The 57,671-nt window shown below is 40.5% G+C and carries 48 protein-coding genes and 3 tRNA genes (2 of these 51 cut by a window edge); 20 read left to right on the plus strand and 31 right to left on the minus strand.

From position 1 onward, the window contains the following. Nucleotides 1-628: the 5' portion of a phage shock protein PspA gene (gene pspA / locus BCU94_RS10445; RefSeq protein WP_076536951.1), read on the minus strand. The gene continues 68 nt to the left of window position 1, outside the view; only the first 628 of its 696 coding nucleotides appear in the window; the start codon lies at nt 626-628; its stop codon lies beyond the left edge, outside the window. A gap of 178 nt (nt 629-806) precedes the next feature. Between pspA and pspF the strand changes: the two genes are divergently transcribed. From pspF to fabV, 7 genes are all read left to right on the plus strand, one after another. Next, nucleotides 807-1,904 carry a phage shock protein operon transcriptional activator gene (pspF, locus tag BCU94_RS10450; RefSeq protein ID WP_102440531.1) on the plus strand — a complete coding sequence of 366 codons (1,098 nt, stop codon included), beginning with the start codon at nt 807-809 and terminating at the stop codon, nt 1,902-1,904. A gap of 71 nt (nt 1,905-1,975) precedes the next feature. Beyond that, nucleotides 1,976-3,604 carry an ABC transporter substrate-binding protein gene (locus BCU94_RS10455; protein WP_102476348.1) on the plus strand — a complete coding sequence of 543 codons (1,629 nt, stop codon included), beginning with the start codon at nt 1,976-1,978 and terminating at the stop codon, nt 3,602-3,604. Continuing rightward, on the plus strand, nt 3,604-4,635 hold the full coding sequence (locus BCU94_RS10460) for an ABC transporter permease subunit (RefSeq protein WP_102476349.1): 1,032 nt from the start codon (nt 3,604-3,606) through the stop codon (nt 4,633-4,635). Before BCU94_RS10455 ends, BCU94_RS10460 begins: the two co-directional genes overlap by 1 nt. After that, a complete protein-coding gene (locus tag BCU94_RS10465; protein ID WP_102476350.1) occupies nt 4,622-5,512 on the plus strand; it encodes an ABC transporter permease subunit in 891 nt (296 codons plus the stop codon). The genes BCU94_RS10460 and BCU94_RS10465 overlap by 14 nt, the downstream gene beginning before the upstream one ends. A gap of 3 nt (nt 5,513-5,515) precedes the next feature. Further along, a complete protein-coding gene (locus BCU94_RS10470) occupies nt 5,516-6,523 on the plus strand; it encodes an oligopeptide/dipeptide ABC transporter ATP-binding protein (protein ID WP_102440527.1) in 1,008 nt (335 codons plus the stop codon). Continuing rightward, nucleotides 6,504-7,289 (plus strand): ATP-binding cassette domain-containing protein, encoded by a 786-nt coding sequence (locus BCU94_RS10475; protein ID WP_102476351.1) that lies wholly within the window; start codon nt 6,504-6,506, stop codon nt 7,287-7,289. The genes BCU94_RS10470 and BCU94_RS10475 overlap by 20 nt, the downstream gene beginning before the upstream one ends. A 105-nt stretch (nt 7,290-7,394) precedes the next feature. Continuing rightward, entirely contained in the window at nt 7,395-8,597 is a 1,203-nt protein-coding gene (fabV, locus tag BCU94_RS10480; RefSeq protein WP_102440525.1) for an enoyl-ACP reductase FabV, read from the plus strand. A 164-nt stretch (nt 8,598-8,761) separates the two neighbouring features. Here fabV and BCU94_RS10485 read toward each other — a convergent pair whose 3' ends face one another. Continuing rightward, nucleotides 8,762-10,537 carry a flavocytochrome c gene (locus tag BCU94_RS10485; RefSeq protein ID WP_102440524.1) on the minus strand — a complete coding sequence of 592 codons (1,776 nt, stop codon included), beginning with the start codon at nt 10,535-10,537 and terminating at the stop codon, nt 8,762-8,764. Between the two features lie 336 nt (nt 10,538-10,873). On the opposite strand from BCU94_RS10485, the gene BCU94_RS10490 reads away from it, so the two are divergent. From BCU94_RS10490 to BCU94_RS10500, 3 genes are all read left to right on the plus strand, one after another. Beyond that, nucleotides 10,874-11,908: a porin gene (locus BCU94_RS10490; RefSeq protein WP_102476352.1), complete on the plus strand. Its 1,035-nt coding sequence runs from the start codon at nt 10,874-10,876 to the stop codon at nt 11,906-11,908. 220 nt (nt 11,909-12,128) lie between these two features. After that, nucleotides 12,129-13,004 carry a LysR family transcriptional regulator gene (locus tag BCU94_RS10495; RefSeq protein ID WP_102440522.1) on the plus strand — a complete coding sequence of 292 codons (876 nt, stop codon included), beginning with the start codon at nt 12,129-12,131 and terminating at the stop codon, nt 13,002-13,004. A gap of 36 nt (nt 13,005-13,040) precedes the next feature. Beyond that, nucleotides 13,041-14,273 carry a DUF819 family protein gene (locus tag BCU94_RS10500; protein ID WP_102440521.1) on the plus strand — a complete coding sequence of 411 codons (1,233 nt, stop codon included), beginning with the start codon at nt 13,041-13,043 and terminating at the stop codon, nt 14,271-14,273. A 43-nt stretch (nt 14,274-14,316) separates the two neighbouring features. Here BCU94_RS10500 and BCU94_RS10505 read toward each other — a convergent pair whose 3' ends face one another. From BCU94_RS10505 to BCU94_RS10555, 11 genes are all read right to left on the minus strand, one after another. Next, a complete protein-coding gene (locus BCU94_RS10505; protein WP_102476353.1) occupies nt 14,317-15,267 on the minus strand; it encodes an AraC family transcriptional regulator in 951 nt (316 codons plus the stop codon). Nucleotides 15,268-15,433: 166 nt separating this feature from the next. Then, the gene (locus BCU94_RS10510; protein WP_102440519.1) at nt 15,434-16,027 is read right to left on the minus strand and encodes an HAD-IB family hydrolase; all 594 of its coding nucleotides are present in this window, start codon (nt 16,025-16,027) and stop codon (nt 15,434-15,436) included. Nucleotides 16,028-16,105: 78 nt separating this feature from the next. Next, nucleotides 16,106-17,977 carry a SurA N-terminal domain-containing protein gene (locus BCU94_RS10515; RefSeq protein WP_102476389.1) on the minus strand — a complete coding sequence of 624 codons (1,872 nt, stop codon included), beginning with the start codon at nt 17,975-17,977 and terminating at the stop codon, nt 16,106-16,108. Between the two features lie 220 nt (nt 17,978-18,197). Beyond that, nucleotides 18,198-18,470: an HU family DNA-binding protein gene (locus BCU94_RS10520; protein WP_076536981.1), complete on the minus strand. Its 273-nt coding sequence runs from the start codon at nt 18,468-18,470 to the stop codon at nt 18,198-18,200. Between the two features lie 264 nt (nt 18,471-18,734). Then, a complete protein-coding gene (gene lon, locus BCU94_RS10525; protein WP_102440518.1) occupies nt 18,735-21,086 on the minus strand; it encodes an endopeptidase La in 2,352 nt (783 codons plus the stop codon). Nucleotides 21,087-21,216: 130 nt separating this feature from the next. Continuing rightward, nucleotides 21,217-22,497 (minus strand): ATP-dependent protease ATP-binding subunit ClpX, encoded by a 1,281-nt coding sequence (gene clpX, locus BCU94_RS10530; RefSeq protein ID WP_076536985.1) that lies wholly within the window; start codon nt 22,495-22,497, stop codon nt 21,217-21,219. A gap of 126 nt (nt 22,498-22,623) precedes the next feature. Further along, nucleotides 22,624-23,235, minus strand: a complete 612-nt coding sequence (clpP, locus tag BCU94_RS10535) for an ATP-dependent Clp endopeptidase proteolytic subunit ClpP (protein WP_076536986.1) — start codon at nt 23,233-23,235, stop codon at nt 22,624-22,626. A 90-nt stretch (nt 23,236-23,325) separates the two neighbouring features. Then, nucleotides 23,326-24,630 carry a trigger factor gene (gene tig, locus BCU94_RS10540; RefSeq protein ID WP_102440517.1) on the minus strand — a complete coding sequence of 435 codons (1,305 nt, stop codon included), beginning with the start codon at nt 24,628-24,630 and terminating at the stop codon, nt 23,326-23,328. Between the two features lie 285 nt (nt 24,631-24,915). Next, nucleotides 24,916-24,991: transfer RNA gene (locus BCU94_RS10545), tRNA-His, on the minus strand. 7 nt (nt 24,992-24,998) lie between these two features. Next, a tRNA-Arg gene (locus BCU94_RS10550) sits at nt 24,999-25,075 on the minus strand. A gap of 111 nt (nt 25,076-25,186) precedes the next feature. Continuing rightward, nucleotides 25,187-25,263: transfer RNA gene (locus BCU94_RS10555), tRNA-Pro, on the minus strand. Between the two features lie 251 nt (nt 25,264-25,514). Between BCU94_RS10555 and folD the strand changes: the two genes are divergently transcribed. Beyond that, on the plus strand, nt 25,515-26,369 hold the full coding sequence (gene folD / locus BCU94_RS10560; protein ID WP_102476354.1) for a bifunctional methylenetetrahydrofolate dehydrogenase/methenyltetrahydrofolate cyclohydrolase FolD: 855 nt from the start codon (nt 25,515-25,517) through the stop codon (nt 26,367-26,369). Between the two features lie 85 nt (nt 26,370-26,454). Here the strand turns inward: folD and cysS are convergent, their stop codons facing one another. Beyond that, nucleotides 26,455-27,837, minus strand: coding sequence for a cysteine--tRNA ligase (cysS, locus tag BCU94_RS10565; RefSeq protein WP_102476355.1), 1,383 nt, complete (start codon nt 27,835-27,837; stop codon nt 26,455-26,457). A gap of 143 nt (nt 27,838-27,980) precedes the next feature. Between cysS and BCU94_RS10570 the strand changes: the two genes are divergently transcribed. Next, nucleotides 27,981-28,475 (plus strand): peptidylprolyl isomerase, encoded by a 495-nt coding sequence (locus tag BCU94_RS10570; RefSeq protein WP_102440514.1) that lies wholly within the window; start codon nt 27,981-27,983, stop codon nt 28,473-28,475. A gap of 6 nt (nt 28,476-28,481) precedes the next feature. Continuing rightward, complete coding sequence (locus BCU94_RS10575; protein ID WP_102476356.1) at nt 28,482-29,198, plus strand: UDP-2,3-diacylglucosamine diphosphatase; 717 nt, start codon at nt 28,482-28,484, stop codon at nt 29,196-29,198. Nucleotides 29,199-29,226: 28 nt separating this feature from the next. Here the strand turns inward: BCU94_RS10575 and miaE are convergent, their stop codons facing one another. After that, nucleotides 29,227-29,988 carry a tRNA isopentenyl-2-thiomethyl-A-37 hydroxylase MiaE gene (gene miaE, locus BCU94_RS10580; protein WP_198590877.1) on the minus strand — a complete coding sequence of 254 codons (762 nt, stop codon included), beginning with the start codon at nt 29,986-29,988 and terminating at the stop codon, nt 29,227-29,229. A 490-nt stretch (nt 29,989-30,478) separates the two neighbouring features. On the opposite strand from miaE, the gene BCU94_RS10590 reads away from it, so the two are divergent. Beyond that, the gene (locus BCU94_RS10590) at nt 30,479-31,075 is read left to right on the plus strand and encodes a Yip1 family protein (protein ID WP_102440512.1); all 597 of its coding nucleotides are present in this window, start codon (nt 30,479-30,481) and stop codon (nt 31,073-31,075) included. Between the two features lie 86 nt (nt 31,076-31,161). After that, nucleotides 31,162-32,220, plus strand: coding sequence for a glucosaminidase domain-containing protein (locus BCU94_RS10595; RefSeq protein ID WP_102476358.1), 1,059 nt, complete (start codon nt 31,162-31,164; stop codon nt 32,218-32,220). Between the two features lie 89 nt (nt 32,221-32,309). On the opposite strand, the gene glnS is transcribed toward BCU94_RS10595, so the two are convergent. From glnS to BCU94_RS10675, 16 genes are all read right to left on the minus strand, one after another. Beyond that, nucleotides 32,310-33,980 (minus strand): glutamine--tRNA ligase, encoded by a 1,671-nt coding sequence (gene glnS / locus BCU94_RS10600; protein ID WP_102476359.1) that lies wholly within the window; start codon nt 33,978-33,980, stop codon nt 32,310-32,312. A 154-nt stretch (nt 33,981-34,134) separates the two neighbouring features. Further along, a complete protein-coding gene (feoB, locus tag BCU94_RS10605; protein ID WP_102476360.1) occupies nt 34,135-36,429 on the minus strand; it encodes a Fe(2+) transporter permease subunit FeoB in 2,295 nt (764 codons plus the stop codon). Beyond that, entirely contained in the window at nt 36,422-36,661 is a 240-nt protein-coding gene (locus BCU94_RS10610; RefSeq protein WP_076537007.1) for a FeoA family protein, read from the minus strand. The genes feoB and BCU94_RS10610 overlap by 8 nt, the downstream gene beginning before the upstream one ends. Before the next feature lie 223 nt (nt 36,662-36,884). Continuing rightward, entirely contained in the window at nt 36,885-37,418 is a 534-nt protein-coding gene (locus tag BCU94_RS10615; RefSeq protein ID WP_102476361.1) for a GNAT family N-acetyltransferase, read from the minus strand. A gap of 58 nt (nt 37,419-37,476) precedes the next feature. Beyond that, nucleotides 37,477-37,755, minus strand: coding sequence for a peptidylprolyl isomerase (locus BCU94_RS10620; RefSeq protein ID WP_076537011.1), 279 nt, complete (start codon nt 37,753-37,755; stop codon nt 37,477-37,479). 117 nt (nt 37,756-37,872) lie between these two features. Continuing rightward, nucleotides 37,873-39,699 (minus strand): DUF885 domain-containing protein, encoded by a 1,827-nt coding sequence (locus BCU94_RS10625; protein ID WP_102476362.1) that lies wholly within the window; start codon nt 39,697-39,699, stop codon nt 37,873-37,875. Between the two features lie 202 nt (nt 39,700-39,901). After that, entirely contained in the window at nt 39,902-41,152 is a 1,251-nt protein-coding gene (locus tag BCU94_RS10630) for a tetratricopeptide repeat protein (RefSeq protein ID WP_102436069.1), read from the minus strand. Next, a complete protein-coding gene (locus tag BCU94_RS10635) occupies nt 41,152-41,772 on the minus strand; it encodes an energy transducer TonB (protein ID WP_076537016.1) in 621 nt (206 codons plus the stop codon). The genes BCU94_RS10630 and BCU94_RS10635 overlap by 1 nt, the downstream gene beginning before the upstream one ends. Before the next feature lies 1 nt (nt 41,773). Further along, the gene (locus BCU94_RS10640) at nt 41,774-42,178 is read right to left on the minus strand and encodes a biopolymer transporter ExbD (RefSeq protein ID WP_076537018.1); all 405 of its coding nucleotides are present in this window, start codon (nt 42,176-42,178) and stop codon (nt 41,774-41,776) included. Between the two features lie 14 nt (nt 42,179-42,192). After that, complete coding sequence (locus tag BCU94_RS10645; protein ID WP_076537019.1) at nt 42,193-42,720, minus strand: MotA/TolQ/ExbB proton channel family protein; 528 nt, start codon at nt 42,718-42,720, stop codon at nt 42,193-42,195. After that, nucleotides 42,720-44,075, minus strand: a complete 1,356-nt coding sequence (locus BCU94_RS10650) for a MotA/TolQ/ExbB proton channel family protein (RefSeq protein ID WP_102476363.1) — start codon at nt 44,073-44,075, stop codon at nt 42,720-42,722. The genes BCU94_RS10645 and BCU94_RS10650 overlap by 1 nt, the downstream gene beginning before the upstream one ends. Further along, nucleotides 44,075-44,857 carry a DUF3450 domain-containing protein gene (locus tag BCU94_RS10655; protein WP_102436074.1) on the minus strand — a complete coding sequence of 261 codons (783 nt, stop codon included), beginning with the start codon at nt 44,855-44,857 and terminating at the stop codon, nt 44,075-44,077. The genes BCU94_RS10650 and BCU94_RS10655 overlap by 1 nt, the downstream gene beginning before the upstream one ends. 1,005 nt (nt 44,858-45,862) lie before the next feature. Further along, entirely contained in the window at nt 45,863-46,105 is a 243-nt protein-coding gene (locus BCU94_RS10660) for a hypothetical protein (RefSeq protein WP_102476364.1), read from the minus strand. A 77-nt stretch (nt 46,106-46,182) separates the two neighbouring features. After that, the gene (locus BCU94_RS10665; protein ID WP_102476365.1) at nt 46,183-49,032 is read right to left on the minus strand and encodes a TonB-dependent receptor; all 2,850 of its coding nucleotides are present in this window, start codon (nt 49,030-49,032) and stop codon (nt 46,183-46,185) included. A 449-nt stretch (nt 49,033-49,481) separates the two neighbouring features. Further along, on the minus strand, nt 49,482-50,666 hold the full coding sequence (locus tag BCU94_RS10670; protein WP_102476366.1) for a porin: 1,185 nt from the start codon (nt 50,664-50,666) through the stop codon (nt 49,482-49,484). Between the two features lie 225 nt (nt 50,667-50,891). Beyond that, a complete protein-coding gene (locus BCU94_RS10675) occupies nt 50,892-53,282 on the minus strand; it encodes a DNA polymerase II (RefSeq protein ID WP_102476367.1) in 2,391 nt (796 codons plus the stop codon). A 108-nt stretch (nt 53,283-53,390) separates the two neighbouring features. Here BCU94_RS10675 and dinG point away from each other — a divergent pair, with 108 nt between their 5' ends. The 5 genes in view from dinG to BCU94_RS10700 are tightly spaced (at most 9 nt apart) and all read left to right on the plus strand, a layout consistent with a single transcriptional unit that may run on beyond the window. Beyond that, nucleotides 53,391-55,466, plus strand: coding sequence for an ATP-dependent DNA helicase DinG (dinG, locus tag BCU94_RS10680; RefSeq protein ID WP_102436084.1), 2,076 nt, complete (start codon nt 53,391-53,393; stop codon nt 55,464-55,466). Nucleotides 55,467-55,474: 8 nt separating this feature from the next. Next, entirely contained in the window at nt 55,475-56,248 is a 774-nt protein-coding gene (locus BCU94_RS10685; RefSeq protein WP_102436086.1) for a TSUP family transporter, read from the plus strand. Further along, complete coding sequence (locus BCU94_RS10690) at nt 56,245-56,910, plus strand: primosomal replication protein (RefSeq protein WP_102436088.1); 666 nt, start codon at nt 56,245-56,247, stop codon at nt 56,908-56,910. The genes BCU94_RS10685 and BCU94_RS10690 overlap by 4 nt, the downstream gene beginning before the upstream one ends. 9 nt (nt 56,911-56,919) lie before the next feature. After that, on the plus strand, nt 56,920-57,648 hold the full coding sequence (locus BCU94_RS10695; RefSeq protein ID WP_102476368.1) for a DUF2057 domain-containing protein: 729 nt from the start codon (nt 56,920-56,922) through the stop codon (nt 57,646-57,648). After that, nucleotides 57,648-57,671, plus strand: partial view of a histone deacetylase gene (locus tag BCU94_RS10700; RefSeq protein WP_102476369.1) — the 5' portion only. It continues 882 nt past the right edge of the window; only the first 24 of its 906 coding nucleotides appear in the window; it begins with the start codon at nt 57,648-57,650; its stop codon lies beyond the right edge, outside the window. The genes BCU94_RS10695 and BCU94_RS10700 overlap by 1 nt, the downstream gene beginning before the upstream one ends.

The raw sequence follows: 57,671 nt of genomic DNA on the forward strand, positions 1-57,671 counted from the left end.
GTTCGTCATTGACTGAATCTTCAGCTTCAAGTGCCGCAAACTCATCAGCAAGGCTACCCTTTTTACCAATATCATAAGCTTCAACTTGTGACTCTAAACCTTCAACGCGACGCTCATATTGCTCAAACTTCACCATCGCATCATCAATTTTACTTGAATCAAGCTGCTTTTTAACTTCTAAACGTGAAGTGGCAGTTTGCTTGCGCATAATAATGGTTTTTTGGCGTGCTCTGGCATCATTCAGTTTTTCTTGTAACTGTTCAACTTCATGTTTAAGACGAGCAATGTGCTCTTCTACTACTTGAAGTTCCATCTCAAGGGTTTCTAATAATGAAACCGTTTTTTGTTTTTCAATTAGCGCAGCTTTTGCTAAGTCTTCTCTATCTTTCGATAAAGCTAATTCAGCTTTAGCTTGCCAATCAATCACTTGCTCTTGAACTCGGCTAATGCGTCTTAGTAATTCTTTCTTTTCTGCTAATACTTTTGCAGAAGTAGAGCGTACTTCAACTAACGTGTCTTCCATTTCCTGAATGATCAGGCGTACCATTTTTTCTGGATCTTCAGCTTTATCAAGTAAAGCACTGATGTTCGAATTAATGATATCTGCAAAGCGTGAGAAGATTCCCATAATGTGTCCCTCAAAAATATTGTTAATGTCGAAGTTTACTATTCACGAGTTGTGCCAACTTTTAAAAAACCAGACAATTCAACATCATAACCAAAATGTTAACTTTTTCTTTCTTTTAATGCCACAGCCCACTATTATGATTTTCACCACTTGTTAGCGTAATAGACTAAAAATTACAGTGACTAAACAATTTGAGCAAGACAATCTTATCGGACAATCTAATGCTTTGTTAGAGGTATTAGAACATGTTTCTAAAGTTGCCCCACTTTCTAAGCCGGTATTAATTATTGGTGAACGCGGCACAGGTAAAGAATTAATCGCCGAGCGGTTACACTATTTATCAGGCCGTTGGGATAAAGAGTTTATTAAATTAAACTGCTCTTCATTAAGTGAATCATTACTTGAAAGCGAACTGTTTGGCCACGAGTCTGGTGCGTTTACGGGCGCGAAAGGCAAACATGAAGGTCGCTTCGAACGCGCCGATGAAGGCACCTTATTTTTAGATGAGCTGGCCAATACCTCAGGATTAATTCAAGAGAAACTGTTACGTGTCATCGAATACGGTGAATTCGAACGAGTGGGTGGCAGTAAAACAGTTAATACCAATGTAAGGTTAATTTGTGCTGCCAATGAGGACTTACCTTCATTAGCTGAAAATGGTGAATTTAGGGCTGATTTACTGGATAGGTTAGCCTTTGATGTTATCACCCTACCGCCCCTTCGTAGCCGCACAGAAGACATTATGCCTTTAGCAGAGCATTTTGCCGTGAGCATGGCAAGGCAACTGAATTTAGATTATTTTGGCGGTTTTAGTCCAGTAGCTATAGAGCAACTCATGTCATATCGCTGGCCAGGTAATATCCGCGAACTTAAAAACGTGGTCGAACGCAGCGTCTATCGTCGAGGATCTGAAGGTGAAGAAATTGACCACATTATTGTCGATCCTTTTGCCTCTCCTTATCGACCAACATCAAGAATCAAAACTCGTGAAAGGCAGCAAACAGAGCATCAAGCTCCCGATACTTCAGTCGCGGTTCCAGTAACCGATGACTCCACTGAAAATGAAGCATCATCAGTTAGCACCAGTGCAACAGACAGAGATATTCGCTTCCCATTAGACTTTAAAGAGCATACTGAAAACTATGAGATTAACCTGCTAAAAAGTGCCTTAGCCCAAAGCCAATATAATCAAAAGAAAACCGCTGAAATATTAGGTTTAAGCTACCACCAACTGCGGGGCATTTTGAAAAAGTATAATTTACTTGAAAAGTCTTAATAGGATATTTGCTCCTAAGTTATTAACACTGCTAAAATACTTATTCAGTACCTAAATAATATGATGAAAAAATGCGTGAGACATTAAAACGCTTTAAACCTGCTGCATTACTCTGCTTGCTAAGTTTTTTAGTAACAGGTTGTGGTGAACTCAATGTCCCATCAGGTATTGTGTATTGCTCTGAGGGCAATCCTGAAACCTTTAATCCGCAATTGGTCACTTCTGGTACCACTATTGATGCCAGTTCTAATCAGTTATACAACCGCCTAATTGACTATAACAATGAATCATCTGATTTTATGGCTGCGCTGGCAACCCAGTGGCGCATATCCGATGATGGCTTACGTTATCACTTTGTGTTGCGTAAAGGCGTACAGTTCCAGCACAATAATTTGTTCAAACCTTCAAGAAATTTTAATGCCGATGATGTACTATTCTCATTTAATCGCATCATTAATCCCGCGCATCCTTTTCACTCAGTGAGCAGAACTGGCTATCCATTTTTCCAAAGTATTGATTTTTCCAACTTAGTGAGTCGAGTCGAAAAAGTAAACGATTATGAAGTGGTATTCCACTTAACCCAACCTGATGCATCATTTTTAGCTAATTTGGCCACTGATTTTGCCGTTATTCTTTCTGCCGAATATGGCGAGCAACAATGGCAGGCAGGTACCCCTGAAAATATCGATTACTTCGCCATCGGCACAGGGCCTTTTTACCTCGCAGATTATGTCAAAAATGATTTTATTCGCTATAAACGCAATACCGCATATTGGGGTAAAGCGGCTAAAATTGACCTGTTAGTTTTTGATATCACACCTAAAAGTGAGTCTAGACTGGCTAAAATCATCACTAAAGATTGCCATGTGTCTGCCCTGCCAAAGGCAAATGAACTTGCAGTAATTAAACAGCATAAACACTTAAAAGTTAACACTAAACCGGGGTTAAACGTCGGTTTTTGGGCATTTAACACTCAAAAGCCTCCTCTAGACGATGTGCGAGTTCGACTTGCCCTTGCCCATGCCATTGATAAGAAAAATATCCTTAATGTGGTTTACCATGACACCGCTGTAGAAGCGACCGGAATGCTGCCGCCAGGATCATGGGCTTATTCAGGCTCATCCGACCCTAATGATTTTGATCCTGAGAAAGCTAAAAGGCTGTTAGAAGAATCAGGGGTTAATAACTTAACCTTTGATATTTGGGCGATGCCAGTGGTGCGAATTTATAATCCAAACGCCCTCAAGACCGCAGAGCTGATTCAGGCCGACTTAGCCAACATTGGGGTTAAAGTGAATATTGTCAGTTATGACTGGAGCGTGTTTACGCAAAAATTAATTAGCCAAGATTATGATTCAGTATTAATTGGTTGGAATGCTGACAATACCGATCCTGATAATTTCTTTACCCCACTACTCAGTTGCTCAGCCCTAGAATCAAATAATAACCGTTCTAAATGGTGTTCAGCTGAATTGGACGCAATACTTGCACAAGCTAAAGCTACGCCAATAAAAACCACAAGAAAGGCGCTATATCAGCAAGCTGAACAGCTCATTCATCAGCAAGTTCCCTTGGTTAATATTGCCCATGGACAAAAATTGATCCTAAAAAACATTTCAGTATCAACTAAAGATGTTAACCCCTATGGTGGAATGGCTTTCTCTAATATCGAACTAAAAACTGCGGAGAAAAAACCTTAATGTGGCGTTATTTTCTAAGACGAATTAATTTATTTTTTGCCACTTCATTGGTTATGATTGCGGTACTGTTTTTTGCCACCGGTATGTTTCCAGTTGAAAAAAGCTACGCCTTAACTGGGATACAGTTCCCTAGCAGTGAGCAACAAGCACAAACCGTTGCAGACTTTAAGCTTGATAGTAACCAGCTTAGTCAATTTATCGCTTATTTAACCGAGCGATTATCAGGCAATTTAGGGATTTCGGTTAACTCACAACAAAGTGTCGCCACAGAGCTCAGTAACGTGTTACCCGCCTCTTTTGAATTGTCATTATTTGCTGGGACGATAGCAATATTTTTTGGAGTGCCACTTGGCGTATTGTCCTCATTAAGTGAAAGCAAGTCAGTCCAGCGCAGTATTTTAGCCCTAACCTTAACCGGTTACTCTATACCTGTATTCTGGCTCGGATTAACCTTGTCATTATGGTTTGGGGTAAAGCTAGAGTGGTTGCCGATCTCTGGACAAATCAATTTATTATATGAAATTGAACCCGTCACAGGTTTTATGCTGATCGATACTTTGCTATCACATGAAGCCTATCGGATCTCAGCATTTAAAGATGCCTTATTACACATCATTTTACCTGCGGTAACCTTAGCGGTATTACCTTTTACTGTCGTTATACGTATCACACGTCAAGCAATGATGACGGTTATGACCCAAACCTATATTCGCGCTGCTGAAGCCCGTGGCCTTAATACCTATAGTATTTTAATGAAACACGCCTTACCTAACGCGCTTATCCCAGTTCTTAAAGCCTTTGGCTTAATGCTTGGCTCGTTTGCCAGTTACGGCATTATTGTCGAGGTAATTTTTGCATGGCCAGGGGTGGGATCATGGCTTATTGCAGGAATATATCAGCGAGATTACACCGTGATTCAAGCAGGGATCCTTTCAGTCTCTTTGCTGATTATCTTTTTAAGCATTATGATTGATTTAGTGCATACCACTATTAACCCTATTAATAGGAAAGAACTGTATGCCAGCAATTAAAATATATCAGGATGAACACATAGCTTCACCTATGATGCAATTGTGGAAAGCATTTGCTAGTAACCCATTTGCTGTCGCAGGCCTTTGGGCGGTAATATTTTTATTACTACTGGTTGTATTGGGGCAGCTACTCGCTCCTTACCCACCAGAAATGCAAAATCCTGATGCCATATTATTACCGCCATCATGGGACGCCCTTGGACATGTTTCGCATTTTTTAGGTACCGATGATTTAGGCCGAGACTTATTCAGCCGCTTATTGCATGGGGTTAGATTAACGTTCGGCATGTCATTAATTGTGGTGCTTTGCGCCTTAATCGTCGGCTTTATTATTGGCTCCCTTTCAGGAATGATGCGTGGGTTAAAATCAAGTATTTTAGGTCATTTGCTCGATGCCTTATTATCAATTCCGTCATTATTGCTCGCCATTTTGGTTGTCGCAGTGACCGGTCCGGGGTTAATAAATGTATTTTGGGCAGTAGGCTTAGCCTTAACGCCGCAATTTGTGCGGGCAATTCACCAAGCAGTACATGAAGAGCTACAAAAAGAATACGTTATTGCCGCTAAACTTGATGGCGCCAGTCAAATACAAATCTTTTGGTATGTCATCATGCCAAACGTCTGGGAAGTGGTTATTATTCAAACGACCATTGCCATATCGGTGGCGATATTAGACATTGCCGCCTTAGGCTTTCTCAATCTTGGAGCACAAGCCCCTAGCTCAGAGTGGGGAGCGATGATTTTTCAAGGGTTAAACAGCCAATTAATTGCGCCTTGGTCGATTACCATTCCAGGTTTGGCGATCCTATTTACTGTGTTATCCATTAATTTGGTGGGTGACGGATTACGCTCGGCGCTCGCGCCGATAAGAAACTAGCCCATGCCATTACTTGATGTCAGAAATCTCACTATCGAACTCGATACCCCACAAGGCACAGTGAAGGTACTTGAGAAAGTCAGTTTAACCATTAATCCGGGTGAAATTCATGGCTTAGTTGGTGAATCAGGTTCTGGGCGTAGCTTATTAGCCAAAGCGGTACTAGGCGTTTTAGGCCCAAACTGGCGCATCATTGCCGATCGCATGATGTGGGATGGCAAAAATTTATTGGAAATGACTAAAAAGCAACGTCGCAGCTTAATGGGCAGTGATATGACCATGATTTTCCAAGACCCTTCTGGCAGTTTAGACCCGGTAAAAACTATCGGCAGTCAGTTAATTGAATCGCTCACGCCAAACAAAGCCGTGCCTTTTTGGCGCAGAGCAAAAGACACTCATTTAACCGCGCAAAAATGGCTTCATAAAGTTGGAATTAAAAAGCCCAAAGCCATTATGAAGCGCTACCCTTGGGAACTTTCTGAAGGTGCCTGCCAAAAGGTAATGATTGCTATGGCAGTAGCTAACCACCCTAAGTTATTAATCGCAGACGAACCAACGAATGCGATGGAATTAAGTACTCAAGCGCAAATATTTCGTTTGTTAGCTCAATTAAACCAACTTCAAAATGTCTCTATACTGCTAGTCAGCCATGAACTAGAAACTTTAGCAAAATGGTGCGATCGCATCAGTATTTTATACAGCGGACAAATCATGGAGTCGGGGCCCGTTAACGAATTAATCAAACAACCCTATCACCCCTATACCAAAGCATTATTTAAAAATCTGCCAGACTTTGCAGGCCAAATACGCCACAAAGCCTATTTACCAACATTGCAAGGTTCCTCGCCGTCATTGCAGCATTTGCCTGCTGGGTGCAGGCTGGGTCCTCGCTGCCCTGACGCCCAAAGAGCATGTGTTATCCAACCCAGTTTGGCCCACGAAAAAGATCGCTATTTTGCCTGCCATTTCCCGTATAACAGTGAGATAGAAGATGACAACTCCATTACTTAAAGTAAACCAGCTAAGCAAACGCTATTTTACGGGTTATAAAAGGTTCAAAGCGCAATATAATCAAGCCCTGTCACCACTATCATTTGAACTTGAGCGTGGACAAACCTTGGCTATTGTCGGTGAAGTAAGCTCAGGTAAAAGTACCTTAGCGCGAATACTGGTTGGCGCAGAGCCTCGCAGCGGTGGAGAAATATTGTTTGAAGGGGAAGCATTGGAGGCGCGAAATATCAAACAGCGCAGCCGCTTAATTAGAATGATTTTTCAAGACCCTAACACCTCATTAAACCCGAGGTTAACCATTGGTAGCCTACTAGAAGAACCATTACGATTTAACACCACATTGAATTCAGCGGAACGAAAAGTGCGGGTGGCAGATAGACTCAGAAAAGTGGGCTTACTACCTGAACATGCCAATTTCTATCCTCATATGGTCTCTGAAGGTCAAAAACAACGTGTAGCCGTTGCTAGAGCTTTAATGTTAAACCCTAAAATCATTATCGCTGATGAAGCACTTGCCTCATTAGATTTATCAGTGCGTTCTCAAATACTTAATCTGCTGATAAAATTACAAAAAGAAATGGGGCTATCGTATATTTTTGTGACCCACAATTTGAACATTGTACGTCATTTTAGTGACAAGGTACTGGTGCTCAAAAATGGCAGCGTAGTTGAACTAGCGAGCACAGAAGAATTATTCAATCACCCACAACAAGAATACTCTCGCCGCTTAATATCGCAGCAAACACAACTCACAGCCAAACGCTAAACTGCTCCAACCACTGAGTAATTTAGCCAAAAAACATAAAAACTAGTGCCAATTCGTCGCCTAACTATTTATCCTAGTGCGATTGTTAAAGGAAGAAACCAAATTATGATTATTAAACCTAAAACACGTGGCTTTATTTGTACAACCACTCATCCTATCGGTTGTGAAGCTAACGTCAAAGAACAAATCGAATTAACCAAAGCAAAAGGCAAAATTGCTAATGGCCCTAAAAAAGTCTTAGTGGTTGGCTCTTCAAGTGGCTACGGCTTATCTTCTCGTATTGCATCAGCGTTCGGTAGTGATGCAGCCACCATTGGTGTTTTCTTTGAAAAACCAAGCACTGAAACCAAACCAGGTACGGCCGGTTGGTACAACTCTGCCTACTTTGATAAATTCGCTAAAGCTGAAGGTTTATATTCAAAAAGCATTAACTGTGATGCATTTAGCCATGAAGCTAAACAAAAAGTCATTGAGCTTATCAAACAAGACTTAGGTCAAATTGATATGGTGGTTTACTCTTTAGCTTCTCCAGTGCGTAAATTGCCTGATACCGGTGAAGTGATCCGCTCAAGTCTTAAGCCTATCGGTGAAACTTATACCGCAACTGCGGTAGACACCAACAAAAACACCATCATCGAAACCTCGGTAGAGCCAGCAACAGAGCAAGAAATTGCTGATACCGTGACAGTGATGGGCGGTCAAGATTGGGAATTATGGATGAGCGCCTTAAGTGATGCGGGTGTATTAGCGGATAATTGTAAAACCGTGGCCTACAGCTATATTGGCACCGAGATCACTTGGCCTATCTACTGGCATGGCGCATTAGGTAAAGCCAAAATGGATTTAGACCGTGCGGCTCATAGCCTTAATGAAAAGTTAGCCAAAACAGGCGGCTCTGCCAATGTGGCTGTGCTTAAGAGTGTTGTCACTCAAGCAAGCTCTGCTATCCCGGTAATGCCTTTATACATCGCGATGGTATTTAAGAAAATGCGTGAAGAAGGCGTTCATGAAGGCTGTATGGACCAAATTTACCGTATGTTCAGCGAGCGTTTATATCGCGCTGATGGTCAAGCGGCACCAACAGATGATGAAAATCGTCTTCGTTTAGATGATTGGGAGTTACGCGAAGAAATTCAAAAACATTGCCGTGACTTATGGCCGGATGTCACCACTGAAAACCTTGCTGAACTGACTGATTACAATGAATACAAAGAAGAGTTTTTAAAACTGTTTGGTTTTGGTATTGCTGGCATCGACTATGAAGCTGACGTTAATCCAAACGTGACTTTTGATGTTATCAGCCTTTAATCCCCTAAGGTAATAAGAAAAGCCAAGTTATTATAACTTGGCTTTTTTATATCTGGTTAACTGCACAGTGACTCTTTATTTTATTAATGCGGCTTTATTAATAAAAAAAGGCCAAGTTGATGAGACTTGGCCTTTATAAGGGAATGATGAAATTTAACTAAGAGTTATTTAGTTTTTAGCGCATGCTTAGCGGCGTTTTCACCAGCTTTACGACCAAATACTACCGTATCAGCGATTGCGTTACCGCCTAGACGGTTATAACCATGAACACCACCAGTGACCTCACCAGCCGCAAACAAACCAGGCATTTTCCAGCTTTGTAGGTTCAAGATATTCGTATCGGTATCAATTGCGATCCCGCCCATAGTATGGTGAATACCAGGTGCTACTTTTACAGCGTAGTATGGCGGCGTGCTTAAGCTTAATGGCATATTGGCGCGGCCGAATGCATCATCTTTACCTGCTGCTTTATACTTGTTGTAATCCGCTGCAGTTTTCGGTAAATCAGCCATTCCGGTGATTTTTGCCAGTTCTTCAATGGTGTTGGCTTTACTTAACATACCTAAATGTTCGTAACCACGTACCATTTTCTTTTTCTCAACCAATTGCTCATCGAACACTAACCAAGCATATTGATCTTTTTGCTTTAAGATTGCATCTGATGCACGGTCACGAGTCGTTAGTTCATTAATGAAACGGTTGCCATCAGTATTGACCATAATTGCACCAACACCGCGAACGGTTTCAGAAATCAAAATACGGCTATCTTTACCTACTGTAGGATGCGCTTGAACCCAATCAATATCAGTCATTGAAGCGCCAATTTCTTTAGCAAGTAGCACACCATCACCAGTGGCTGTAACGTTATTTGAACTAGACATGTCTTTCATTGTTGGGCGGTAGTAAGCAACCATTTGCTTATTCATACCATAACCACCTGTCGCTAATACAATAGAATCAGCAGCGACCATGTTGTAGCCTGAATGACGGCCGTGAACCACCACGCCAGCAACTGATTGATCATCATTTAAGACGATTTTTTCAACTCTTGAGTTAACGCGAACTGGAATATCACGTTCTACTGCGGCTTTACGCAAGGTATCAATTAAGTGTGGACCAATTGACGCGCCACCAGAAGGTGCGTGAGTACGCTCTGCTCTTGCGCCGCCTGAACGTTTAAGCTCTGACATATCAGCACCTAAAGACTCAAGCCATGCTACAGCGCCAGCAGACTCTTCAGCCATAGTTTGCACAAGTTTAGGGTCATTTTGATAACGACCGCCTTTCATGGCATCTTCAGCATACCAATCAACAGTGTCTTCAATGCCTTTGGCTTTTTGTTGTGGTGTGCCGACAGCATTAATACCGCCTGCAGCAAGCATTGAGTTACCACCGGTATAAGGGGCTTTTTCAAATAAAACAACGTTGGCACCTGCCAATTTAGCTGAAATCGCTGCATTGAAACCGGCACTACCGCCACCTACAACAATCACATCAACCGTTTCTACAGGGCCTTTATCAATCGCTTGTTGGATTTTGTCTTGATTCCAATCACCATCCCACTTCTTCTTCGCTTTTGAATCAGCAAATGGCATTTCCATTTCAAAGTTATGACAGTTATTACAAGTCAACTCAGGTTTAGCATGGGCGGTATGACAAGAAGTACAGTTGATATCTCCTAAATGAGATGCATGAGGGTCAAACGCAAGTTCATCGTTAACTAAATCAGCATAACCACCATGACAGTCCTGACACTGGGCGTTCTCATGAGTTTGGCTATCAGTCATGCTTTTCTTGATGTCTTTCATTTTTTCTGCAACGTGACAGCTTTGACAGTCACCCATTTCAGTATGGAAAGACGCTAAGTCATTTTTTGCCATTACGCTGCCAGAAGTAAGCATCATCACTGCCACTGCCGAAGCTAAATATTTAAGTTTCATTGGTTCATACCTCTAATTATCATTTTCACAACTTGCTTTGTTGGACGATAGAATACTCATAAAGAGATAGTAAAACTTAGACATTGGTCAACATTGGCACTTGGTTAAGTTTTAATGAAACCAAATTAAAATTAACTTAAATCGCTACAAAGCCACAACATTTGTGACCCAGTTAGAATTTATCTCCATGATTCAATCCTATTATGTATATCAGGTTTACATACGCTGCAACCTCCTCAAAATTGATGATATTGAGGTTTATTAATGAATCTATTCATTAGCTAAAGCAATATAACCAATTGATAATATTACTTTAAAATAGAGATGATTAAGAAGATGAAAAAATCACTAGTTTCACTCACTGTTGTATCAATCCTATCAGCGAGCTCTTTTGCCGCATTCGCTGAGTCACCGCAGTTCTATGGCCGCTTAGAAATGGCACTAACAGAGTCTGATAACGGTTTAACAACACAAAATCAAAAATCGGGTACTGTGCTGGAAAATAACTTTTCTCGCCTAGGGGTAAAAGGCAGTGAGAAAATATCTGAAAATATTGAAATCATTTACAATGTTGAAGTACAGGTTAACGCTGCCACCAACGAAGCTGATGATGATTTATTTAAACCAAGAAACACCTACTTAGGGCTAAAAAGTGACTTTGGTACCGTCATTGTCGGTCGTAATGATACGGTAATGAAAACCTCAAAAGGTACTGCTGAAGCATTTGCATTAACCAATGCCGCCTACAATAGAATGATTGCTGGGCAAGACAGGAAAGCCGATGGAATCACATACTATTCTCCTCAAATTGCCGATTTAGTCAGTGTAAATGCGACCTATTTAGTGGATAACAATTATGACTCTGGCGAAAGTCAGTACGCATTAAGCGTCACCGCTGGTGATAAAAAGCTCAAAAAACAACGTTATTATGTTGCAGCAGCATATAACACCATTGGTGGTGTCGACGCATACCGCGGGGTTGGTCAAATCAAAATAGGTAGTCTTAAACTAGGCGGTTTATTACAAAATACCCAAAGCCAAACTTACAGTGATAAAGAAGGTAATTCTTACTTTATTAGCGCAATATATAACTGGAGTGGCATCAACTTTAAAGCTGAATACGGCAAGGACAAGGCCGGTTTTGGTAAGTATTTTAAAAATAATGACGTCTCTTCAGCACAATACAAGGAAGCGACCGATGTCGATATTAGCTCATTCACAGTCGGTGCCGATTACCGTCTATCAAAGTCAACGATGGTGTTTGGACACTACGCCACCTATGAAGGTGAATATCGGGTTGCTAACACAGGCCCGACGATTGAATTAGAAGATGATAATGTATTTACCCTAGGCGTGCGCTACGATTTCTAAGTCCAATTTTTATTTCGCGTTAATATCTGCACTTATATCGATCTAGGTCTCGCTGATAAAATATGATAAACCCATCATAAATGATGGGTTTATGCTAACAAGGTAAGACTTTTTCAAATAACTTGAACTCGTTAGCAATTCCTAAAAATAATACCAAAAGTTTACAGAGTAATATTGTCAACTCGTTATACTATTGATGAATTCATAGAATAATTTGCCCATGAAAATCACACTCAAGCAACTGTCAATATTTAAAGCCATCCATATTAATGGTCAGATCTCTAAAGCAGCCAAAACATTACATATGTCAGTCCCCGCTGTCAGTATGGCGTTAAAGGATTTAGAAGGTTCATTAGGCACCCGTCTGTTTGAGAGAAGCAGTAACGGCTTAACCATTAATGATAATGGTGAAGTTATTTTGCCTTACGCCAATGAGATGCTTTCTAAAAGTAATCAATTAGAGCAGATGTTTACTGAGCGAACAGCCATCGGTGGCACCATCAAAGTTGGCAGTAGTAAAACTGCGGGTAACTATATTCTTTCAAGAATCATCCCATTATTTAAACAACAACACCCCTGTGTTGATATTAAACTAGTGATTAACAACAGTTTAGCCATCGAGAAAATGGTGTCTGAAAAAGAACTGGATTTAGGTTTTGTCGATGCCAAGCCTGGGTTAAATAATTTACAATATCAGCAGTGGCTTAAAGATAGATTGTGTATCGTCATCGGCAGTAACAATCCAATAGCAAGCGAAACCATTACCCCTGAATTGCTGTCGCAACAATTATGGGTTATGGATGAAACCATTTCGGTGTCGAGGCTACGTAATACCCAGCTATTAAAAAGTGCCAGTATCAATATTCATCAAGAATTATCAATGAATACTATGGGCGCGATAAAACGTGCTATTGGTACTGGCATTGGCGTTAGTGTACTGCCCTACCTTGCTGTAAAAGAAGAAATAGCCAGCGGTCAACTTATTGAAATAGATTTACCAGAGTGGGATTTCGAGCGAAACTACTGGTCTATTTGGCGTAATGAAGAAGCATTAAGTCCGTTACTTGAAGAGTTCATCCAATTCTGCAATCAATAACAAAGCGATAAACTAATAAGGTTGCCAATATAAATTATGATTACTGCAGATCCGGTCATTTTTGGCTTGTTGGCCGCGATTATTGGTTTGGTATTTTATACTAGCAAGCTAAAACAAAGCTTTTGGAAACAACTTTACCGTTTTGTGCCCATTATGGTCATGATTTATGTGTTGCCATCATTTTTAAATACCTTAAACATTGTCGATGCTTCCCAAAGTCAATTACCCCACATATCCTCAAAGTATTTAATGCCCGCTTGTTTAACATTACTAATTATCAGTGTAGACATAAAATCCATTCTATTATTGGGCCCTAAAATTGTCATGCTGTTTTTAATTGCCAGCTTAGGCATTATTATTGGCGGCCCGTTAACTCTGATACTTTTTGCGAAAATAGCGCCTGAATCTATTAATTGGCTAGGTGAAGATGCTGCCTGGCGCGGAATGGCGACCTTAGCAGGGAATTGGGTTGGTGGCACAGCGAATCAACTTGCCATGAAAGAAATCTATCAGGTAAAAGAAAACTTATTTGCGATTATGATTTCGGTCAATGTAGTCTACTCAGCGATTTGGATGTCATTTTTATTAATCTGCGCCAATAATGCTGCTGCGATAGATAAAAAAACGGGTGCCGACTCAAGCAATTATCAGCGGTTAATCGCTACAAGCGAATATCAGCAAGCTCACACGGTCAAGAATATCACCATAACTGATTACATATTAATATTCAGTGTGGCATTTGGCGTGACGGGATTAGCACATATGGGGGCTGATATTCTGGCGCCATATTTTGCCGCCCACTACCCTGCAACAGAAAAGTTTAGTCTGACTTCAAATTTCTTTTGGATTGTCATCATAGTGACCACTATCAGTATTGCACTTTCAAATACCAAAGTGCGTGAACTTGAGCAATTAGGGGCATCAAAGGTCTCCACTGTCATGCTGTATATTTTGATTGCTAGTATGGGCCTTAGAATGGACTTGACCATGATTGATGACTTTCCAATCTACTTTGCCATCGGCTTTGTATGGTTAGCAATTCATAGCCTGTTCGTGATTATTGCTGGGCTAGTGATGAAAGCACCTGTGGCTTATATGGCATTAGCAAGTCAATGCTGTATTGGCGGCGCGGCATCATCCCCTGTGGTGGCAATTGCATTTCACCGCTCACTGGTACCTATCGCGATCATGTTCTCAGTATTTGGTTATGCTTGGGCAACTTACATGGCTTGGCTATGCGCCGAGATGATGCGGCTCGTATCGCAATAAAACGATGAGTTAATTTCTTACAGTGAACATATACGGATACCTGTTACTGTAATTTTAAATAGACTCTAACCTCTACAAGCTCTTGGTTGTCATCGGCAATAGCAGCTTCAACAGCCTCACTCTTAATCACATCCAAGCGTTCAATTATCAGCGGCTGGGTCGTTAAAGTCCAATCACTGGCAGCAAGCCAATGACTATAAAGATATTTTATTTTGCTATTGAGCTCTTTTTCAGAACCCAAATGATAAAACTGAGCATAACGCCCCTTAGCCACAGACTTGTTCGAAAAATAACCAGACCCAGCGATAACGGGTGCTAATTCAGTAAGCTGCGCTTGATTAACACTCACACCAATATCCAGCGATAACATGGATTGCTCATCAGCTAAGGCATTAATTTGCGGATAAGGCATATCATAAACGAAATTAAAGGTGCGACTAGTACTTGGCGATAAATGATATTTTTGCCTAAATGCGTTTAAGGCATTTTTCGATTGAGATACATAACAAGCGGGTCCACGATGCTTAATAACCACTAACTCTGTCGCCGTTAGATCCGATGCCTGAATATTAACCTCAGCAGCAGAAAACTGCTCGTGTCCTTCTGCTAGGGTACTCAGTGGTTGCTGCTTGGCAAAAAAATTCCCCCAATCAGGTGAGGCTTGAAAGCTTTGCGGACTTTGACCAATGCTGTCGGTAAACGCGGTAATAAATGCCGCAGTTGACGGGTAGCCCATTTTTAACGCGACAGTATCTAAGCTAATAGTTTTATCAAAACCCAGTAACTGCGCCGCTTCAAGGTTTTTTAGCAAACGAATATAATCCTGCACTTTGGTATGAAACAGACTGTAAAATAACGCACCAAAATGCACTTCAGCAACCCCTGCAATCGCCGCTAAGCGGCTGTTGAGATTGTCATCAAACGCAGAAATTGCAGGTAGATTATTATCGATATAGCTTAACAGCACTTCAAATTGAGCATGTAAATCTTTCAATTTTTGACTAGACCTCTTAGTTTAAAACTGACTTATCTTTCATATAAACACAACTTACAAGTCCGATTTTTAGTCCCATGACTGCAACAAGTTGTTTGGCTTATAAACCGCTAGATTTACTAGTAAACAGTAAAGCCATACCTTAGTTTTTTACTATATAACGGCGTTAGCCTGTCAGTTTTTGCCATCGGTAATAACTGACATCAGCAAGTTCTAGCATGGGTTTATCTTCTTCTGTATCACCATAGGCATACACTTTATCAAAATCTTGTAGGTCAAACTGAGCTAAAACTCGATTTGATTTTGCAGCGCCGCTACAGTCACCATTAATATACCGTCCGGTCAGTTTACCCTTTTTACTTTCTAGCTCTGCACATATCAGTTTAAATCCATGCTGGCGACACCATGGCGCTAAATAAACATTAAGTGATGCCGAAACCACAACAATGGTGTCACCTTGCATCTGATGCCATTGCAGACGCGCTAGCGCTTGAGGTTTGATTTGTAGATCAAAACTTGTAGCATAATCTTCGCCGATGGCCTTAATGTGTTGCTCATCTTGTTGCCAAAAAGCAAACTTAGAAATGATGCTACGCGTTCTTGACCCACCAATGAGCTGCCATTTATAAGCGGCTATCACAGGGATTAATATCGGATAACAAACGATTAAACGCCACTTAGGTACACTTGAGTAAATAAATGGCGTGTAAGTATCTTTACTTGTAATAGTTCCATCAAAATCAAACAATGCTAAGTTCATAAATATCCTTATAAGAACCTCAAAATTTTGACATAAAAAAGCCAAGGCGAACCTTGGCTTTTGTGAATTCCAATCAGCTTATTCAGCTACTGGGTATTCAACTGTTGCTTTTGCTTTTAAAGCTGCGACAACTGAACGGTAATCAGCTTCGCTGTATTGAGGTACTAAACGTTGCTTAATACTTTCAACAATATTTGCATCAATACCTTCTGCATCATTAACTTTATCCAAAGCAATAACCGCATAGCCATTAGCTAATGCAGCGGTATCAAATGAGCTTGCACCAGCATCTGGAGCTGCCATTTTAAATGCCTTAGTCGAGATAGCTTGATCAATATCTTGATTAAATCGTGCTAGCTTCTCTTTCGTTGCTACTGCAACTTCAGTGATTTCAGTGCCTGCTTTTAATTGCGCTAAATATTCATTGGCTTTTTCACTTGCGGCAAAGTTCGCTTTATCTTGCAATAAACGTGCTTCAATGCTGCTAGATACTTCAGTTAATGGCAATGTACCAGCATCTTTATGTTGCAGTAAACGAATCACAACCACATGGTTAGGTGCTAACTCAATCACTTCACTGTTCATGCCGCTACCAATAACGTCATCAGAAAATGCAGCTTTGATTAAAGCTGGAGTATTTAAATTAACAGGCGCATTATCACGAGAAAATAACGCTGTTGATTGAACCTCAACGCCTAATGCTTTAGCTGTTTCATCTAAAGTGTCAGGTATTTCGTAGCTGGTATCGGCTAAAACACTTTGTAAGCTATAAAATTCATCAACCGCTTTTTTGTTTTGAAGATCAGCGATGATTTTATCTTGCACGTCATCAAACGGCGCTGCAGCACCAGATTCCACATCGAGTAACTTGATAATGTGATAACCAAATTCACTCTTCACAATTTGTGAGTACTCACCAGTTGAAAGTGCAAATAAAGCTGAGTCAAATGCAGGATCCATTACACCTTGTTCGAACCAATCGAGTTGACCGCCCTGCTCTGCGCTAAATTGGTCATCTGAATCTGATTTAGCAACGGCAGCAAAGTCTTCACCAGCTTGTAATTTAGCTAAAGCAGCTTCGGCCTTTGCTTCATCGGCGCTATCATCGCCAGATGCAAATAAAATATGTGCAGCTAAACGTTTTTCTGGCGTTTGATATTGTTGTTGGTTGTCTTCATAAAAAGCACGCGCATCATCAACTGACGTTTCGATACCTTTAGCCAGATCTGCAACGTCCAACTCGACATATTCTAAGCTAACTTTTTCTTGGCTCATGAACTGAATTAAGTTACTTTCGTAATAGGCTTTAATCTCTTCAGCAGAAACTGTTGAAGAAGCTAAGAAAGGTGTAGAGTCCACAACTAAATAACGAATATCACGGGTTTGACCTTGAACTTCAGCTAATTGCTTTGCTTCACCATCAAGAACAAACTCACTTCCCACTAGCGCGGTTAAAAGTTGACGACGAGTCATATCAACACGCATCATATTTCTAAAGCTAGTGGTTTGATAACCTAATTGACGTAGTACAGCTAAGTAGCGGTCATTATCAAATACACCATCGGTTTGGAATGCTTGCTCATTCAGAATCGCTTGTTTAATTTGCTCATCTGAAACACGTAGTCCCAAATCTTCAGCCGCTTGGCTAATTAGCTTATCTGAAATCAAACGATCTAATACATTCTGCTTGATACCATTCATATAGTTATCATCAGCAGCTAAGGCATCAAACATTTCGCCTAGTTGTTGTTCTAAACGGCCACGTTCATTTTGGAATGCTTGTTCTAATTCATTGGCTGTGATTTCGTCACCATTAACTACTGCGGCTGGAACATCTGTCGAGGTTCCTAGGTAACTACTGACACCAGCAAATGCGAACGAAAGGATCACCAGTACTAAAATACTTTTAGCTATAACGCCCTGTGAACCTTCGCGAATTTTTTCTAACATCTGAATTCTCGCTTGTTGCGACATAATAAAATAAAAAGGCGCACCTTTTGCGGATGCGCCTTCTTGTAATTTAGACGGAGTATTCAGACGCTACCGAGGTATGCCTTATCTCTCCTAATATCAAAAAAACAAAGTTAATTCTGATACTTTATTTCGCAAAAAGCACTGTTAAAACAGTGCTTTCTACAAATGCCTTACAAAAGGCAACGATACCAACTATTTAGTTAACAGCGTCTTTTAGTGCTTTACCAGCTTTGAAGGCAGGAATGTTTGCTGCTGCAATTTTGATTTCTGCACCCGTTTGTGGGTTACGGCCAGTACGTTCTGCACGTTGACGTACTTCAAAAGTACCAAAACCAACTAGAGAAATCTTATCGCCTTCTTTAAGCGCTTCAGTAACAGCAGCAATAAAAGAATCTAGTGCACGGCCAGCGCCTGCTTTAGAAATGTCAGCACCAGAAGCGATTTTCTCGATTAGTTCAGATTTGTTCATGTCATCCCCTTGAATGTTATTTTTGCGCCGCAACCAAATCCGTCTTTGGAACGGTCTACGGAGGCTTTTTATCGTAAGTTTGATACCACACCAAACTTAGTTGGAAAACCAAAAAAAATGTACTTGGATACAGCTCAAAGTCAGATGCGCCAAGGGTTTGGTGCTAACTGACTCTCCACTTATCTAGGCTACCACAGCTTTCGTGTTTGTTAAGCCCCTTTTTTCATTTTTTTTGGGTTACTAGCAAGTTTTCTTACTGATTAGTTACTTTTTGACCACTTCGAAGCCTTTAACAGGTCTTTCTAAGGCCAATTCAAGGACTTCCTCGACCCACCTTACAGGGTGGATCTTTAAATCAGCAATCACATTTGCTGGAATTTCTTCTAAATCACGCTCATTTTCTTTAGGAATAAGCACAACTTTTATCCCACCGCGATGCGCCGCAAGCAGTTTCTCTTTCAGGCCACCAATTGGTAACACTTCACCACGAAGGGTAATTTCACCCGTCATCGCTACGTCACTTTTAACCGGGTTGCCGGTTAAACTTGATACTAAAGCAGTACACATTGCCGCACCTGCTGAAGGACCATCTTTTGGCGTTGCACCTTCTGGTACATGAACATGGATATCACGCTTTTCATAAAAGTCGTTATTGATCCCCAACTGCTCTGCGCGGCCTCTAACAACGGTCATTGCAGCTTGAATTGACTCTTGCATCACGTCACCTAGCGAACCGGTATAAGCAAGTTTGCCTTTACCTGGCACCGAAGTGGCTTCAATGGTCAGTAAATCACCACCAACTTGAGTCCATGCAAGGCCAGTAACTTGACCAATTTGATTGTTAGATTCAGCTTTACCGTAATCAAAGCGCTGCACACCTAAGAAAGATTTCAGGTTATCTTGATCCACAACAACGGTTTTCACTGACTTATCAAGCAAAATCATTTTTACGACTTTACGACAAACTTTAGACAGCTCACGCTCTAATGAACGCACGCCAGCTTCACGGGTGTAATAACGGATCATGCCAATAATGGCACTGTCTTCTATGGTTATCTCACTCGCTTTTAAGCCATTACGCTCAATCTGTTTGGTTAATAAATGCTTCTTAGCAATATTAAGCTTTTCATCTTCGGTGTAACCCGATAAACGGATCACTTCCATACGGTCAAGTAATGGTCCAGGGATATCCATTGAGTTTGAGGTAGCGACAAACATTACGTCTGATAAGTCGTAATCCACTTCAAGGTAATGATCGTTAAATGCTGAGTTTTGTTCAGGATCTAATACTTCTAATAATGCTGACGATGGATCGCCGCGCATATCAGAACTCATTTTATCAATTTCATCTAATAGGAATAATGGGTTTTTAACGCCCACTTTAGCCATTTTTTGAATGACTTTACCTGGCATAGAACCAATATAAGTACGACGATGACCACGGATCTCGGCTTCATCACGCACACCACCTAATGCAACACGCACATACTTACGACCTGTCGCCTTTGCAATTGACTGACCGAGTGACGTTTTACCGACACCAGGTGGGCCCACTAGACAAAGAATTGGCCCTTTAAGCTGTTTAACACGGCTTTGTACCGCAAGATACTCTAAAATGCGCTCTTTAACCTTCTCAAGCCCATGGTGATCGGTATCAAGAATGGCTTCAGCTTTTGATAAATCACGCTTAATTTTAGAACGCTGACTCCAAGGTACCGAGGTCATCCAATCGACATAGCTTCTGACAACAGTCGCTTCTGCAGACATTGGAGACATCATCTTCAGTTTGTTTAACTCAGCTTCGGCTTTTTCTTTGGCTTCTGCTGGCATTTTAGCCTCAGTGATCTTCCGAGCTAATACTTCAAACTCATCTTGGCCTTCATCAAGATCGCCTAATTCTTTTTGAATGGCTTTCATTTGCTCATTCAAATAGTATTCGCGTTGACTCTTTTCCATTTGTTTCTTAACGCGGCCACGGATGCGTTTTTCAACTTGTAATAAGTCAATCTCGCCTTCCATCATCGCCATTAAGTATTCAAGGCGCTCACCAACATTAATCATCTCAAGCACAGACTGTTTGTCTTCTAGCTTAAGTGGCATATGCGCCGCCATGGTGTCAGCAAGGCGCGCTGCTTCTTCAATACCGGTTAATGAAGTGAGCACTTCAGGCGGTATTTTCTTGTTAAGCTTGATGTAACCTTCAAATTGACTGATTGCACTGCGGACTAAGACTTCTTCTTCTTTGTCTGCTAAGTCTTCAGAAGCTAAGTATTCAGCTGTCGCGACAAAGAATTCATCTTCTTGGGTGTAAGCGGTTACTTTTGCACGCTGACCACCTTCAACTAAGACTTTAACGGTCCCGTCAGGTAGTTTTAATAACTGCAAAATTGAGGCTACGGTACCGACGTCGAAAATATCTTCTTTTGTTGGCTCGTCTAAATCAGCTTCTCGCTGTGCGACCAATAAAATTTGCTTGTCTTGTTCCATTGCCGATTCGAGACAACGAATAGATTTCTCTCGTCCGACGAACAACGGAATTACCATATGGGGATAAACCACTACATCTCGCAGTGGCAGCACGGGGAGTTCGATATGCGCTTCACGCTCTTGGGTCATAGTTCGATTCCGTTTGATGAATGGATTTTATAAGTCAGTATATTGGGATGTTTCTCAAACTTTCAATGGTTAATACGAAAAAAGGAGCCCAATGGACTCCTTATTTTTAATAAAAGACTAAATCGTCTATTTATTGTTCACCACCAGCAACTTGGCTTTCGGCATTTTCGTAAATTAGGATTGGTGCGGATTCGCCTTTTACTACAGACTCATCAACAACGGCCTTAATCACGCCTTCCACTGAAGGGATGTCATACATGGTATCGAGTAAAATATCTTCGATAATTGAACGAAGTCCACGAGCACCGGTTTTACGGGTCATTGCTTTATGAGCAATGGCTTTAAGCGCATCTTCGCGGAACTCTAACTCAACATCTTCCATCTCAAATAAGGCACCATATTGCTTAGTAAGTGCATTTTTAGGTTGAGATAAGATTTGAACCAATGCAGATTCATCTAATTCAGTTAGCGTCGCAACAACAGGTAAACGACCGATAAACTCAGGGATCAAACCAAATTTAATTAAATCTTCTGGTTCAACCTTACCTAATGTTTGCGAGATAGTCGCTTTATCTGCATCACCTTTAACTTCAGCGCCAAAACCGATACCAGTACCTGTTAAGCCACGTTGCTCAATAACTTTTTCAAGCCCAGCAAACGCACCACCACAAATAAATAAGATCTTTGAAGTATCAACTTGCAAAAACTCTTGTTGTGGATGCTTACGACCACCTTGAGGTGGCACAGAAGCAACAGTACCTTCAATTAGTTTTAGTAGCGCCTGCTGAACACCTTCACCCGATACATCACGAGTTATAGAAGGATTGTCAGATTTACGACTAATCTTGTCGATTTCATCGATGTAAACAATACCACGTTCCGCTTTTTCAACGTCGTAATCACATTTTTGCAGAAGTTTCTGAATAATGTTTTCAACGTCTTCACCCACATAACCTGCTTCAGTTAATGTGGTTGCATCAGCCATAGTAAACGGCACATCAAGTGAACGCGCTAAGGTTTCAGCCAGTAATGTTTTACCACTACCTGTAGGCCCAATAAGTAAGATATTACTTTTACCAAGCTCAACACCTTCAATCGGCGTACCATTACGTAAGCGCTTATAGTGATTATAAACCGCTACCGATAGCACCTTTTTTGCCTGATTCTGACCAATGACGTAATCATCGAGGTGATTACGTAATTCGTGTGGCGTTGGTAATTGGTCTTGATCGCGTTTAGGCGAAATTTCTTTTATCTCTTCACGAATTATGTCATTACATAACTCGACACATTCGTCACAAACATATACTGAAGGTCCAGCAATTAGCTTTCTAACTTCATGTTGGCTTTTCCCGCAAAAAGAGCAGTACAGCAGCTTACCGCTGTCACCGGAATTTTTGTTATCGCCCATTAACTCTACCTCTGTTACAGCCTAGACACTGTCTGTAGAAAACCATCTGTACTGTTTAAATGCACAAACACAGTCTTATATTTTAATACTCTATTCTTCAAAGAATAGCGCACTCAGGCGTAAAGATCAGCTACGCTTTTCAAAAACTGAATCAACTAAACCATAATCGGCTGCTTCTTGAGCACTCATGAAGTTATCACGGTCAGTATCACGTTCAATGATTTCCATTGGTTGACCGGTATGTTCCGCCAACATTTGGTTCAATTTGTTCTTAATGCCAAGAATTTCTTGAGCATGAATTGCAATATCTGAAGCCTGACCTTGGAAACCGCCTAATGGTTGGTGGATCATCACGCGAGAATTAGGTAAACAATGACGTTTGCCTTTTGCGCCACCAGCAAGTAAAAAAGCGCCCATGCTTGCTGCTTGACCAATACATACTGTACTGACATTTGGCTTGATAAACTGCATGGTGTCATAAATCGCCATGCCGGCTGTTACTGAGCCTCCTGGCGAGTTAATGTAAATTGAAATATCTTTGTCTGGGCTTTCTGATTCTAGGAACAATAATTGCGCCACGATCAAATTAGCCATGTGTTCTTCAACCTGGCCAACCAAGAAAATTACACGCTCTTTTAATAAACGAGAGTAAATATCATATGAACGCTCACCTTTTGCTGTTTGTTCAACAACCATAGGTACGAGAGCATTGAGTACAGATTCTGGCGCTTTATGCATTTTATACTTTCCCTAAAATAAAAATGGCTCGTATGAGAACCTCATACGAGCCATTATAAATGGCGAACCGCCAATCAAGTCAAGCGAAGGTTACGCTTTACCTGTTGCCTTGTTCATAAATTCTTCAAAAGCAACTTCTTTTAGAGTTACTTTTGCTGATTTTAATAGCACTTCAACAGCTTGCTCTTCAAGAGCTACGTTACGCATGTTCTGCATAAGCTCTTTGTTGCCATTGTAGTATTCAACAACTTCAGTTGGATCTTCGTAAGCAGAAGCCATTGAAGCGATTAAACCTTGAACGCGCTCATCTTCAGCTTGAAGTTCATTCGTTTTGATTACTTCGCCTAATAATAGACCAACTTTAACGCGACGCTCAGCTTGCTCAGTGAATAGATCAGCTGGAAGCTCAGGCATGTTTTCAGCTTGACCACCAAAACGTTGCATAGCTTGTTGACGAAGAACATTCACTTCACCGTCTACAAGTGCTTTAGGGATAGTGATGTCGTTAGCAGCTAATAAGCCTTCGATAACTTGCTCTTTAACATTCGCTTTAAGCGCTTGATCAAGTTCACGAGTCATGTTTTTACGAATTTCAGCTTTAAGGGCTTCTAGGCCACCTTCAGCAATACCGAATAATGAAGCGAACTCGTCATTTACTTCTGGTAATTCTGCAGCTTGAACTTCGGTAAGAGTAATAACGAAATTAGCCGCTTTACCTTTTAAGTTTTCAGCGTGGTAATCTTCAGGGAAAGTGACTTCAACTTCAAATTCTTCACCGGCTTTATGACCAATGATGCCAGTTTCAAAACCTGGGATCATACGGTTGCTACCAAGCTCAAGTTCGAAATCGTCAGCTTTGCCACCTTCAAATTCTTCACCTTCAACTGAACCAACAAAGTTCATTTTAACTTTGTTGCCTTCTTCAGCAGCAGTTTCAACTACAGCGAAAGTAGCGTGTTGCTTGCGAAGCGTTTCAATCATGGTGTCAACGTCAGCGTCATTAACTTCAGCTTGTGGTTGTTCAACAGCGATTGCATCTAAACCAGTTAATTCAACTTCTGGGTAGATTTCAAAAGTAGCAACGAACTCGAAGTTCTCGCCTTCTGCTTTACTAGGAGCAAATACTGGTGCGCCAGCTGGGTTTAGTTTTTCAGCCATGATAGCTTCAATGAAGTTGCGTTGCATAACTTCACCGGTCACATCTTGACGGATAGCTTTACCGTAACGTTGGTTGATTACTGATACTGGTACTTTACCTGGACGGAAACCAGAGATCTTTGCACGCTTCGCTTCACGTAATAAATTGTCTTTAACTAATTTCTCAATTTGCTCAGCAGGTACAGAAATTGTTAGGCGACGTTCTAGGCCTTGAGTTGTTTCAACAGAAACTTGCATTGTTTTACCTCGAAATATGTCTGACGTCCTTTGTAATAGTCGAAAACTCAACTATTAAATATTCATTTCTTGATGATTAATGTTTACTAATAAAAGTAGTGATACAGCAGCGTTTAAGCGCTGTTACCCGTAGTAATCCGTATTAGATATTTATCAAGACGCGACATTATAGCGACCGTTTACTGCCGAGTCGAGTCTGAAAACGCGGTTAAATGGGGATTTTAGACATAAAAAAAGCGACCTTAGGTCGCTTTTTCTACAACTGTGCATTATCAATGCAAAATTTGGGGTGACTGATGGGGCTCGAACCCACGACAACCGGAATCACAATCCGGGGCTCTACCAACTGAGCTACAATCACCATAATTTGGTACGCCCGGCAGGATTCGAACCTGCGACCACCCGCTTAGAAGGCGGGTGCTCTATCCAACTGAGCTACGGGCGCATGGTTTACAGATAAATCTGTATATCCTACTAGCGTGATAAGTTGCTTTGGTTAACAACTTATCTTTTTACAGCTTATTCATAAAACCGAAGCTTTACAAATAAATAAATTTGGTCGGTGATAGAGGATTCGAACCTCTGACCCTCTCGTCCCAAACGAGATGCGCTACCGGGCTGCGCTAATCACCGAGATGTTCAATGCTACAATGTTTATTTTCTTTAAACACCTTCGCTGTGAGAACGGAGCGCATATTAACGAGTCACTTTCCTATCGTCAACGATTTTTTTGACAAACTTGTTCAGCTGCTGTTTTAACAAACAAAAAATTCTGTTTTTAAAAAATCACTAAGGCAATATTCATGACATGACTTTAGCTGACTGATAGAATACGCTTCGTTAATTTCGTCTTATTATCGCGCCATAAAGGAAACTATACCCCCATGACTGCCCAAAATATTGATGGCAAAGCGATCGCTCAATCTATTCGAACCACTTTAAAAGAAAAAGTACTTGCCCGTAAAGAAGCAGGTAAAAGAATTCCTGGCTTAGCGGTCATCTTAGTTGGTGCAGATGCTGCGTCACAAGTCTATGTAGGAAGTAAGCGCCGCGCGTGTGAAGAAGTCGGCTTTCAATCTTATTCATATGATTTAGAGACCACGGCCACTGAAGCAGAATTGTTAGCCTTAATTGATCAATGCAATGATGACCCTAAAATTGATGGCATTTTAGTGCAACTGCCATTACCTGCACACATTGAAGAATCTAAAGTCATTGAGCAAATTCGCCCTGATAAAGATGTTGATGGTTTCCACCCTTATAATGTCGGCCGACTTGCTCAGCGCATCCCAGTGCTGCGTTCATGTACGCCAAAAGGCATTATGACCTTGATCAACTCAACGGGTGTAGATACATATGGTCTTGATGCAACGATTGTTGGCGCGTCTAATATTGTCGGTAGACCAATGACATTGGAGCTACTACTTGCAGGCTGTACTACGACCACCTGTCATCGCTTTACTAAAAACCTTGAACAAAAGGTACGCCAAGCTGACTTGTTGATTGTTGCAGTAGGTAAACCTGGTTTTATTGCTGGTGATTGGATTAAACCTGGTGCGATTGTTATCGATGTGGGCATTAACCGCTTAGACAATGGCCGCTTAGTGGGTGATGTAGAATTTGACCTTGCTGCTGAGAAAGCGGCATTCATTACCCCAGTACCCGGTGGTGTAGGTCCGATGACAATTGCCAGCTTACTAGAAAACACCTTATATGCTGCTGAGACTTACCACGACTAAACCTTTGTTTAATCAGAGTTAATAATTGTATTAACTAAAAAAGCCTGCTAATGCAGGCTTTTTTATGGCGGATTAAACTTAGACGTTACTTTTTACGCCAAGTTGTTACACCATTTTCGCCATCTTCCAGAATAACCCCAAGGGCATTTAGTCTATCTCTAGCGATATCTGCAGCAGGCCAATCTTTTTCAGCGCGGGCGCGATTACGTTCAACGATCAAGGCCTCAATTTCAGCGACTTCATCATCACTGCCCTCGCCTTGGAAATAAACATCAACATCGTTGCTGATAATGCCTAGCACGTCTGTTAATTGCTTAAGGCTAACACCTAAGGCGCTGGCTTGCGCCATATCAACTGATTTAAGACGGTTAATCTCACGTACCATATCAAAGATAACCGAGTAGGCTTCTGGTGTATTAAAATCATCATCCATCGCCAGTTTAAATTTACCGACATACTCAGGTGCAGCTGCTGGAGCAACTGATAAATCTAAGCCTTTTAACGAAGTATAAATACGTTCTAAAGCCGACTTAGCTTGCTTTAAATTATCTTCAGAATAATTTAGCTGGCTACGATAGTGACCCGATAATAAGAAGTAACGTACTGTTTCTGGATCGTAATGTTCTAACACATCTCTGATTGTGAAGAAGTTGCCCAGTGATTTAGACATTTTTTCTTTATCAACCATCACCATGCCAGTATGCATCCAGTAGTTGACATACTTTGAGCCATGAGCACAGCAAGACTGCGCAATTTCGTTTTCATGATGTGGGAACTGTAAATCGCTACCGCCGCCATGAATATCAAAGTTTTCACCTAAGTGTTTGCCATTCATTGCAGAACATTCAATGTGCCAGCCAGGACGGCCAGGCCCCCATGGAGACTCCCACGTTGGTTCGCCAGGTTTTGACATTTTCCACAACACAAAATCCATAGGATTACGTTTAGCAGCTTCCACTTCAACGCGCGCGCCAGCTTGAAGCTGTTCAAGGTTTTGTCCTGATAAGCGGCCATATTCCGCAAATGAAGCCACACTAAAGAGCACATCGCCATTGTCAGCAACATAAGCATGCTCTTTAGCGATGAGTGTCTGCACCATTTCGATGATCTCATCAATATGCAGGGTCGCTCTTGGTTCGAAATCTGGGCGTAGCATATTTAATGAGTCAAAATCATTGTGCATCTCACCAATCAAACGCTCAGTGAGTGAGTCACAACTTTCGTTATTTTCAGCGGCGCGTTTAATGATTTTATCGTCGACATCGGTGATGTTACGTAAGTAGTTCACCGCATAGCCACTATAACGTAAGTAGCGAACTATCATATCGAAAGACACAAAAGTACGACCATGACCAATGTGACATAAATCATATATGGTGATCCCACATACATACATGTCAATCTTGCCAGGGTTAATCGGTTTAAACTCTTGCTTTTCACGACTCATACTATTGTAAATTTTCAACATCGATGGTTCTCTTTTACTCTTAATAAAACTCAATTTAATTGCCACAAAGTCTACCATGAGCAACACTGTTTTGAACACTGCACTTTAAGCCTCACGTAAGATAAGTTAGAATCGCGCAACAATTTTTATCTAGGTAATTAAATATGATCACTTTGCACACAAATATGGGCGACATCAAAATCGCTTTAAATGCTGAAAAAGCACCTTTAACTGTTGAAAGCTTCATTAAGTACGTAAAAGAAGGTTTCTACGACGGTACTATTTTTCACCGTGTGATTGATGGTTTCATGGTACAAGGTGGTGGCTTTACTGAAGATATGGTTCAGAAAACCCCTCATGCTGCAGTTAAAAATGAAGCGAACAACGGCTTATCAAACAAAGTCGGTACCTTAGCGATGGCGCGTACATCTGATCCGCATTCAGCAACATCACAGTTTTTTATCAATGTGAATGACAACACTTTCTTAGACTTTAAAGCCGAAACATCTCAAGGCTGGGGCTATTGTGTATTCGCTGAAGTTGTTGAAGGTTTTGATATTGTAGAGAAAATCAAAACTGTTAGCACAGGTAACCGTGGCATGCATCAAGACGTACCACTAGAAGCTGTTATCATTAACAGTGCAAGCATTGCTGAATAATCATTAATGCAGACTGTTTTTATGGGCGATTTGCACTTAAGTGCAGACCGCCCAGATATTAGCCAAGCTTTTATTCGCTACCTCAACTCAGATCTTGCTGATGTTGAAGCGATTTATATCATCGGTGACTTGTTTGAAGTCTGGACCAGTGATGATATTGCCGAGCCCTTTACTGACGAAATAGCCACCCATCTAAAACGTGTCGCCACAAGCATCCCTATTTATTTTATCCACGGTAATCGAGATTTTATGATTGGCAAATCATTTGCTCGTAAAGCTGGAATGATCATACTCCCAGAAGTTGTCGAGTTAGATTTGTATGGGATAAAAACAGTAGTCTTGCATGGTGATAGCCTTTGCACGCTCGATAAGGCTTATCAAAGATTTAGAAGCTTCAGAAATTCATCATTCGTGAAATGGATTTACCGTAACTTGCCTAAATCAACGCGACAGAACATCGCTGCTGATATTCGCAAAAAAAGTCAAAAAAGCAATCAACAAAAAAGCTATACCATTATGGATGTTGAGCAATCAGCCGTTGACAGCCTACTGCTAAAAACCAACTGCCAAAGAATGATCCATGGCCATACCCACCGTCCGGCAATACATCAATTAGCCGATAACAAGCAGCGCATTGTGGTTGGTGACTGGTACGAGCAAGGCAGCATACTGATTGTCGACCAATACACTGCCAATCTTAAACAACTGCCCTTGCTAACTTGAGGACTTCAAATACCGCAAGGATATAGTGTTAATTGGGTAAACCACTGTGGAATTTAAAATCGGTATCAGGGGTTAAAATAAGCTCAGCTTCAACCTCGGTCAAAAACCTTACTCTGTCACTAATATCTTTATCCGATACTAACTCGGCCAACGTCAGGTAATCTTGGTAGTGACGAGCTTCAGAGCGAAGTAGCGATACGTAGAATTTACTTAATTCTTCATCCAGATGCGGTGCAAGTTTGGCAAAACGTTCACAAGATCTGGCCTCAATTAGTGCACCAATAATTAACTTATCGACTAATGCATCTGGCTCGAAGGTTTTAACATGTTTCAGTAAGCCTTTGGCATAACGTCCGGCCTCTATTAGCTCATACTGTACCTGTTTTTTTTCCATCAACTCCATTACTTGATAGAAATGATGTAATTCTTCTTTGATCAGCAATACCATTTTATCAACTAACTCTTGACCATAAACACAGCCTTCACGCACTGTGATTTGTTTGCTGACGTTACTTTTTCCTTTAAGAGAGGCTAAATCGCCGACCTTTTTATAGGCAAACTCTTCGTATGGCTTTATCCATTGGGATAACTGCTCAGCACTGGGTTTATCCACCGCGTATTTCCTAATTAAAAACATCGCGCTTTGGGCGGCTTTTAACTCACAAATCATATGATCACGAAGAATGATGGATAAGTTTTCAGGCTTGCTGGCCATTTCAATCCACTTATCAGGTGTTTCACAATTCAAAAAAGAGTAAATCGGCTCAAGTAAACCCTGCTCATACATCATTGAAGTACCACTAAATATTTTATGTGGCGCCATTGTATTAAAAAAATGAAACAGATACGACAACCCATCTGCATATTCTAAGATTGCATTAAGCAGCAAATAGATATTTAACAATCATCAACTAAGTTACATTAACGTCGAATATTTACATATAAATCGACAATCTAAAGAGAAAAATACTGCATGAGCTAACTTCTGATGAGCTTATTAGCTTTTTATACTGATAAAACAACAATAGCACTTGACGAATGGCCGCTAATGTTCAATAAATAGTCTATACATCTGCGTAACAATAGTTGCTTAAGTTGTATTTCAATCACCTTTAATGGATAAGCTTCGATAGGGATGAAGTTATTACTTAAACGGCTCACTAGTAACGAGTGCATTAAGTATGTGTAGGACTGATTAAGGCGATTGATATATGGGGCTATGATCAGTTCGTCTGAAGTTTGGCGAGCTATGTATGAAATGCTAAACAAGGATAATAACAATGATATTGAATCACCTAATGGGGCTATACACTCATCCGAAACAAGAGTGGCAAACAATTGAACGTAATCACGAGGCAGTTAAAAGCAGCCTTAGTCATATCTTACTTATCGCCTTAATTCCTGCTGTGTGCAGTTTTGTAGCAACCGCTTATATAGGCTGGCATCCTGCTAACGGCGAGCTACTATTTCTCACTCCACAAAGCGCCATGTTCATGTCAGTGGGTATGTACTTTGGCCTCATTGCTGGCGTATTTGCACTGGCATATTTATCTTATTGGATGGCAAAAACCTTTGATGCCGCACCAACCTTCACTCAAGCACTTGAGTTAGCCGCCTATACCGCTACACCATTATTTATGGTTGGCATATCAGCACTATACCCTGTGTTATGGTTTATGATGTTAGTGGGCCTTGCTGGCTTAGCCTACTCAGTATATCTACTTTATGCTGGTGTCCCCATCATTATGAATATCCCTGAAGAAAAAGGCTTTATTTACGCAAGTTCAGTCGTTACTGCAGGTTTAGTGCTATTGGTCGGATTAATGGGCACTAGCGTTATATTATGGAGCTTAGGCTTAGGACCTATGATGCAGTAAATGTTTTTGTACTATATTTAAAAGGCGCTTTCGCGCCTTTTTTGTTATGGCTCGGCCCATAAAGTGAGTTTGAACTAAGGTGATATATGACCAAAAATACCTATCAAAAAATCCTTTTTGTATTGCTGCTTCTAGCGGGTTTATTTGCCATCAACTACTGGGTTAAGTCATCCACTACAGAAAATGAGACTGATACTACTGGTACAAACGCGACTAAATCTCCAACGGCAACAATTGAGCCAGATGTTAATCATCAATATATAGATGCCGCAAACAACAAACTCACAACTAAAAAAAAGCAAACCAAGGCCTCAACAGAGATTATTTTAAACTCGCTCGATCAATTAATTGAATTATTCGACTCGTTAAATTACAACAAACAAAGCTGGGATGCCGGTGTAAGGGAAGTACCTCGATTAACCTTTGATAGCGTGAGTGAGAATTGGCAAAAAACCTCAAATGAGATCCCTGTACAGGTTAAGAAAATGGTTTTTTTCAGATTAATGGCGCCATTAATATTACTCAGTAATGAAAATATTATTTTAGAGCGAAAATGGGTGAAACAGGCTGAGCTAACCGATAACAAGCTTATTGATATCGCAACAAAATACAAGGTCATTCCCGATAAGCAAACACCATTAACTCAAGATTTGCGAAAACAACTGCTTAAGCGCGTAGACATCATGCCGCCGTCATTAGTGCTAGCCCAAGCGGCTGAAGAAAGCGGCTGGGCGACATCGCGATTTACCGTTGAAGGTAACGCCTTTTTTGGCCAGTGGGATTTCAGTGGCAACGGCATGGCTCCTAAAAAGCAAAGAACAGAGTTAGGCAATTACGGTTTAGCACGATTTAATACTCCGCAAGCATCCGTTGAGGGCTATATGCTAAATATCAATACCCATGCAGCCTACCTTAAACTGAGACAAATGAGACAGCAATTACGTTATGAGAAAGAACCGATAACAGGCCTTAAATTAGTCACCACTTTAGATAAATATTCCGAACGTGGCCAAGCCTATATTGATAGTATCCAGCAGATGATCCGTTACAACAAACTTGATCAAGTGGACGCCGCCTATTTAAGTGATGGTGTGCCAATACACTTAATTTCCGCAAATAACCAAGCCAATTCTTTTGATAATTAACCATAAAAAATGCCAGAACAATATTGTTCTGGCATTTTTATTAACTGACTTAGGGATAAACTACCCCCAGTAAAAGCTACAGGTAAACTTTAAGCAAAAGAATCACGTAGTGCCACAGTTAAGTTAAACACTAAAGCCTCTTTTGATGAATCCTTGTTATCAGCGCAGAAGTAACCTTCACGTTCAAACTGGTACGCTTTTTCTGCCACTGCATTGGCTAAGCTTGCTTCAGCGACACCCTTAAGCACAGTTAAAGAGTCATCGCTTAACACTTCGTCTAAGGTTTCAAAAGCTGCTGGAGACGCTACAGTAAATAAACGGTGGTATAAACGAAATTCAGCCGGTTTGGCCGTTGTCGCTTCAACCCAATGAATAACACCTTTAACTTTGCGGCCATCACTTGGGTTCTTACCCAATGTTTCATTGTCGTAAGTACAATAAACCGTGGTGACATTACCGTCTTCATCTTGATCAAAACGTTCAGCTTTAATCACATAAGCATTACGTAAACGAACTTCTTTACCAAGTACTAAACGCTTAAAATGCTTATTAGCAGACTCTTTAAAGTCTTCGGCATCGATGAATAACTCTTTACCAAATGCAATTTCGCGGGTACCCATTTCAGGTTTATTCGGATGCATTGGGGCATTAATTATTTCAGGTGTATCCGACGGGTAGTTTTCAATTACCACTTTAATCGGTCTTAACACAGCCATGGCACGAGGTGCATTTTCGTTGAGCTCTTCACGAATACACGCATCAAGCACGCCACCTTCAATAAGGTTTTCTTGCTTTGTAACACCGATACGTTGGCAGAATTCACGAATAGACGCCGGAGTATAACCGCGACGGCGTAAACCTGCGATAGTTGGCATACGAGGATCATCCCAACCAGACACGATTTCACGCGTTACTAAATCGTTCAATTTACGTTTCGACATCATGGTGTATTCAAGGTTAAGTCTTGAAAATTCATACTGACGTGTACGGTTTGGTTGATTAAAATCATCTAAATGATCTAACACCCAATCATACAAACGACGGTTGTCTTGGAACTCTAAAGTACATAACGAATGAGTGATGTTTTCAATCGCATCTGAAATACAGTGAGTAAAGTCGTACATTGGGTAAATGCACCACTTATCGCCTGTTTGATGATGGTGAGCAAAACGAATACGGTAAATAACCGGATCACGCATACACATGAATGGTGAAGCCATATCGATTTTAGCCCGCAGTGCACACTCACCCTCTTTGAATTCACCTGCACGCATTTTTTCAAATAGGTTCAAGTTTTCTTCAACTGAGGTATCACGGTAAGGGCTATTTTTACCAGGTGCTTTTAATGTGCCACGGTACTCGCGTGTTTCTTCAGCATTTAAGAAGCACACATAAGCTAAACCTTTTGAGATTAGCTCAACCGCATATTGATGTAATTGATCGAAGTAATTCGAAGAATAACGAACTTCACCTGACCATTTAAAGCCTAACCAACGTACATCATCCTGAATAGAATGAACATAATCGATGTCTTCCTTTTCAGGGTTAGTATCATCAAAACGTAAGTTACATTGACCTTGATAATCTTGTGCTATGCCAAAATTTAAACAAATAGACTTTGCATGGCCAATGTGTAAAAAACCATTTGGCTCTGGCGGAAAACGGGTTTGCACACTGGTGTGTTTACCACTTTTTAAGTCTTCATCAATAATATTACGAATGAAGTTACTTGGACGTACTTCGTTGTCCACTTGGCTCATGGAGTTCCTCTTGGTGCACGATGGTGAAATTTATGACCTTTGATGATCCTACAGATTTACGCGAGTTACAATGCCTGTTTGCTAAAAATAACCCTCAAAAAACAAAAAACCAGCATTTCGTAAAATGCTGGTTTTAATTTGAACACAAAATCTCTTATTCAGTGATGATTTTAATTCCTGGGATAATCTGTTGACTCTTTTTACCTTGCTTTTTAAGCCAGAAATAAAAGCCCACTAGCGCAATAGAAAAGAATGAAATCCACCCGATAGATTGCACTGGATGCTTAGCAATGTTGGCACCTTGATATACTACCGTTGCACTGCCATAAGCTAATGCAAAGGTCCATAGCGCAGCAAATCGAGCCCACTTAGCACCAAACTCATTCACTAATGCGCCCATTGCCGCAACACAAGGCGTGTATAGCAAGATGAAGAGCAAATATGAGAATGCTGCAATTTTGGTTGTGAAACCAGCTTGCAGTGCACTGAATGTTGAGCGGTCAACATCAAGCTCTGCAGCGGCTTCTTCTAAATTTTCAACATTACCAACATCGATTGATAAAGGATCTTCAGGTGCAATTCCCAATAAGTTTTCAGGGATAGTACTTAATGCCTCTGAAAAGCTGTCAGACAGACTCGCTAACTCTTCGTCTTCGCCTGCTGGCGTGGCATATAAGCTGTTTAATGTCCCTACAACAGCCTCTTTAGCAAATATACCCGTGATAATACCTACTGTTGCAGGCCAGTTATCTTGCTCTACACCCATTGGTGAGAAAAATGGTGTTACTTTTTGGCTTAATACACTTAGTACTGACTCGTTACTGTCTTCATGGCCGAAACTACCATCGGTACCAATTGCATTGACAAAATTCAGCAGCGTCACCACGATAACAATGGTTTTACCGGCACCTAAAATAAAGCTTTTAGTACGCTTAACAGTACGAGAAAAAACCGCCTTCGCTTTTGGCATTTCATAGCTTGGCAGTTCCATCACTACCGCGCTGCTTGAACCTGGCAATACTGTGCTGCGAAGTAATAAACCCGTACCAATAGCAGCAAAAATACCAATGATATAAAGTAAAAATACTAAGTTTTGACCAGAATCAGGAAAGAACGCCGCGGCAAATAAAGCATAAACGGGAAGACGTGCACCACATGACATAAAGGGCGCCATCATGCCGGTAACGATTCTTTCACGCTCACTACCTAAAGTGCGTGTTGCCATAATGGCAGGTACAGAACAACCAAAACCGACAATCATTGGTACAAACGCTTTGCCGGGTAGACCAATGCGTCTCATTAATCCATCAACGACAAATGCAGCACGAGACATGTAACCCGATGCTTCAAGTACTGATAAAGCAAGAAATAGTGCTGCAATAACCGGTATAAAGGTGGCCACTGTTTGAATGCCCTGACCGATACCGCCAGCAATAATTGTCACTAACCATTCTGGAGCACCAATTGTGGTTAACAATGCACCTAAATGATCGACAAAAATAGCCCCTGCTGTAATATCAAAAAAGTCGATAAACGAGCTACCAACATTGATACTGAACATGAACATTAAATACATCACTAACAAAAACACCGGAACACCGAGTGCTGGATGTAAAATCAATTTATCAAGCTTGTCACTAGTGCTTTCAAAATCACCCACTTCAACAGATTGGCTAAATACCGTCTCAACAAAATCAAAACGGGTGGTTGCCACTAACACTTCAACGTCTGTTCCTGATTGTTCCGCAATTTTAGTACAATCATTAACAACATCTTTTAAGCTAGTATTATTACATTTTCCACAGCCATTACCGTTACCAAGCATAGCAAGTGCTCGGCCGCGACTTAGATCGCTAGCATGTTGTTGCAGAGTTTGCACGCCCGCTTCAATACGCTCATCATAATTAAGCATTAAAGCAGACTCTGAGATTTCGCCTTTGAGTAACTTTAAGACTTGATCTTGAACCTGTTTAACATCGTTTAGTTCTCGTGAACAAACGGCAATAACAGGGCAACCAAGCTCTGCAGACATTTTCTTAAGGTTGACTTCGATACCTAATTTTTTAGCCGCATCAATTTTATTCAACACCACAACCATTGGAATACCCAGCTCTCTTAATTGAACTGTGAGGTAAAGATGTCGCTCGATATTGGTTGCGTCCACAAGATTGATGATGCCATCAATTCTTTGTTCGGCGAGATATTGCTGGGCGATTTGTTCATCTAAAGAACAGTCACAGCTATTTCCTGCCGGTAATAAATCATAAATACCTGGTAAATCCGTCAAATGGATATTGGTGTTATCAAGAGTGAAATAACCGGTTTTCTTTTCTACCGTTACGCCAGACCAATTACCCACCTGCTGATTAGAGCCCGTTAATGCATTAAACAGCGTTGACTTGCCTGCATTAGGATTACCTACGGTGACGCAATGAAATTCTTTAGTCATTTGTTTTTACTACCTCAATAACATCCGCTAAATCACGGCGCATACATAAACGGCTACCACGTAAATCTAATTCAACTCCTGAACCCATCGGCGCTCTGCGTAACATTTTAAATGACGTATGAGGAGTGATGCCCATAGAGAGTAATTTACGCTTTACTGTTTGAGGTAAAGAGAGTTGGCCAACCTCTGCAATCTTAGCGCTATCGCCGGGATTGAGTTCACTAAGCTTCATAAAGCAGTTACCTTGGGATTATAAATATGAATTACACTAATTTTATATGAGCTAACTAAGCAAAACCTTTACCTAGATCATGTTTTACGAGTGCAAACGAGAATGGTTTTCAATTGTATTGTCAATTATGTGATAAAAGCCCAAAAGAAAATAGTGCTTTGAGTATTATATTTTGATAACGGCTAAATTGGCTGCTTATATGAGGTGTTTGTTTACTTAAATGTTAACGAGTGTCTTGAGTAAGTAGGCCAAAAGTAAATTCATCATGCCAATCGGGGCCTATTTTATAATTTTGTCTTAAGCAGCCTTCATTAATAAAACCACAAGCCGTCATTACCTTGGCTGAAGCGAGATTGTTAGTTGAACAGATACCAATATACTTGTGGACCCCAAATTGATGGATCCCCCAATCAATAACTGCGTTTAAGCTTTCAGTAGCGTAACCTTGACCGGACATCTCAGGTGCTATGATATAACCTACCTCAGCGCGCCTTAGCAAGGCATCATCACAATGAAAACCTGTAAAACCAATAAAAGCACCGGTGTGAATATCTTCAATCACTAACGTTAACCACTCTCCTAAATCAAACTCCCACGGTGCAAGTCTTGAATTAAATTTCTGTTTAATGGCTAACTCAGTCATTGGCTCACAGATATATTGGATGACATCAGGATTTTGATGCAGGCGGTTAAAACTGTCCCAATCCTCCTTGATTAAGGTTCTAATTTTTAATCTGTCAGTATATAACGCAATCATTAAGTGGTGACCTCCAATAAAAAAGGCAGCCTAAGCTGCCTTAATCAACATAAGGCGTTTAGCCTCTGCTGGTTACTTCTAATAAATGGTAACCAAATTGAGTTTTAACTGGGCCTTGTACTTCATTTAAAGGCGCGCTAAATACGACTTCATCAAACTCACGAACCATCATACCTGGACCGAAAGAGCCAAGTTCTCCACCTTGTGCACCTGATGGACATGATGAATGGGCTTTAGCAATTTCAGCGAAGTCTGCACCTGCTATGATTTGCTGCTTAAGCGTTTCACATTGTTCTTCAGAACTCACAAGAAGATGCCTAGCTGTTGCCTGTACCATTTATAGCTCCTTTGGCAGTTGATGCCATTAATTAGTCATTTTTTTATAAAAAATAAAAGGGAGCATAAATTGCTCCCTTGTTACTCAGATTACATTTACTAAACTATCAGTTATTGGTTATTTTGCCAATTCGGATTCAATCCAGCGGGCAATTTTTTTCTCCATGACTGCCATAGGTAACGAACCGGTTGTTAAAATTTGATCATGAAAGCCCTTAAGATCAAATTTATCACTAAGCTGGGCTTCAGCATCAGCACGTAATCTTAAAATAGTCAGCTGACCAATTTTGTAAGATAACGCCTGACCAGGGATAGCCATATAACGTTCTACTTCCGCAATAATGTCAGACTCTGCCATTGGCGAGTTGTCCTTCATATACTGAATAGCTTGCTCACGGCTCCAGCCTTTAGCATGTAAGCCAGTATCAACCACCAACCGCATTGCACGGAGCATTTCATCAGATAGCTTACCAAAGTACTGATAAGGATCGCTGAATAAGCCCATTTCGATGCCTAAGTACTCAGCATATAATGCCCAGCCTTCTTCAAATGCAGTATAACCTTGGAAACGTTGGAACTCAGGAATACCGGTTAACTCTTGTTTAATGGCAATTTGAAAGTGATGCCCAGGCGCGGCTTCATGTAAAGAAAGCGTTGTCATGCCCCACTTAGGCTGTGCTTTTAAATTAAAGGTATTAATATAAAACACACCAGGACGTGAGCCATCTACCGCAGGAGATTGATAAGAAGCCCCTGCTGCTGATTTTTCTCTAAAGCTTTCAACAGGTTTAACAACATAATCAGCTTTTGGCATCACGTTAAAGTATTTAGGTAACTCTTTATTGATGTCATCTTTTAGTGCCATATAGCCATCAATTAAGCCTTGGCGCTCACTAAAGAAATATTCTGGATCACTTGAAAGTGATGCGAAGAAAGCGCTTAAATCACCTTCAAAGCCAACTTGTTCACGTACTGTATCCATTTCAGTTAAAATGCGTTTTACTTCTGAAAGACCAATTTGATGAATTTCATCAACCGGCATTTTAGTGGTGGTATGACTATTTGCTAGCGTTTGATACCACTCTTTACCATTAGGTAATCCCCACCAACCATCAGAAGCTCTTGCGTGGGAAAGATAACTATCTTTAAAATAATTTCTTAAATCTGTTAAAGCTGGAATTAACTGAGATTGAATAAGCTTACTGTACTCTGCTGTTAATTGAGTCTTATCTTGCTCACTAAAGTCTTCAGGCATGATATTAATTGGTGCATAAAATAAGCTTTGCTTAGCCTCTTTAACCAATTGAGCATCTAACTGCGGGATAATACGTTCAACCAAGACTTTAGGTAACACAACTTTACTGGCGATCCCCTCATCCATTCTTGCTTGAGCCAGGCCTATCCAATTGATAAAACCTGCAAGACGACCTAACCAGTTGTTATAATCTTCAACGGTGTTAAAAGGCTGGGCACTTTCACCACTGCCCAATTGGATCATGCTGATAACCGTACTGTAAAACTGATTCATTGGCATAAAATGCTCAGGATACGACTCGGCAACAAGATCCATATGACGGTCATACATGAACATATCAAAGCTTAATTGTAAATCTGCAGGAAGTTCATTTGCATTAATTGATTTTGCTCGTTTTAGAAACTGACTATTTAGTTCATGTCGTTGTTTTAGGTAAGCCTCAGTTAATGAACCACCAAACTCAGCGTTGTAATCATTAACCCCTACATAGGTTGCATAGATAGGTTCTAATGCTAACAGTGCTTTAAAGTAATCATCCGCTAAAGCATTATATGCTTGTGCCGCTGTCTGGCTACTTTGTTGCGCGCTTTGTAGACTTGCGGTGCTTGAGTTGTTTGGACTTGTTTGCTCGCTGCATGCTTGAAGCGATAATAAAGAAGCAATAGCAACGGTCAGTAATGTTTTTTTCATCATCAGATCCCTGTCAGAGCCACAAATTTAGCGGCCTTAAAATATGATTTATCTTTTTAGTTATTATTTACAATGTATCGCAATTAGTTGTTATTAGTTAGCAAATAATTGTAACTGAGAATAACAATCTATTCTCTTTATACCTAAAAATGCGACTCAAAAAAAAAGCCCCTTGAAAGGGGCTTTTTTCAAATTAACCAGATTACAAAGTAATATTGTTAATTCGCGCTTTTTCTTTGATATAAGAAATATAGCTGTTAGCACTGCGCTTCGTTTTGCTGTGTTTAGCAGCACGATTTGCGCGCTTATAAGCAGACTTATATTGCTTCAAACTTAAATGGGCTAAAGTTAACTCAAGTTCAGCTTCACCTGGCTCATCCAAACCTGCTGCAAGTGCTTTTTCAAACACAGGAATTGCAGCTTTAGGCTCTTCAGCGATAGCAAGAATTTTACCTTGTTTAAGGTATAACTCAGCATCACCAGATAACTCAGCAGCTTGACCATATAATTTGGCTGCTTGCTTGAAGTTTTTAGCATTATGGTAGAAACCCGCTAAGATTTTAATCGACTTTTCAGTCTCTTTAATCATTCCCGATTTCATGTGCTTTTCATAAAGCTTAGCAGCGTTATACGGCGCACCATTTTGCGACATAAGTTGTGCTAGACGAGTAATGTTACCATCAGACTCTAGAAAACCATTTTTATAAGCTAAATCATAAGTGGCTAATGACTTGGTATAGTCTTCAGTCATCAAATAAAATTGCGCTAACTGTACCCATAAACGTTTATCGTCTTGGAACAGCGGTACCATAATTTCGAGTACCTTTACCGCTTCTTTATACTTCTTTTGATTGAAGTATGCAGTTAATTTCATTTGATAAAGGCCTTTATCAGGCTTCTCTACTAGAGAAAGTCCTTTATCGGCAACTTCAAGTACTTTATCCCACTGCTTAAGTTCGCTGTATGCAATACCGATACGACGGTATACAACAGGGTCGACTTTACAAGTAAAGTCCATCCACTTGTAGTAGTAAGGAATAGCGTCTTTAAACTTCTTTTCTTGTAGTAATAAGTCAGCATACAAACGTAATGTTGCTGCGTGATCTGTACCACCAAGAATGTCAGCATCTACTGCTGTTTTTAAATACTTGATTGACGTTGCCATTTGACCTTTTTCAGCATAGAAAGAACCGATCATTCGTCCTATATACGCTGCATCAAAATCATTTTTGGTATTCACTTCAAGCAAAATTTCAATTGCTTGGTCCAAACGTCCTTCTGTGTATTCTTCGAAAGCTTTTTGAACTTTCTTACCAGCACTAGCACCAACTGCACGAGATTGACGCTCATCAATTGGACATTTTTCAGCTGCTTGAGCAGTTGAAACTGTGAGTAGCGAACTACCACACAAAGTTAGTAGCAACGCACTAGCGATTTTATTTACTTTACGCATTATCTACCTCCTTTATCCAATGTGAAATCAAGTTGTACAGTCATACCAGGAACCTTCATAGCCTTACCATCAATGATTTTAGGCTTGTATTTCCATTTCTTTAACGCACGAACTGCTTCGCGGTCAAAAATACGTTTAGGTTCTGCTTTAATAACTTTAACGTCTTCGATGCCACCTAATTCGTTGATGGTAAATGAAAGTTGTACATAACCTTCTTTACCATCACGTGCTGCAGCAATTGGGTATTGAGGATCAATACGTACAATTGGTGTTGCATCACCGTCACGTGTCATCATGTTACCAAGTTTAAAACCTGTGCTAGCACCGCCAGCGACAACACCACTCATGTTAAATGCCATATTCGTATCAATATCTGATGACGTATCTGGCGGAGTAGTATCCGGTTTCGGTGGTTGCTCAGGTGGTGCTGGTGGCTTAGGTTTAACCCTAGGCTTATCCTGCACTTTCGTATCCTGCTTATCCATACTGATCTCAATAATAGGAGAATCAGTTGAAGTGTCGGCGCGTTTAGCGCCGCCACCGACCAAGAAGGCCATGAAGACAAACAGGGCGAAAGTAACAGCAGCACCAACTATGAGTGATACTATTGCTCTCAGCATATTAGTCTTTCCCCGCTGAAATCGAGATTTTGTCGATACCCGCTTTCTTTACGTTGTCCATAACCTTAACTACAAGGCCATGTTCTGCTTCTTGGTCTGCTTCGATTAATACAGCCGCTTCTGGTGCTTCAGCTAACATACGCTCTACGTTCGCTGTTACACGCTCGATGTCAACCTGACGGTTTTCCATCTTAATTACGCCTGTCTTACTCACACCAATAAAGATGTTTGCAGATTTTTGTTGTGTCGCTGTAGAAGCTTCAGGTTTCTTATAATCAAGACCTGATGGCTTAATGAACGAAGTCGTCACAATAAAGAAGATCAACATGATAAACACGATGTCGAGCATCGGAGTCATATCTACTTGTGCTTCTTCTTCTACACTAAAATGCTTTTTACGTGCCATTTTCAATACTCTCTCTAGTGGTGTGGCAAGCTATCTTTTAGCTTTTCGAGACTAATTTTCAATTTTGCATCTAATCGAGTGCTAAAAAATACACCTGATAGTGCTGCTACCATTCCTGCCATTGTCGGCATGGTTGCCATTGAAATACCAGCCGCCATCATACGAGCGTTACTCGTACCATGAACTGCCATCACATCGAACACTGCTATCATTCCGGTTACGGTACCTAGTAGACCAATCATTGGACAAATGGCTACTAATGTTTTGATAAGCAGCATACGAGCATTCATATCTTGCTTAGCTTGGGACACCCAAGCTTCACGGATACGGTGTGCATACCAAGAGGTTGAATCCTCTCTATTATTCCATGCGTTGATAATCGCTTTATGCTCTTTTGGTGCAGTTAAATTGATATACCAAAAACGCTCAAGCATTAACACCCACATTAGAAATAGCACTGCCGCTACCAACCAGAGGATATCTCCTCCGGTGGCCATGAAGCCCCTGACAGAGTCCCAAACATCCATCAGGATTAGCATCATTAGTCAGCCCTCTTCTCAGCGTGCTCTGCAATGATACCAGCGCTTTGTTCTTCAAGAACTTGAACTACTGACTTGCTACGAGCGATAACAACTGCGTGCATAAGCATTAGAGGAAGTGCAGCAACAAGACCTTGTACCGTTGTCATCAATGCCATAGAGATACCACCTGCCATTAGACGTGGATCACCAGTACCGAACAATTGAATTGTTTGGAAGGTTGCAATCATACCGGTTACTGTACCAAGTAGACCCATCATAGGCGCGATAGCAGCTAATACTTTAATGATTGAAATACGTGCTTCTAGAGCTGGCGTTTCTTTCAAAATAGCTTCATCAAGTTTAAGTTCAAGCGTTTCAACATCAACGTCTTTGTTTTCTTGATAAACTTTAAGTACACGACCTAATGCGTTATTACCTGGGTTTGCAGTATCTTTACGTTGAGCTTTAACTTTAGCACCAACAATATAAAGAGTAACTAAACGCTCAATTGAAATTAGCGCACCAAGAACAAGTAAACCGATGATGATGTAACCAATTGGTCCACCCGCTTCAATACGCTCTTCGATTGTCGCTTTTTGAGTGAATACACTTAGTAACACACCACGTGCAGGGTCAACAAACAGCTTTTCATAGCCAGAAGTCGCACTTGTAAATGACTTAACACTTGATACTTGTGCACTACCTGGTTGCTGTGAAAGCTCTTGGATTAGACCAAGGTCAGCGTTGTAAACAACGTATTTGCCATCAGCAAGTAAGTTATATGCACCAACACGAGTAACTGTAGTATTAGTAACACCGCCATCTAAACCTGTTACATCAGCATCGAAAGTAACAACTTTACCAGATTCGACCATTTCAAAAAGTTGAGCTTCCCAGAATTGTTCTAGCTCATTAATTTTTGGAAGTTCTTTACGAGCACCAAGTTCTGCAATAAATGCATCACGGCCAGGGAACTGTGCAGTAATGTTAGAACCAACTAACTTACCAGCAAAGTCACCTGCTTCACCTTTAACAACACCGAACATTTCGCCTAAGTCACCAGAAGCAATCTTACGATCTTCTTCTAATTGTGCGATTTTACGTTCGTTATCAGTAAATGCTTGCGCTAGATCTTTACCACGTTGTCTTTCAGCTGCAAGCGCTGATTTTTCACGTTTAAGAAGAGCAGCTTTATCGCCACGCTCATTTAAGAACTCTGCTTCACGCTTCTTATTGGTTTTAGTCGCATTAGCACGGTCTGTTTGAACTTGCTTTAATAGTTGTTCAATCGTTTTTGGTGCATCTGCAGCGCTAACCATACCTGATGTTAGTGACAGAGTTGCAGCAACGATTGCTGTAGTAATAAACTTTTTCATTATTGTGCAGCCTCCGCAGCAGGGATTGGTAAGGCGAATAGATCAGGAGCACCTTGACCACGAGCCTGTTTAATAGCTTTGCTTAAGTTACGAAGATAGCTATCTTCTAACACATCCCAACCTTTAGTTTCTGCGTTATACATCCAAGCTGACTTTTGGTCTTGGCTTTGAGCGTATAGGCTTACACGACCGAAGTTTAAGAAATCAACTAGAATTTCTTTACCATCAATTTGTAATTGACCAGTTTCTGCAATTAACTTAGAACCATATTCACGTTCAATGTTATACGCATCTAAGATCAAGCGGTACTTTTCAGCAAGTGTTACTTCAGCGCTATTTAATGTATCTTTTAAGCGTTGAACACGAGCTTCACGAGCGTCTTTGTTAAATGGTAAGTCTAAAGCGATAAATTGCTCTAAAGCGTCTACCATTTTAAACATTAAAGGAACAACACCTTGTCTAAGAGCATCAACACCGTCGATATCGTCTTGGATAAGTTTCATTGTCGCCTGTTGGTCTGCAACCAATCCGGCAACATAGTCATTGTATGATTTTAAAGATTCGCGTTCGTCAGCAACTGAGCCATACTCAAAAAGCATGTCTTGTGCTTGATCAAAATACTTATCAACTTTGTTTTGCGACGCAGCAGCATCAGCATGAATTTTGCCGTCTGCTTTTTGTACGTCACTTAGAGGATCTGCAATCACGAAGTTGCTGCTAGCTAATGCAAGCGCGCCAACAAGTGCAGTAGCGATTTTTGTTCTATTGCTTACCTTGGACATAGTTCCCAACCAATTTATAGTGAATTAGAAAGCTTTAACTCGAAAGTAACAACTGCGATTTTATTGTTAACCGATGTTGCACTCACTAAGTGTATCTTTCTCTTGTGATTGTTAGTTTTTTCTTCCCTATTCTATACCCGCTAAGGCATAGACCCGCTCGCATCATTTCACAAAATGTTGACCTGTGTCAACAATTGAGGACATCAAAAAGTATCAGAAAGATGTGTTTGAGGGGCGATATGAATCGAACGTTGCATTTTTAAACAAAGCTAAAAAGAGTTGATATTTTTAAAATAGCTGATTCAACTATTTAGCAAATACTCCTACATTGATAAATTAGGAAGTTACAATATAAATAAATCTAATAAAAAGAAGTCTTAATTCATCATATTCGAATTTAAAAATTCAAAATATTAACTTGTTAAGTTATTTGAAAGGGCTATTCCTATGAAGTTTACATTCACTAGTTCTAATTGGTCTTTGGTTCAATTGTGGCACTTTATTGAGGTATCTCATTACAAATAAATAAAGATTTTGATTAGTGGTATTTACTTGCTTCGTATCTGGATCAATCTTTGATTCAGTGTCCGCAGTTGAATGCACTAATGGAAAAATAACAAAACCATTCTTCATTTATCATGCTATAAATTAATAAATTCAACACAAAATTCTATACCTAAAGTAAACATTATTACAGTAGATTAAAATCATTTTGAAAATTATTTTAATCTTTATTCTCTTTCATTTTTTATTAAATGAACTTGCTTGAGCTATATCGAACTATTTTCGAGGATTATTACCATTAATATAGTGCTACCTACACTCTCTAATCTTTAAGCGAACCCAGATATTCGTAGCCTTTTAGAATAAAATAAGACTGACCAATTGTATTAAACCTCCAAAAATTAATAACTTAAATAAAATCAGTAGGCGAATAACAACTTTAAGCATTAACGGCTAATACTGCAAAAACCTACAGTATTAGCTTTTGATACTTTTATTTCGCTATTGTGTTCCAGCAGATGTTTGGCCTTTTCTCCAAGCCTCTCGCATATCAGCTTCATTTTCTTTTCTTAACTGGTCAGCTAAGTCACGGCTCATACATGTTCTTCTCTTAATTTGACTTCCAGTTTTGGCGATATACTCACACACAAGATCTTCATCATTGTTCGATGCAGTTTTTTGGTCTGTTGTTGAAGCACAGCCAGATATTAACAAACAAAACATTAAACCTATATATTTACTCATAATAAACTCCACAATAAAAAAGACATGACCTTTTCAGGTCATGTCTGTCTATTTAAATTCAAATATTAACAACCAATTTAGAATTTAACACCAACACCTACGAATAAGTGTCTACCTGTAGTAGCGTATGTGCGAGGGTCAGTATTGTCGTTAAAACCCGTTGCCGCGTATGGTGGGTCTTGGTCAAACACGTTACTAACACCAAGTGTAGTACTTACATTATCGAAGTAATAAGTAAAGCGAGCATCATGAATTGTTTGACTATCAACAGTACGTGAATCGCTCAGGTCATTAAGATCGGTAGCTCCATCATTGTTAGCATCAAATGGTTCTAGTGCTTCACCAATGTAACGAATCTTCCAGTTAGCAGACCAATTATCTTGTGCTAAGTTAATGTTAAAGTTAGTTTTCCACTCAGGGAAGTTACCATCACCACTTGTACGACGGAACCAACCAGCATTTTCAATTTTAGAACCATCTGCTTGAGTAATTTCGTAAGTATCATAGTAAGTAGTATCTAGAACAAAGCTTAAATCACCAATGCCTGTTTCAACACTGTATTGCGCGTTGAAATCGTAACCAGATGAGTGAACACCACCCACGTTAATGTTACGGTTATCGATATCGCTTGAGTTACCATATAAGCCTGGGAATTCAGGACCATAGCGAGTAATCAAGTCACAATAGTTACCTTCTTCTGCACACTTATCTAAAATTAACTGCTCACCGATAGTTGAAATAGCGTTATCTAAGTCAATATCCCAGTAATCAATTGTAAATGATAAGTTTTCAACAAAGCCTGGGCTCCATACTGCACCAATAGTCAGGGTATCAGCTTCTTCAGGTGTTAAATCTGCATTACCACCTAAAGTAGAAGATAACTGATCACCAATTGGCTCAAAACCAGTAGCAGGAACACCATCAGCGATACAGAAAGGTGTCGGGTTAGTTGCACACTTATCGGCAACTAGTGGGCTATTATCAACTAAACCAGAAAATAGTTCACTTGTAGATGGTGCGCGGAATGCTGTTGACTTAGTGCTACGGAACATTAAGCCATCGATTGGCATCCAACGTAAGCCAAGCTTGTAGTTTGTAGTATCACCAAATGTACTGTAATCAGAATAACGAATTGCACCATCAAGCTCTAAACTTTCTGCGCCAACAACACCTGAAAGTAGTGGGAAATTCATTTCAGCATAAACTTCATCTACTTCATAGCTACCAATTGTTTTTTCACGGCTAGAACCACTGGTAATACCAAGTGCAATTAATGCATCAGGTAAATCAGCACCTGATTCTTCACGGTGCTCAGCACCAAATACCATACCTACTGGACCAGCAGGTAGTTCAAATGCATCACCAAAAACACTTGCACTCAATACTGTTTGTTCGTTAGAACCTAAGTCATGCGCTTCAAATGTAATGTAATCAAGCATTTCTTGAGAAACTTGCGTATCTGTACCTGGCACACCAAAAGTATTTAGTGATACACAACCAGGAATTGGGTTATCAGCAGTACCACAAACAACATCACCATTTGCATCCATAAATGATGGACCTACAGCCAAGCTAACTTTTTCAAAGTTAACACCACCCGCACCGGCAGTGCTAGATGAGTTTTGACCGTAAACGTAAGACACTTCATAACCCCAAGTGTCAGCAAACTCACCAGCGAGACCAAATACACCACGTACAGTGTCAACTTCGAATGATGAATCACGTCCACCAGTTTCAACCATACGACGACGCCAATCAGCAATATCAACTGTCTCGCCATTGTCATTCTTAGGACCTAATTGTTGGTTCCAATAGTTGTCAGCAGAATAAGTTGCATCTGTCCAACCGAAGAATGCAAGAGGTGCTAATGGTAATGGAGCAAGTTTAGTTTTAGATGTACGACGGTTAAATGAGACTTCTGAGAAGAAACGCACAGAATCATTAAAGCGATATTCAGCAGCTGCATACATACCGTAACGCTCTTGAGGCGTTAAGTGATAGTTAGCAGGAGCATAGTTATATGTGTCTTTATCCCAATCCCAACAATCATAACCAGTAGGGTTAGTAAAATCAGAAGGATCCGATTGACCTGGACCACTACCAGCACCATGAGTGAATGAGTTACAAGTTGCATCATCAATGCCGTTATTAACACCGTTGTAACGACCCCATGGTGGCGCAGAAGAACCGCCTTTATCTAGCTCTCCGGTTGCAGGGTTTAAATCATATTCAAACTTTGACCAATCACGGTCTCCAGACATTTGCTCTGTTTGTTGAGTGTAATAAGCGCTAACTACAGCATTTGCATTGTCGCCGGCTAGACCAACAGTAAAATCAACTGTTTTAGTCTCGCCATCCCAGTTCTCAGTTGAACCGTCATAAGCAACATTTGCTTCAAAGCCTTCAAAGTCATTACGAGTAATAATGTTTACAACACCAGCAATTGCATCAGAACCATAAACCGCTGAAGCACCATCTTTCAACACTTCAACACGCTTAATAATTGCTACTGGAATAGTACTTAAATCAGCTGAAGCATTCGCACCAGTTCCAGAGTTAACCATACGACGGCCATTAACTAATACAAGTGTTCTTGCACTACCTAGTCCACGTAAAGAAACACGAACTGCACCTGAACCACCATTATTAATTGCTGTATTTGTAGCTGCACCGGCAACTGCTGGAATTTCTTGTAAGATATCACCAATGTTAGTGATGCCAGACTCAACAAGATCTTCACGAGTAATTACTTGGACTGGGTTAGCACCTTCCATATCAACGCGTTTAATACGCGAACCAGTTACTTCGATACGTTCTACTTTTTCGCCTTCTTCAGCAGCGAATGCTACTGGTGAACTGAATGCTGCCGCAGCTGCACCGCTAATCATTGCTAGACGCACTGATTTAGCTAATAAATTCTTATGCATTGTCAATCTCCCTGGACTTGTGTCTTTCTTATTGTTCCAACCTTATTAATTTAGGTTGGTTAACGAAGTTGAACATCGCTCAACCACATTTCGTATGCAATAAAATCACAAATAAAACATTAATTCAACATATGTTTCATTAATATCGGGTAAGTTAACATGTTTAGAATGGTTATTTCGTCCACAAAAACATACAAAAATAGAGTATTAAACTACACAACCACCTTAAGCCTCTGTATTTAATAGCATTTAAAAATAACAAATAACAATTTAAAATGTTGCAGAATTGTTCCAATCGGCTATTTTATACCCACAACAATAAATAGATATGTGGTCAAATGACCTTCGAGACTTACAATTAATTAACAAGCAGACGGTCGCTATGAATTTTAAAGCAAAAAAAACACCCCTTTCGGAGTGTTTTAATGGGTAGTTGTTAAATTTTAATTTTATAAAATGTAACGAATACCGAAGCCAATGCCATCATCTTCACTGATCTTCATTTTGTCTTCGTTTGTTCCGCGGAAATCACTGCTGTCGATACGACCTTCAAAATAAAGGATAGTGTTTGTATCCCAGATATAATGAATACCTGCTGTAGTGAACTGACGCTTAAATACTTCGCCTTCATCAGCACCTAATACGTTATCAGCATCTAGCATGTTGTATGCTAAGAAAACACGGATGTTGTTGTCAAAACGATATGATACTAATGACTCAACACCTTTAGAACTTTCGATCATACGGCCAATGTTATCTGTGTCATGAAATTTATTTTCATTGTAGTTAGCAGAGAAATAAATACCTTCTGCATCCCAGTTACCATAAGTTACGCTTAGGCCGTAAATTTCATCACGCTCTTCAATGCGGGTGCCGTTCTCTAATTCACCTTCAAATTTACCCGTGTTGTAACCAATACCAACAGATAATTCATCAGTGAATTGATACATTGCCGATAAACCGAAGGTATTACCGTATTCTACAGTACCTAGTGACTCTTCATCACTAATACTTGGTACATCAGAAAAACCATCTACGTTCTCATCTTCGTAAATATCGAATTCATTTTGCTTTAACTGTACTTGCGCACCAAAACTGAATTTATCAAACGAGTTACGGTATTGAATGGTTTTATCGCCACGGCCTACACCGTTAATAGCACCATCAGCTTTATTGTATGTGTATACACCTGCAGCATTACCATCCCATACGATAGGGTAGTTTGTTCCGGCAACAACGTCGTACCAAACACCCCATTGCTTACCTAAGCTGATTGAGCCGTAAGTATCATTTGATACGCCAACGTAACCTAAACGGTTATTTAGAAAGTCATCGCTTTGTGATTCAAATTGACTACCAGCACTATAAACGATTTCACTGTTACCGAATGGGTTAACACCCCACTCGAATTTAGCAAAGGTTGCCCAACCATCATTCATTTGACGATCAAAGGCGAAGTTAATACGTGATGCGCCATTGACGATTTCAGTTTCACCTTGGCCACTATAAATACGTGCATCGATGAAACCACCAATAGCAACAGAGTTTTTCTCATCTTTATAGATTTCGATAGCAGAAGCTGTTGGTACAAACATAACTGCTGCAAGTGTTGATGCGATTAAAGTCTTTTTCATCGAGCTAAACCTTCCCATTTCATTTTCATCATTAATTATTTTAAATAATCTATTTGCATAGAATTTTTCCATTAACTGAAGGCTAGCATGATGAATTAGCATGAAACAAAGAGATAAATCGATTAAATATCATAATAAACTAAATAAGCACATTGCAAAGCACAAACCACTACCAAAAGACATAAAAATGATAACGTATCACCATAAATTACACAGCCAGCAACATTAAAGTAACAACATCTGATTGCTCACAAGACTATCAAAACTGTCACCTTTGAGCCCTAATACTGGTTCTGCAATGGGCTCGATTTGTTTATCAAGGTAATATTGGTAATCAATTGATTCATTGGTTGCTTCTATAGGTTGCGCACCATTCAGAGTCATCCTGTAAGCGATCATGGTGCCTCTTTTACCAAGCTCCGAATTACCTGTTATTTGACATAGACGCGTTGCGGCTTTCACATGTGGTGAAGATTTAGCCGTATAATCTTCAATGTTACGCTTTAGGCGTTTTCTAAAAATTAGTTCATCATCAAATGAGCCATTTTGAAGCTCCTTAATTTGCTTTAACAAATAGCCTCTAACGTCCCCTTGGGTAAATAATAACAAGTATAAATGATATTGCATTCTTCTGGCTAAAGGGCTCCAATCACTTCTGACTTGCTCCATGCCTTTAAAGGTCAGTGCTAATTGCCCCTCCTTGTCAGTGGTCGCCCCTACATAGCGTTTTTTACTGCCAGCATCTGAGCCTCTTAATGTCGGCATGACAAATTGATTAAAGTGACTTTCAAATTCAAGTTCCAAATAACTTTTTAACTGAAACTTGGTAGCACAAAAATCGGCCCATTTTTGGGTAATTTCCTGTGCCAGCATATGACCTAACTGACTAATATCGTCTATTTGATGCTTTTCTCCTAACCACACAAAGGTAGAGTCGGTATCACCATAAATCACCTTATAACCCAACTCTTCAATCCAAGCTTTGGTTTGCTTCATGATTTGATGGCCACGCATGGTAATCGAGCTTGCAAGCTTGGCATCATGGAACACACAGCCTCTAGAGCCCAATACGCCATATAAAGAGTTCATGATTATTTTAATGGCTTGGGACAGAGGTTGGTTGTTAAGTTGTTTGGCTTGCTCACGCTGCTGCGCGAGTGTTGTTATTAGCTCTGGCAATATGGGGTTGTCTCTGCTAAATCTTGCATTGAGAAAACCCGGCACAGTCACTTCGTCAGGCTGCTGTTCGCCCACCACCAAGCCTTTGGGATCAATCAAAAACGTTCTAATAATTGATGGATAAAGGCTTTTAAAGTCCAACACTAAAACATCTTTGTAAAAACCCGGGATAGAATCCATCACATAGCCACCAGGAGATTCAAGTCCATCACTAGCTGGGTGAGCAGGGGCAACAAAACCGCTTCGATGTAAGTGCGGTAGGTATAAATTATTAAAAGCAGCAACAGATGCGCCAACGCGGCCAAATTCTAAGCCGGTTAGTTTGGCCCGTTCAATGGCAAAAGCCAGCAACTGGGTTTTATCAAAAATATCCCATACTAGGCGGCAATCGGTAATATTATAAAACGCCAATGCGACTTTATCATGGGCAAACAAATGACAGATTTCTTGGCTGCGATTATCAACATGGTCAATAGCCTTGCCTTCATTTAGTAATTGTTGCGATACGTGCTCTAATGAATAGCGTTCAAAATGATAGAATGCCGCTTTAATCCAATCGATGCCATCTAGCACCACTCGCCCCGGTAAAGATAAGGTTTCAGGGCGATGCTTATCTTCAACCTTCCAGCTTAATACCGTCGCCCCACGACCAATGGTTAACGGTATCGAATGTAACTGACAACGTTTATACAATAGTGACAAATCAAAAGTGACGACCGCCCAGCCAATAATGACATCAGGATCATATTCGGCAAACCAATCAATTAATCGCTTAATAAGCTCAACTTCGGTAACCACCCACTGAATATAGTGCTCTGACTCTTGAGGCTGTCCCACCATAATGACTAATTGATAATCTTGCCCATATAAGCCAACTGAATATAACTCGCCGCTAGGGCTACATTCGAAATCCAACGAAATCATAGAAAGCGAGATGTCATTATCGCTTTTTCTTGCTTTTACAGCTTGGTACACCGGCAATTGACTTAAGCTGGTATTCTGACTGTTACATAAATCAGCCTCTAAACTAGATTGCCCGATAAACTCAACATCAAAGGCAATAAAGCGTTCTATCAAATATCGCTGCTCTGCCCTAATATCTGCCTCATAAATCTCAATCCCCATATCATTGGCAATCCGCAATAACTGCCTTTGTACACTGGCTGACTTTAAATAAATACAGGCGATAGCTTGGTGATTAAAGTTTTTAAGCGCGATAGTTTCGATTCTGCAACCTTGATGAATATGTCCTGCGAGTTTTGGTATATCTATTTGACGGCAAAAACACACTACTTCAGCCCCGTCCACTTCTATCAGCACAGGGCCAGATCTCGTTTTTAAATAATATTGCAATATAAGTCGACCATCACGAAAAGCTGAATGCCGCGTCAACACTCGCCCTTTGATAGAAGTCACCTTATTTACGCTTACTGTCATAGTTTTTGGCTCGATTAAATATTTCGTGCAGTTCAATTCACTGTTATTATGTACAGCATATAACAGCGAACACATAAACAGTAAGCAAAGAATGCGAATAGGTCACTCATGTTAACGGATAAAGTCAAAAGTCAGATCCGCACTATCTATAAAGATATCGCGGCGGCAATGCCAAATTTTCGCTCTCGCCGTGAGCAAAACTATATGGTGGCTGAAATATCTAAAACACTGGCCGGTGAATATGACAAACACCGTCGCATTATGGTTTGTGAAGCCGGCACCGGTATTGGTAAATCCTTATCCTATATTCTTGGCACGATTCCGTTAGCCATTGCCAGCAAGAAAAAAGTCTGTATAGCAACGGCAACCGTAGCATTACAAGAGCAATTACTGCATAAAGATTTACCCTTCTTTTTGCAACAGTCTGGGGTAGACTTTAAATTTGGTTTAGTCAAAGGCCGTCAGCGCTATGTTTGCTTAGCAAAGCTTGAAGCCATGATTGGCCCCGAAGACACCTCACAAATGGCGATGTGGCAGACAAAGCCTGATCAAAGCCAGATTGACCAACTCAAAAAAATCCATAAAGATTACCAAGATAAAAAGTGGAACGGTGAAATCGACACTTTAGAGCAACCTGTTCCTGACTTTTTATGGCAGCAAATATGCTGTGATAAACACAGCTGCCATCGTCAGTTATCCAATCATCATAACTGCCCTTTTCATAAAGCCCGTGAAGATGTCGAAACCTGGGACGTACTCATTGTTAACCACAGTTTGTTATTTGCCGACTTAGAACTGGGCGGCGGCGTTATTTTACCAGAGCCTGAAGAGATGTTTTATGTCATCGATGAGGCGCATCATCTGCCAACAGTTGCCAGAGATTTCTCCAGCGCCCAAGCAAGTCTTCGCGGCACAGCTGATTGGCTAGAAAAGGCAGGTAAAACCTGCTCTAAATTACAAAACCAATTAAAAACCACTCATATTATTGCACCAGTGCAAGCGATGCTAGATCACATTAATGAGCTGGTTAGCCAGCTTAATCAAGTGGCACATTTTTGTGATACCCAGCCGCAGCTCTTTGCCAACCCAGAAACCCGTTTAAGATTTGAAAATGGCAAATTACCAGAGTCATTACTCATACAGGCCGAAAACTTAGCTTCAGCATCGAATTCTGCATTAAAGCAATTTAATAAAATTCAAACCGTTTTAAGTGAAGCGATAAAAGATGGTGAGTTACCTAAACATCAATCAGAAACAGTGCTTTCAGAAGCAGGCTTTATTTCCCAGCGTTTAGAAAACTTGCATAAATTATGGAAAATGCTCGCTAAAGAAGACTCAAAAAAAGGTGCGCCCATGGCGCGCTGGGCTGAACTGATCACAGGTAAACAACAGGATTATTTATTTTGTGCGTCTCCTATTGAAGTGGGTTTCATGCTCGAATCTATGCTGTGGCAAAAAGCCGCAGGTGTTGTATTGTGCAGCGCAACACTGCGGGCGCTGAATAATTTTAATCATTTTGCCCATCAAGTCGGGTTATCATTAAATGATGGCAGCCGCTTTTTGGCGTTACTATCGCCATTTGATTATCAAAATAATGCCACATTATTTATTCCTCAAATGAAGAATGAGCCTACAGATGAAGCCTTTACCGATGAGCTTGCAGAGCAGATATTGGCATTAGTTGAAGATGAAATGGCAACATTGGTGCTGTTTGCCTCTTATTGGCAAATGGAAAAGGTGACAGATCAAATTATAGGTAAAATGCCTAAAGAGCAGTTATTTGTTCAAGGAACTATGCCAAGACAACAGGTGCTAACTCAACATAAAGCCCGTTGTGATGCCGGAAAAGCCAGTATTATCTTTGGCACAGGCAGTTTTTCAGAAGGATTAGATTTACCTGGGGATTACCTTACCAACCTGATTGTCACCAAACTGCCCTTTGCAGTGCCGACATCACCAGTTGAACAAGCACATGCGGAATATATAAAAAGCAAAGGTGGCAACCCTTTCCTACAATTAACCATTCCAGATGCGTCACGTAAATTAATCCAAAGTTGTGGTAGATTACTGCGCAAAGAAGACGATTATGGCCGAGTGACTATTTTAGACCGCCGCCTAATTACCAAGCGTTACGGTAAATCGTTACTCGATGCCCTACCGCCATTTCGTAAAGTTATTGAATAGGTATTTTTTTGGAATTTTTGTTAGACCCTAGTCATTGGGTCATTCTGGCGATAATTGGTGTTGTTGCAGGTTTTATAGATGCCGTTGTTGGCGGTGGCGGTTTGCTTTCTATCCCTGCACTGCTAACGATGGGCGTTCCACCCCATTTAGCATTGGGTACCAATAAGCTCGCAGCCTGTTTCGGCTCTATTACTGCAGGTTATACCTACTACAAACAACAACTCATTAAACCTTCCTTCTGGCGGGCTGCATTTTTGACGACCTTTATAGGTGCCATCATCGGCAGTTTTTTAGTTTATTTTATTGATGCTGCTTGGCTCGAAAAAATCTTACCGCTGATCATTATCGGGATTGCAATCTACACCCTTATAAGTCCCAAAGCGATGGGCGAAACTATCATCAATCAACCCACCGGGTTGCCATCTCAAAACAAACAAATAGTGCAAGGAATGACCTTAGGTGCTTATGATGGTTTTGCAGGCCCCGGTATTGGCGCATTTTGGACAGTATCCAGCATCAGGCTGCATAAGCTGCCATTATTAAACAGCTGCGCCTTAGCAAGGCTAATGACCTCAGTGAGTAATGTTACCGCATTAGTCATTTTTGCCTTATTAGGCGAAGTGGATTGGATATTAGGTTTGTGGATCGGTGTTTGTATGATGGCGGGATCATTTATTGGGGCTAAATCTGCTATAAGATTTGGTATTCCCTTTATCAAACCGCTATTTATCATTACTGTATTATCCATTGCAGCACATTTAGCTTGGACGGCTTGGCTATGAGAAACACCAACCAACTCATTTACCAATTAAAACAGCAGCTCAGTTCATTAGAACAAGATGCCTTACATCACGATCAGCAATTACCTGCGCAACAAAAGAAAATGCTGCAAGATATTGAACGATTTAATTCACAATTATTTATTCAACAAGGTGCCCAATTAAGCCCTTGTATTGCCCAATTAAAAAAAGACATTCAGCAATTAGAAAAGCAACTTTCTTTCAAACTTGATGTCAGAATCATTGAGCTTAGCTGCCAGCGCATTCAAGATCGCTTTACCGCATTAAGACGAGCCTTAGTGACCACCAACCTGAATGTGAATACTGAAAAGCAAAAACGTGACAATAGCCGTGCACGCTATGCAAAAAAACAACAGCAACAACATTCAGACAGTGGCTTTGGCTGGATAGCCAGTAATGTAATGAAAAACAGCCACCAAATTTATCAAGAGCTGAACAAACATTTGAATTGGGCTACAACCTTTGAACAAAAAATAGCAGAAATGGAATCTGCACTTGCAAACTGTCATAGTACTGACAAAATCAGATTACAAAATGAAATTCTCTCTCTACATCGACGCTTAGGAAAATGTCGTCAAGCAATTAGTTATATAGAGGAAAGAATCCAGATGTTTGAACGACCTAATAGAAATTTAAATCGTTAAGGAGCAACAATGAATTTTACCCGAACGCTAAGTGCCACTTTACTTGCTTTAGCTACATCAACATCAGCTTTAGCGGCAAATTTAACCATTCCAATGTCGTTTGAGTATTTAGCATTGGATGGCAAAGAAATTGATACCAATAAGTTTACCCATAAATCAGATCTAGACCTTAGTAATGGCTCCCATAAAATAGCCATCCGTTACCACGATATGATTGAAGATGACTTCAGCGATAGCCAAAGCTTTATAAAATCAGCGCCTTTTATTGTCACTATTATAGTCGATGGCGATCATGAGTATTTTCTTAAGCCCGCAGACGGAGAATTTGTAAAACGCCCTAAAAGCTTTGCTAAAGATCCCCAAGTGATTATCTCACGCCAAGATAATGGCAAAGTCGATTACACAATTACCCAAACCGATTTTGAAGAAGGTTCATTTTTAGGCGGGTTATTTGGCAGTAATAAAGGTGATGATATTGACGCATTAGCAGCTTCTGCAACCAGTAGCAATGTCGCTCCAGCCGCAGTAAACACTGCAACTGCCACAACAGCGGCCGTGACCTCGACCGCAGTAGTTGCTAGCACACCTGTGACTCAAACTGCGACAGCTTCCGCAACGACATCGGCTGTAACAGATAAAGCGGCAACTCATCCTGAGCAAATGCTGCAATATTGGTGGTTACAAGCTGATGAGCAAACACGCAAAGAGTTCATGAGTTGGGCTATTAAACAGCTTTAATGACTATTCCACTCGTTTATCAC

The sequence above is a fragment of the Shewanella sp. 10N.286.52.C2 genome, assembly GCF_002874545.1.
Taxonomy (GTDB): domain Bacteria; phylum Pseudomonadota; class Gammaproteobacteria; order Enterobacterales; family Shewanellaceae; genus Shewanella.

What these genes read in the sequence shown, in the direction of transcription:
- BCU94_RS10595 (WP_102476358.1), top strand. Translation starts at nt 31,162, where the DNA reads ATGACCAAAAATACCTATCAAAAAATCCTTTTTGTATTGCTGCTTCTA.
- BCU94_RS10490 (WP_102476352.1), top strand. Translation starts at nt 10,874, where the DNA reads ATGAAAAAATCACTAGTTTCACTCACTGTTGTATCAATCCTATCAGCG.
- dinG (WP_102436084.1), top strand. Translation starts at nt 53,391, where the DNA reads ATGTTAACGGATAAAGTCAAAAGTCAGATCCGCACTATCTATAAAGAT.
- BCU94_RS10515 (WP_102476389.1), bottom strand. Translation starts at nt 17,977, where the DNA reads ATGTTAGAAAAAATTCGCGAAGGTTCACAGGGCGTTATAGCTAAAAGT.
- BCU94_RS10460 (WP_102476349.1), top strand. Translation starts at nt 3,604, where the DNA reads ATGTGGCGTTATTTTCTAAGACGAATTAATTTATTTTTTGCCACTTCA.
- BCU94_RS10575 (WP_102476356.1), top strand. Translation starts at nt 28,482, where the DNA reads ATGCAGACTGTTTTTATGGGCGATTTGCACTTAAGTGCAGACCGCCCA.
- BCU94_RS10630 (WP_102436069.1), bottom strand. Translation starts at nt 41,152, where the DNA reads ATGCGTAAAGTAAATAAAATCGCTAGTGCGTTGCTACTAACTTTGTGT.
- clpX (WP_076536985.1), bottom strand. Translation starts at nt 22,497, where the DNA reads ATGGGCGATAACAAAAATTCCGGTGACAGCGGTAAGCTGCTGTACTGC.
- BCU94_RS10485 (WP_102440524.1), bottom strand. Translation starts at nt 10,537, where the DNA reads ATGAAACTTAAATATTTAGCTTCGGCAGTGGCAGTGATGATGCTTACT.
- BCU94_RS10655 (WP_102436074.1), bottom strand. Translation starts at nt 44,857, where the DNA reads ATGTCCAAGGTAAGCAATAGAACAAAAATCGCTACTGCACTTGTTGGC.
- lon (WP_102440518.1), bottom strand. Translation starts at nt 21,086, where the DNA reads ATGACCCAAGAGCGTGAAGCGCATATCGAACTCCCCGTGCTGCCACTG.
- glnS (WP_102476359.1), bottom strand. Translation starts at nt 33,980, where the DNA reads ATGAGCCAAGTGGACAACGAAGTACGTCCAAGTAACTTCATTCGTAAT.
- tig (WP_102440517.1), bottom strand. Translation starts at nt 24,630, where the DNA reads ATGCAAGTTTCTGTTGAAACAACTCAAGGCCTAGAACGTCGCCTAACA.
- BCU94_RS10475 (WP_102476351.1), top strand. Translation starts at nt 6,504, where the DNA reads ATGACAACTCCATTACTTAAAGTAAACCAGCTAAGCAAACGCTATTTT.
- BCU94_RS10510 (WP_102440519.1), bottom strand. Translation starts at nt 16,027, where the DNA reads ATGAACTTAGCATTGTTTGATTTTGATGGAACTATTACAAGTAAAGAT.
- BCU94_RS10695 (WP_102476368.1), top strand. Translation starts at nt 56,920, where the DNA reads ATGAATTTTACCCGAACGCTAAGTGCCACTTTACTTGCTTTAGCTACA.
- BCU94_RS10590 (WP_102440512.1), top strand. Translation starts at nt 30,479, where the DNA reads ATGATATTGAATCACCTAATGGGGCTATACACTCATCCGAAACAAGAG.
- BCU94_RS10670 (WP_102476366.1), bottom strand. Translation starts at nt 50,666, where the DNA reads ATGAAAAAGACTTTAATCGCATCAACACTTGCAGCAGTTATGTTTGTA.
- BCU94_RS10665 (WP_102476365.1), bottom strand. Translation starts at nt 49,032, where the DNA reads ATGCATAAGAATTTATTAGCTAAATCAGTGCGTCTAGCAATGATTAGC.
- BCU94_RS10675 (WP_102476367.1), bottom strand. Translation starts at nt 53,282, where the DNA reads ATGACAGTAAGCGTAAATAAGGTGACTTCTATCAAAGGGCGAGTGTTG.
- BCU94_RS10620 (WP_076537011.1), bottom strand. Translation starts at nt 37,755, where the DNA reads ATGGTACAGGCAACAGCTAGGCATCTTCTTGTGAGTTCTGAAGAACAA.
- cysS (WP_102476355.1), bottom strand. Translation starts at nt 27,837, where the DNA reads ATGTTGAAAATTTACAATAGTATGAGTCGTGAAAAGCAAGAGTTTAAA.
- BCU94_RS10495 (WP_102440522.1), top strand. Translation starts at nt 12,129, where the DNA reads ATGAAAATCACACTCAAGCAACTGTCAATATTTAAAGCCATCCATATT.
- BCU94_RS10500 (WP_102440521.1), top strand. Translation starts at nt 13,041, where the DNA reads ATGATTACTGCAGATCCGGTCATTTTTGGCTTGTTGGCCGCGATTATT.
- folD (WP_102476354.1), top strand. Translation starts at nt 25,515, where the DNA reads ATGACTGCCCAAAATATTGATGGCAAAGCGATCGCTCAATCTATTCGA.
- BCU94_RS10520 (WP_076536981.1), bottom strand. Translation starts at nt 18,470, where the DNA reads ATGAACAAATCTGAACTAATCGAGAAAATCGCTTCTGGTGCTGACATT.
- BCU94_RS10610 (WP_076537007.1), bottom strand. Translation starts at nt 36,661, where the DNA reads ATGAAGCTTAGTGAACTCAATCCCGGCGATAGCGCTAAGATTGCAGAG.
- BCU94_RS10470 (WP_102440527.1), top strand. Translation starts at nt 5,516, where the DNA reads ATGCCATTACTTGATGTCAGAAATCTCACTATCGAACTCGATACCCCA.
- clpP (WP_076536986.1), bottom strand. Translation starts at nt 23,235, where the DNA reads ATGCATAAAGCGCCAGAATCTGTACTCAATGCTCTCGTACCTATGGTT.
- BCU94_RS10635 (WP_076537016.1), bottom strand. Translation starts at nt 41,772, where the DNA reads ATGCTGAGAGCAATAGTATCACTCATAGTTGGTGCTGCTGTTACTTTC.
- BCU94_RS10660 (WP_102476364.1), bottom strand. Translation starts at nt 46,105, where the DNA reads ATGAGTAAATATATAGGTTTAATGTTTTGTTTGTTAATATCTGGCTGT.
- miaE (WP_198590877.1), bottom strand. Translation starts at nt 29,988, where the DNA reads ATGATGTATGAGCAGGGTTTACTTGAGCCGATTTACTCTTTTTTGAAT.
- BCU94_RS10645 (WP_076537019.1), bottom strand. Translation starts at nt 42,720, where the DNA reads ATGATGCTAATCCTGATGGATGTTTGGGACTCTGTCAGGGGCTTCATG.
- BCU94_RS10570 (WP_102440514.1), top strand. Translation starts at nt 27,981, where the DNA reads ATGATCACTTTGCACACAAATATGGGCGACATCAAAATCGCTTTAAAT.
- BCU94_RS10455 (WP_102476348.1), top strand. Translation starts at nt 1,976, where the DNA reads ATGCGTGAGACATTAAAACGCTTTAAACCTGCTGCATTACTCTGCTTG.
- BCU94_RS10625 (WP_102476362.1), bottom strand. Translation starts at nt 39,699, where the DNA reads ATGAAAAAAACATTACTGACCGTTGCTATTGCTTCTTTATTATCGCTT.
- fabV (WP_102440525.1), top strand. Translation starts at nt 7,395, where the DNA reads ATGATTATTAAACCTAAAACACGTGGCTTTATTTGTACAACCACTCAT.
- BCU94_RS10615 (WP_102476361.1), bottom strand. Translation starts at nt 37,418, where the DNA reads ATGATTGCGTTATATACTGACAGATTAAAAATTAGAACCTTAATCAAG.
- BCU94_RS10690 (WP_102436088.1), top strand. Translation starts at nt 56,245, where the DNA reads ATGAGAAACACCAACCAACTCATTTACCAATTAAAACAGCAGCTCAGT.
- feoB (WP_102476360.1), bottom strand. Translation starts at nt 36,429, where the DNA reads ATGACTAAAGAATTTCATTGCGTCACCGTAGGTAATCCTAATGCAGGC.
- BCU94_RS10640 (WP_076537018.1), bottom strand. Translation starts at nt 42,178, where the DNA reads ATGGCACGTAAAAAGCATTTTAGTGTAGAAGAAGAAGCACAAGTAGAT.
- BCU94_RS10465 (WP_102476350.1), top strand. Translation starts at nt 4,622, where the DNA reads ATGCCAGCAATTAAAATATATCAGGATGAACACATAGCTTCACCTATG.
- BCU94_RS10650 (WP_102476363.1), bottom strand. Translation starts at nt 44,075, where the DNA reads ATGAAAAAGTTTATTACTACAGCAATCGTTGCTGCAACTCTGTCACTA.